Annotated in this window: 41 protein-coding genes and 2 tRNA genes (1 of these 43 only partly in view); 25 read left to right on the top strand and 18 right to left on the bottom strand. The window is 56.5% G+C overall.

Annotated features, from left to right (window positions below; translation table 11 throughout):
* Nucleotides 1-113: 113 nt before the first annotated feature.
* Nucleotides 114-527 (bottom strand): GFA family protein, encoded by a 414-nt coding sequence (locus Q8O73_RS13135; protein ID WP_305558617.1) that lies wholly within the window; start codon nucleotides 525-527, stop codon nucleotides 114-116.
* Nucleotides 528-553: 26 nt separating this feature from the next.
* A complete protein-coding gene (locus Q8O73_RS13130) occupies nucleotides 554-1,588 on the bottom strand; it encodes an NAD(P)/FAD-dependent oxidoreductase (protein ID WP_305558616.1) in 1,035 nt (344 codons plus the stop codon).
* A gap of 158 nt (nucleotides 1,589-1,746) precedes the next feature.
* Between Q8O73_RS13130 and tsaE the strand changes: the two genes are divergently transcribed.
* The 6 genes from tsaE (at nucleotide 1,747) to trxA (Q8O73_RS13100) (ending at nucleotide 11,032) form a co-directional block, all read left to right on the top strand.
* A complete protein-coding gene (gene tsaE, locus Q8O73_RS13125) occupies nucleotides 1,747-2,220 on the top strand; it encodes a tRNA (adenosine(37)-N6)-threonylcarbamoyltransferase complex ATPase subunit type 1 TsaE (RefSeq protein ID WP_305558615.1) in 474 nt (157 codons plus the stop codon).
* On the top strand, nucleotides 2,181-3,341 hold the full coding sequence (locus tag Q8O73_RS13120; RefSeq protein ID WP_305558614.1) for an aminoglycoside phosphotransferase family protein: 1,161 nt from the start codon (nucleotides 2,181-2,183) through the stop codon (nucleotides 3,339-3,341). Before tsaE ends, Q8O73_RS13120 begins: the two co-directional genes overlap by 40 nt.
* A complete protein-coding gene (locus Q8O73_RS13115; protein WP_305558613.1) occupies nucleotides 3,338-4,066 on the top strand; it encodes a nucleotidyltransferase family protein in 729 nt (242 codons plus the stop codon). The genes Q8O73_RS13120 and Q8O73_RS13115 overlap by 4 nt, the downstream gene beginning before the upstream one ends.
* Complete coding sequence (gene addB / locus Q8O73_RS13110; protein WP_305558612.1) at nucleotides 4,063-7,155, top strand: double-strand break repair protein AddB; 3,093 nt, start codon at nucleotides 4,063-4,065, stop codon at nucleotides 7,153-7,155. The genes Q8O73_RS13115 and addB overlap by 4 nt, the downstream gene beginning before the upstream one ends.
* Entirely contained in the window at nucleotides 7,152-10,634 is a 3,483-nt protein-coding gene (gene addA, locus Q8O73_RS13105; protein ID WP_305558611.1) for a double-strand break repair helicase AddA, read from the top strand. The genes addB and addA overlap by 4 nt, the downstream gene beginning before the upstream one ends.
* Nucleotides 10,635-10,711: 77 nt before the next feature.
* Nucleotides 10,712-11,032, top strand: a complete 321-nt coding sequence (trxA, locus tag Q8O73_RS13100) for a thioredoxin TrxA (protein ID WP_305558610.1) — start codon at nucleotides 10,712-10,714, stop codon at nucleotides 11,030-11,032.
* A 73-nt stretch (nucleotides 11,033-11,105) separates the two neighbouring features.
* Here the strand turns inward: trxA (Q8O73_RS13100) and Q8O73_RS13095 are convergent, their stop codons facing one another.
* The gene (locus tag Q8O73_RS13095; RefSeq protein WP_305558609.1) at nucleotides 11,106-12,791 is read right to left on the bottom strand and encodes a methyl-accepting chemotaxis protein; all 1,686 of its coding nucleotides are present in this window, start codon (nucleotides 12,789-12,791) and stop codon (nucleotides 11,106-11,108) included.
* Nucleotides 12,792-13,690: 899 nt separating this feature from the next.
* On the bottom strand, nucleotides 13,691-14,623 hold the full coding sequence (locus tag Q8O73_RS13090; RefSeq protein WP_305558608.1) for a hypothetical protein: 933 nt from the start codon (nucleotides 14,621-14,623) through the stop codon (nucleotides 13,691-13,693).
* Nucleotides 14,624-14,715: 92 nt separating this feature from the next.
* On the opposite strand from Q8O73_RS13090, the gene lanM reads away from it, so the two are divergent.
* Entirely contained in the window at nucleotides 14,716-17,895 is a 3,180-nt protein-coding gene (gene lanM / locus Q8O73_RS13085; protein ID WP_305558607.1) for a type 2 lanthipeptide synthetase LanM, read from the top strand.
* Between the two features lie 122 nt (nucleotides 17,896-18,017).
* Nucleotides 18,018-18,332, top strand: coding sequence for a hypothetical protein (locus Q8O73_RS13080; RefSeq protein WP_305558606.1), 315 nt, complete (start codon nucleotides 18,018-18,020; stop codon nucleotides 18,330-18,332).
* A gap of 84 nt (nucleotides 18,333-18,416) precedes the next feature.
* On the opposite strand, the gene Q8O73_RS13075 is transcribed toward Q8O73_RS13080, so the two are convergent.
* The 4 genes from Q8O73_RS13075 to Q8O73_RS13060 form a co-directional block, all read right to left on the bottom strand.
* Complete coding sequence (locus Q8O73_RS13075; RefSeq protein WP_305558605.1) at nucleotides 18,417-20,912, bottom strand: DNA translocase FtsK 4TM domain-containing protein; 2,496 nt, start codon at nucleotides 20,910-20,912, stop codon at nucleotides 18,417-18,419.
* 15 nt (nucleotides 20,913-20,927) lie between these two features.
* Nucleotides 20,928-22,139, bottom strand: coding sequence for an aminotransferase class I/II-fold pyridoxal phosphate-dependent enzyme (locus Q8O73_RS13070; protein ID WP_305558604.1), 1,212 nt, complete (start codon nucleotides 22,137-22,139; stop codon nucleotides 20,928-20,930).
* 258 nt (nucleotides 22,140-22,397) lie between these two features.
* On the bottom strand, nucleotides 22,398-23,765 hold the full coding sequence (locus Q8O73_RS13065) for an ammonium transporter (RefSeq protein WP_305558603.1): 1,368 nt from the start codon (nucleotides 23,763-23,765) through the stop codon (nucleotides 22,398-22,400).
* Nucleotides 23,766-23,788: 23 nt separating this feature from the next.
* Complete coding sequence (locus Q8O73_RS13060; protein WP_305558602.1) at nucleotides 23,789-24,127, bottom strand: P-II family nitrogen regulator; 339 nt, start codon at nucleotides 24,125-24,127, stop codon at nucleotides 23,789-23,791.
* 357 nt (nucleotides 24,128-24,484) lie between these two features.
* Between Q8O73_RS13060 and ubiH the strand changes: the two genes are divergently transcribed.
* The gene (gene ubiH / locus Q8O73_RS13055) at nucleotides 24,485-25,708 is read left to right on the top strand and encodes a 2-octaprenyl-6-methoxyphenyl hydroxylase (RefSeq protein ID WP_305558601.1); all 1,224 of its coding nucleotides are present in this window, start codon (nucleotides 24,485-24,487) and stop codon (nucleotides 25,706-25,708) included.
* A 137-nt stretch (nucleotides 25,709-25,845) separates the two neighbouring features.
* Nucleotides 25,846-26,502: an OmpW family protein gene (locus Q8O73_RS13050; protein WP_305558600.1), complete on the top strand. Its 657-nt coding sequence runs from the start codon at nucleotides 25,846-25,848 to the stop codon at nucleotides 26,500-26,502.
* A gap of 51 nt (nucleotides 26,503-26,553) precedes the next feature.
* Here Q8O73_RS13050 and Q8O73_RS13045 read toward each other — a convergent pair whose 3' ends face one another.
* The 5 genes from Q8O73_RS13045 to Q8O73_RS13025 all read right to left on the bottom strand — a co-directional run bounded on the left by Q8O73_RS13045 (nucleotide 26,554) and on the right by Q8O73_RS13025 (nucleotide 29,393).
* Nucleotides 26,554-26,946: a DUF971 domain-containing protein gene (locus tag Q8O73_RS13045; protein ID WP_305558599.1), complete on the bottom strand. Its 393-nt coding sequence runs from the start codon at nucleotides 26,944-26,946 to the stop codon at nucleotides 26,554-26,556.
* An 11-nt stretch (nucleotides 26,947-26,957) separates the two neighbouring features.
* Nucleotides 26,958-27,146 carry a Trm112 family protein gene (locus Q8O73_RS13040; RefSeq protein WP_305558598.1) on the bottom strand — a complete coding sequence of 63 codons (189 nt, stop codon included), beginning with the start codon at nucleotides 27,144-27,146 and terminating at the stop codon, nucleotides 26,958-26,960.
* A gap of 40 nt (nucleotides 27,147-27,186) precedes the next feature.
* Nucleotides 27,187-27,876 (bottom strand): LON peptidase substrate-binding domain-containing protein, encoded by a 690-nt coding sequence (locus Q8O73_RS13035; RefSeq protein WP_305558597.1) that lies wholly within the window; start codon nucleotides 27,874-27,876, stop codon nucleotides 27,187-27,189.
* Nucleotides 27,873-28,796, bottom strand: a complete 924-nt coding sequence (gene trxA / locus Q8O73_RS13030) for a thioredoxin (protein ID WP_305558989.1) — start codon at nucleotides 28,794-28,796, stop codon at nucleotides 27,873-27,875. Before trxA (Q8O73_RS13030) ends, Q8O73_RS13035 begins: the two co-directional genes overlap by 4 nt.
* An 87-nt stretch (nucleotides 28,797-28,883) precedes the next feature.
* Nucleotides 28,884-29,393, bottom strand: coding sequence for a prolyl-tRNA synthetase associated domain-containing protein (locus Q8O73_RS13025; RefSeq protein ID WP_305558596.1), 510 nt, complete (start codon nucleotides 29,391-29,393; stop codon nucleotides 28,884-28,886).
* Nucleotides 29,394-29,608: 215 nt separating this feature from the next.
* Here Q8O73_RS13025 and Q8O73_RS13020 point away from each other — a divergent pair.
* The 4 genes from Q8O73_RS13020 (at nucleotide 29,609) to Q8O73_RS13005 (ending at nucleotide 32,433) form a co-directional block, all read left to right on the top strand.
* Nucleotides 29,609-29,683, top strand: a tRNA-Gly gene (locus Q8O73_RS13020).
* A gap of 35 nt (nucleotides 29,684-29,718) precedes the next feature.
* Nucleotides 29,719-29,793: transfer RNA gene (locus Q8O73_RS13015), tRNA-Gly, on the top strand.
* The gene (locus Q8O73_RS13010; protein ID WP_305558595.1) at nucleotides 29,793-30,527 is read left to right on the top strand and encodes a DUF488 family protein; all 735 of its coding nucleotides are present in this window, start codon (nucleotides 29,793-29,795) and stop codon (nucleotides 30,525-30,527) included. Before Q8O73_RS13015 ends, Q8O73_RS13010 begins: the two co-directional genes overlap by 1 nt.
* Before the next feature lie 184 nt (nucleotides 30,528-30,711).
* Complete coding sequence (locus Q8O73_RS13005; protein WP_305558594.1) at nucleotides 30,712-32,433, top strand: calcium-binding protein; 1,722 nt, start codon at nucleotides 30,712-30,714, stop codon at nucleotides 32,431-32,433.
* Nucleotides 32,434-32,465: 32 nt separating this feature from the next.
* Here the strand turns inward: Q8O73_RS13005 and fabI are convergent, their stop codons facing one another.
* Nucleotides 32,466-33,224: an enoyl-ACP reductase FabI gene (gene fabI / locus Q8O73_RS13000; protein WP_305558593.1), complete on the bottom strand. Its 759-nt coding sequence runs from the start codon at nucleotides 33,222-33,224 to the stop codon at nucleotides 32,466-32,468.
* A 373-nt stretch (nucleotides 33,225-33,597) separates the two neighbouring features.
* Between fabI and Q8O73_RS12995 the strand changes: the two genes are divergently transcribed.
* The 4 genes from Q8O73_RS12995 to Q8O73_RS12980 all read left to right on the top strand — a co-directional run bounded on the left by Q8O73_RS12995 (nucleotide 33,598) and on the right by Q8O73_RS12980 (nucleotide 43,806).
* On the top strand, nucleotides 33,598-38,427 hold the full coding sequence (locus Q8O73_RS12995; protein WP_305558592.1) for an NAD-glutamate dehydrogenase: 4,830 nt from the start codon (nucleotides 33,598-33,600) through the stop codon (nucleotides 38,425-38,427).
* Between the two features lie 245 nt (nucleotides 38,428-38,672).
* Nucleotides 38,673-39,305 (top strand): TetR/AcrR family transcriptional regulator, encoded by a 633-nt coding sequence (locus Q8O73_RS12990; protein WP_305558591.1) that lies wholly within the window; start codon nucleotides 38,673-38,675, stop codon nucleotides 39,303-39,305.
* 114 nt (nucleotides 39,306-39,419) lie between these two features.
* Nucleotides 39,420-40,589 (top strand): efflux RND transporter periplasmic adaptor subunit, encoded by a 1,170-nt coding sequence (locus Q8O73_RS12985; RefSeq protein WP_305558590.1) that lies wholly within the window; start codon nucleotides 39,420-39,422, stop codon nucleotides 40,587-40,589.
* 37 nt (nucleotides 40,590-40,626) lie between these two features.
* A complete protein-coding gene (locus Q8O73_RS12980; protein ID WP_305558589.1) occupies nucleotides 40,627-43,806 on the top strand; it encodes an efflux RND transporter permease subunit in 3,180 nt (1,059 codons plus the stop codon).
* Nucleotides 43,807-43,878: 72 nt separating this feature from the next.
* Here the strand turns inward: Q8O73_RS12980 and Q8O73_RS12975 are convergent, their stop codons facing one another.
* Nucleotides 43,879-44,523: a hypothetical protein gene (locus Q8O73_RS12975; protein ID WP_305558588.1), complete on the bottom strand. Its 645-nt coding sequence runs from the start codon at nucleotides 44,521-44,523 to the stop codon at nucleotides 43,879-43,881.
* A 298-nt stretch (nucleotides 44,524-44,821) separates the two neighbouring features.
* Between Q8O73_RS12975 and htpX the strand changes: the two genes are divergently transcribed.
* On the top strand, nucleotides 44,822-45,763 hold the full coding sequence (htpX, locus tag Q8O73_RS12970) for a zinc metalloprotease HtpX (protein ID WP_305558587.1): 942 nt from the start codon (nucleotides 44,822-44,824) through the stop codon (nucleotides 45,761-45,763).
* Nucleotides 45,764-45,904: 141 nt separating this feature from the next.
* Nucleotides 45,905-47,344, top strand: coding sequence for a hypothetical protein (locus Q8O73_RS12965; RefSeq protein ID WP_305558586.1), 1,440 nt, complete (start codon nucleotides 45,905-45,907; stop codon nucleotides 47,342-47,344).
* A gap of 97 nt (nucleotides 47,345-47,441) precedes the next feature.
* Here the strand turns inward: Q8O73_RS12965 and Q8O73_RS12960 are convergent, their stop codons facing one another.
* Entirely contained in the window at nucleotides 47,442-48,161 is a 720-nt protein-coding gene (locus Q8O73_RS12960; protein WP_305558585.1) for a Bax inhibitor-1/YccA family protein, read from the bottom strand.
* 244 nt (nucleotides 48,162-48,405) lie between these two features.
* Between Q8O73_RS12960 and Q8O73_RS12955 the strand changes: the two genes are divergently transcribed.
* Nucleotides 48,406-49,800: a hypothetical protein gene (locus tag Q8O73_RS12955; protein ID WP_305558584.1), complete on the top strand. Its 1,395-nt coding sequence runs from the start codon at nucleotides 48,406-48,408 to the stop codon at nucleotides 49,798-49,800.
* A gap of 128 nt (nucleotides 49,801-49,928) precedes the next feature.
* Nucleotides 49,929-51,545 (top strand): acyl-CoA synthetase, encoded by a 1,617-nt coding sequence (locus Q8O73_RS12950; RefSeq protein WP_305558583.1) that lies wholly within the window; start codon nucleotides 49,929-49,931, stop codon nucleotides 51,543-51,545.
* 61 nt (nucleotides 51,546-51,606) lie between these two features.
* On the opposite strand, the gene Q8O73_RS12945 is transcribed toward Q8O73_RS12950, so the two are convergent.
* Together Q8O73_RS12945 and Q8O73_RS12940 are read right to left on the bottom strand one after the other, a co-directional pair.
* Entirely contained in the window at nucleotides 51,607-54,156 is a 2,550-nt protein-coding gene (locus tag Q8O73_RS12945) for an ABC transporter permease (RefSeq protein WP_305558582.1), read from the bottom strand.
* Entirely contained in the window at nucleotides 54,153-54,884 is a 732-nt protein-coding gene (locus Q8O73_RS12940) for an ABC transporter ATP-binding protein (protein ID WP_305558581.1), read from the bottom strand. The genes Q8O73_RS12945 and Q8O73_RS12940 overlap by 4 nt, the downstream gene beginning before the upstream one ends.
* Before the next feature lie 193 nt (nucleotides 54,885-55,077).
* On the opposite strand from Q8O73_RS12940, the gene Q8O73_RS12935 reads away from it, so the two are divergent.
* From Q8O73_RS12935 to Q8O73_RS12925, 3 genes are all read left to right on the top strand, one after another.
* On the top strand, nucleotides 55,078-55,731 hold the full coding sequence (locus tag Q8O73_RS12935; protein WP_305558580.1) for an arylesterase: 654 nt from the start codon (nucleotides 55,078-55,080) through the stop codon (nucleotides 55,729-55,731).
* 864 nt (nucleotides 55,732-56,595) lie between these two features.
* Nucleotides 56,596-57,297 carry a J domain-containing protein gene (locus Q8O73_RS12930; RefSeq protein WP_305558579.1) on the top strand — a complete coding sequence of 234 codons (702 nt, stop codon included), beginning with the start codon at nucleotides 56,596-56,598 and terminating at the stop codon, nucleotides 57,295-57,297.
* Between the two features lie 124 nt (nucleotides 57,298-57,421).
* Nucleotides 57,422-57,671, top strand: partial view of an FIST C-terminal domain-containing protein gene (locus Q8O73_RS12925; protein WP_305558578.1) — the 5' portion only. It continues 878 nt past the right edge of the window; 250 of the gene's 1,128 nt are visible here — the first part of the coding sequence; the start codon lies at nucleotides 57,422-57,424; the stop codon falls past the right edge of the window.

Below are 57,671 nucleotides of genomic sequence, written 5' to 3'. Positions count from 1 at the left end.
GATTGCGTTATTGTCACGATGATATGCCCAGCTTTGCGAAATTTTGTTCTTAAAATGTTCGCAACACTTACTGTCTATGGGGCATATCGTCAATGTTTGTCACAGAATATGATTTATATGCTGCTCTGATCAAAATGCGCAATATCGGGATCAATGCCTGAAAATGCAGGCAGGGCGCTTGTCATCCACAGATGTTTTTGCGCCCTGAACGGTGCCGGGTCGTCAAAACTGCCCAGCCGGAAATCCAGAAAATCCGCATAATCGCCATGCCGCCAGGTCAGGCTGGACCCACATTTCGGGCAAAAACCTCGAAAACAGTTGGGCGAACTTTCATATTCCGCCGGGGTGTCGCCGGTCCATTTCAGGGTTGCGGTCGCAAAGGTGACAAAGGTTGAAACGCCCGATCCGCTATCCTTGCGACACATTACGCAATGGCAATGATTGCCGCTGACCGGTTCACCGGCAACGACAAAGCGCACCGCGCCGCACAGGCATCCGCCGGAATGGGTTGGGGCCGTGTCGGTCATGGTGCGCCTCCTTGTATGGGGCCGGATTATTCCGCCGGAACGCCGGTGGTGGTGGAATATTCAAAATGGAATTCCTTGTCCGGGAACAGATAGCTGCGCGCGGCATGTACGGCGCTGGCGCCCTCGGCAAAGCCCGACAGGATCAGTTTGAGTTTGTGGTCATAGGTCGCGATATCGCCAATCGCAAAAATGCCCGGCACCGATGTTGCCATCGTCGCCTGGGTCACGCCGATATGGCTGCGATCAAGGTCAAGGCCCCAATCGGCAATCGGACCCAGTTCCATGGCAAGACCAAAGAACGGCAGCAAATGATCGGCCTCAAGCGCCAGTTCCTCGCCCTTGAGCGTCGCCACCACCACATGGGACAGTTTGCCATTCTCGCCCTTCAGGCTGTGCAACTGATAGGGAATAACCATCTCGATCTTGCCTGCGGCGGCAAGGGCTTCAAGCTTGGCGATGCTGTCCGGGGCAGCGCGGAATTTCGGGCGACGATGCACCACCATCACCTTTTCGGCGATATCATGCAGGCTCAGCGCCCAGTCAACGGCGGAATCACCGCCCCCGGCGATCACGACTTTTTTGCCCGCGAAATCGACCCGGCGTTTGACATAATATTGCACCCCGCCGGAACCTTCGTAATCCTCAAGCCCTTCCATCGGCGGTTTGTTGGGACCAAATGCCCCGCATCCGGCCGCGATGATGACGGCACCGGCATCAATCACCGTGCCGACCGAGGTTTCAAGCATAAAACGGCCATCGGCCCGTTTTTCAAGTTTCGTCACCTGTTGACCCAGATGATAAGTCGGCTCGAACGGGGCGGCCTGTTTGGCAAGCTGGTCAATCAGATCCTGCCCGGCAATTTGCGGGTGGGCGGGGATGTCGAAAATCGGTTTTTCCGGGTAAAGGGCCGCGCACTGGCCGCCGACCATATCAAGTGCATCCACGACATGGGCTTTCAGGCCCAGAAGCCCGGCTTCAAATACGGCAAAAAGCCCGGTTGGCCCTGCGCCAATGATGGCAATGTCGGTGCGGTGAACCGGGTTGTTTTGCGGATCTGACATTTTGTTTTCATCCCAATCTGATACAGGCGATTAATCTACCTTGGGCGAAATAACATTTCACCCCCATAATCGCAATGTCCGGTGTGACCAAAACCTTGCGAAGACGGGGGGCGACCCCCTACAAGAAACACTGGACCGACGCGATCAGACGGGCAGAAATGGAAAAGACAGTCGATATTGCCAATCAGGACGGCACCGAAGCCCTCGCGGCAAAACTGGCCACCATGGCGCAGGCCGGGGATGTGATTTTGCTGCATGGCACGCTGGGCATGGGCAAAAGTGCCTTTTGCCGCGCCTATATCCGTGCCCTTGCCGGGAACCCGGATGAAGAAGTCCCCAGCCCGACCTTTACACTGGTCCAGATTTACGAACTGGACCCGCTGCCGGTCTGGCATTTTGACCTGTATCGGCTGTCCGACCCCGAAGAAACGCTGGAACTTGATATCGAGGATGCCTTTCACGATGCGGTCAGTCTGATCGAATGGCCCGACCGTCTGGGATATCTCACCCCCAAGGATCATCTCGATATTCATATCGAACCCGGTCCGACCCACGATGCGCGGCGCATTCGCCTGTCGCCGTCGGGGGCGGGATGGCAGGCGCGGCTGGCGAAAATGGCGGGGCCGTTGTGAACAGCATGGGGAAACAGTCACAGACGCAGGCACAGATCCGGCGCGAACGCGAAATTGCGGCTTTTCTGGCCCGGCATGGCTGGGGCGATGCACGGCGTGAAAAGCTGGTGGATGATGCCTCGGCCCGGCGGTATTTCCGGTTGTTGCGGGATGGTCAAAGCATTCTGTTGATGGATTATCCACCCGATGCCGTGTCGATTGACCCGCATGGTGTGTCGGATCGGCCCGAACGGGCCGCATCCCTTGCGCCGGTGGTGATGACAACCGCCCTGTTTGCCGGTTGCGGCTGGCGGGTGCCGGAAATTATCGCCCATGACGGGGCGACGGGCCTGATGTTGATCGAGGATTTTGGCGATCTGACCTTTACCCGGGCGCTGGAAATCGGCGAAATCAGCACCCCGGCCCTGTATGTGCAGGCGGTGGATGCGTTGATTGATCTGCACCGCCAACCCGAACATCTGTGGCGCAGGCCCGAACTGGTGACCTATGGTCCGGAAAATTTCCGCCGCCAGATTGCCAGTTTTACCCGTGATTACCTGCCCCTGGTGATTACCGATGACACAAAGCGCCAACAGGCGATTGCCGGGCTCGATGCCCTTCTGGCGTCGGTTCTGCCATTATGTTGGCAGGCGGGCGAAGTCGTGATTCATCGCGATTATCATGTGGATAATCTGATGCTGGTCGATACCGATGATGGCGATGTGGCCTGTGGCATCATTGATTTTCAGGATGCCGCAATTGCGCCGCGTCCCTATGATCTGGTGTCGTTGCTGCGCGATGTGCGCCATGATATCGGGGCCGGTCTTGAAACCGCGATGGTAGACCGGTATGTGGCGGCCTTCCCGGACATGGATCGTTCCGGTTTCGATATGGCTTATATTGCCTGTGGCATGGTGCGCAATTTTCGCATTTTGGGGCGGTTTGGCTGGCTGGCGCGGGAAACCGGCAAACGGCGTTATTTAAATTTCGTGCCGCAGGCATGGGATTTGATCCTGCGCGGGGCGGATGTTCATCTTCCGGCCTTGCAGGATTGGGTGGATCTTCATATTCCACCTGACGCCCGTCAAATCCCGCATATCCCGGATCATACCCCATCCCTTTCTGGCGGAGGCCCCGAATGACGATAACAGATCGCGCCCAGGCGATGGTTCTGGCCGCCGGACTGGGCAAGCGGATGCGCCCGATCACCGATCATCTGCCCAAGCCGCTTGTGCCGGTGCGCGGGCGTCCGATGCTGGACCATGTTCTGGACCGCCTGCAAGATGCCGGGATCAATCGGGTGGTGGTCAATAGTCATTACATGGGCGATATGATTGTCGATCATGTGGCAAAACGCGCACAGCCGCAGATTATCACGTCGCCCGAGGTGGAATTGCTGGAAACCGGCGGCGGGGTCAAAAACGCCCTGCCTTTGCTCGATCAGGACGCCATTCTGATCGCCAATGCCGATGTGTACTGGACCGAAGGCCGGGATGCGTTGTTTGACCGCATGATCGATGCCTTTGATCCCGATCATATGGATGCCCTGTTGGCGATTTATCCGGTGCAGGGCGCATTTGGCTATGACGGGGCCGGGGATTTTTTCTGGCAGGTTGATGGCCGGTTGAAACGGCGCGGCGATGCCCCGGCGGCACCGTATTTTTTTACCGGGGTGCAAATTCTGGCCCCGCATCTGTTTGACGATAGCCCCGCCGGGGCGTTTTCGTTGAATGTGATTTATGACCGCGCCCTGAAATCGGGGCGGTGTTACGGGCTGGTGCATGACGGGGGCTGGTTCCATATCGGCACACCCGATGCCCTGACTGCGGCAGAAGAAAAACTGAACGCGACGGAGGGGGCGGGATGACCGGCACTCTCTATTCCATCGCACCGGGCCTGCCCTTTGCCGATCTGATCGCCCGCCATTTATTGGCCGAAACGGCGGATAATCCCCTGTTGCTGAGCGATTATGTGATTCTGGTGCCCAATCACCGGTCTTGCAAGGTCCTGCGCGATGCGTTTTTGCGGCAATCGGCGGGCAAGGTCACGCTGCTGCCGACCATCCGCGCCATGGGCGAGGCCGATGAGGATGAATTGACGGTTCTGGGCACACCGGGACAGGCAGGGGGACAGGCGGCGGGGCAAACCGATGCGCCGGAAATCGACCTGCCGCCCGCCATTGCCGATTTGCAGCGCAAATTGTTGCTGACCCGCATGATCATGGCCCGCCCCGACCACAAGGGCGACAGGCCGGGCGCGGATCAGGCGGCGCGTCTGGCCGGGGAACTGGCCCGGTTTCTTGATCAGGTGCAAACCGAAAATTGCCGGTTCGAGGATTTAAAAGGCTTGGTTCCGGCCGAATTTTCGCAACACTGGCAACTGACCCTCGATTTTCTGCAAATCCTGACCCAACACTGGCCCGATATTCTGGCAGCACAGCAAATGTCGGACCGCGCCGCCCGGCGCAATGCCCTGATCGCCGCCCAGATCGATATGTGGCAGCAAAACCCGCCCGCCCATCCGGTGATTGTCGCCGGATCAACCGGGCCGTTTCCCGCCCTGCGTGATTTGATGAAAGCGGTTCTGGCCTTGCCGCAAGGGCGGGTGGTGTTGCCCGGCCTGATGAATGATCTGTCGGCCGATGACTGGCAGGCGATTGGCGATGATGCCACCCATCCGCAACATTTGCTGGCGAAAACCCTGCGCCATCTGGGCCGGGGGGCCGATGATGTGGGGCAATGGGGCGATGGCATCACCGATGCCGCCCGCCTCGAACGTCGCCGTCTGGCCCGCGAAGCCCTGCGCCCGGCCAAAACCACCGATCAATGGCGATATGTGGCGGATTTCGGCCCCGATGTCATGGACGGCGTCTTGCGGATCGATTGTTCCGGGGCGCGCGAAGAAGCCGCAACGATTGCGGTAATGATGCGCGATGCCTTGCAGGACCCGCAAAAAACCTGTGCGCTGGTCACGCCCGATCGCGGTCTGGCGCGCCGGGTGGCAACCGAATTGCGCCGCTGGCAGATCGAGGTGGATGATTCCGCCGGTGTCCCGTTGCACGATACCGCCCCGGCAATTTATGTCCGCCTGCTGGTCCGCGCCGTACAGGAAGAATTTGCGCCCGTCCCCTTGCTGGAATTGCTCAAACATCCGCTTTGTGCCGCCGGTCTGCCGCCCGAACAGTTCCGGGTCCTGATCCGGCTTCTGGAACTGCGGGTGTTGCGTGGGGCGCGTCCGGCGGCGGGGCTGAATGGGCTGCAAACCACTTTGGATAGCTGGTGCGCGACGGAAATCGCCCGCATCGAAAAAAACGGCGGCGATGGCGCACCCGCACGGATTGCGCGGCTGCGCGATGATCATGGCCGTCTGACGGATCTGATCGCACGGGTTGAGGCGGCGCTGATGCCGCTGGTTACCTTGATGGAGAACGGGGCCTGCCCGCCGGTCGAGATATTGCGCACCCATGTACGAAGTGCCGAAATGCTGGCCGCCGGGATGGATGCGAATGGTCTCGACCAAAACGGTGCAGACCGTTTGTGGCGCGGCGAAGCGGGCGAGGCACTGGCCGATTTCGTCTATGAATTGCTGCAAGCCTTGCCCGATTTCGGCCCGTTGCCGGGCAATCGCTATGGCGCGTTCCTTGATGCCCTGATGGCGGATCGGGCGGTGCGGCCCAAATTTGGCAAACATCCGCGCCTGTTTATCTGGGGCGCGGTCGAAGCCCAGATGCAACAGGCCGATCTGACCATTCTGGGCGGCCTGAATGAAGGCGTCTGGCCGCCCGATGCCGGGGCCGATCCGTGGATGAGCCGCCCGATGCGCCACAAATTCGGCCTGCCGGCCCCCGAACACCGCGTCGGCCAATCGGCCCATGATTTTCAACAATTGTTTTGTGCGCCCGATGTGGTGATGACCCGCGCCTTGCGGGTCGAAGGCACGCCAACCGTGCCGTCGCGCTGGTTGTTACGGATTGAAAACATGTTGCGCAAATCCGGTGTGTCGATGGAAAAACCCGACGCCGCGATGTGGCGGGCGTTGGCCGAACAGCTTGATGAACCTGCCGATCACATGCGCCGCAAAATTGGCCGTCCGGCCCCGCGCCCCCCGGTTGCGGCCCGGCCCGGTCTGTTATCGGTGACCCAGATCGAAACATGGATGCGCGATCCCTATGCGATTTATGCCCGGCATATCTTGCGCCTGCGCAAACTTGACGATGTCGATGAAGACCCCGGTGCCGCCGATTATGGCAATCTGATTCACGATGCGCTGGACCGGTTTGTCTCCACCTTTCCCGATGCCCTGCCGCCCGATGCCGAAGACCGCCTGGTTGCAATGGGCCGCGATGTGTTTGAACCCCTGATGGCGCGGCCCGGCCTGTGGGCGTTCTGGTGGCCGCGTTTTGAACGCATTGCCAAATGGTTCGTGCAAACCGAATCGGCCCGGCGCGATCATATCCGCCGCTGTTATGCCGAACGCGACGGTATCCTTGAAACCACTGGCGGCTTTCGCGTTTTTGCCCGTGCCGACCGGCTTGATGTGCTGCGCGATGGCGGTATTGCGATCATTGATTACAAAACCGGCAGCCCACCCAGTCAAAGTGACGTCGCCAACGGTTTTGCCCCGCAATTGCCCCTCGAAGCCGCAATTGCCGAACAGGGTGGATTTGAGAATGTCCCTGCCGGTCCTCCGGCATCATTTGCCTTCTGGAAATTGTCGGGCGGCGACCCGGCCGGTGAGATAAAGGAAGTCACGGTCAAGAATCAAACCCCGGCTGATCTGGCCCATGCGGCGGTGGCCGGGGTCACGGCGCTGGCGGCGGCCTTTGCCGATGAAAAAACACCTTATCTCAGCGTGCCGCACCCCGATCATGCCCCGAAATATTCCGATTATGTGCATCTGTCGCGGCAACGCGAATGGATGGGCAGCGAAGAAAGCGATGACGGAGAAACGTCATGACCCGGCAATCCCCGCAAGACATGCCGCGCGGCGATGATCCCAATGTCCTGCAACGCGAGGCCTCCGACCCGGCGGCCTCGGTCTGGGTGTCGGCATCGGCCGGGGCGGGCAAGACCAAGGTGCTGTCGGACCGCGTCTTGCGCCTGATGCTGGCAGGGACCGAACCGCATCGTATCTTGTGCCTGACTTTTACCAAGGCGGCCGCCGCCGAAATGGCCAACCGTGTCAATGAACGGCTGGGCCGCTGGGCGACGATGGGTGACGATGCCCTGCATGATGATCTGGTCAGACTGGCCGGACAGGCCCCCGGTGATGACGAAACCAGACGCGCCCGGCGGCTGTTTGCCAGTGTGCTTGACGCCCCCGGTGGCATGAAAATTCAAACCATTCATGCCTTTTGCCAATCGCTGTTGCGTCGTTTCCCACTTGAGGCAGGACTGGCCCCGCATTTTGAAATCATGGATGACCGCACCGCATCGGAAACCATGAATGATGTGCAGGAAGAAACCCTTACCCAGGCGCGCAGTGGCCGCGATCAGGCCCTGGCCGATGCGGTGGCGGTGGTCACCGCCCAGGTCCGCGAAGGCGCCTTTGGCGAGGTGATGGGCGAACTGGCACGCGAACGCGGGCGGTTAAAACGCATGTTGGCGCATCATGGCGGGCCCGATGCGATGCGTGCGGCGGTGTGTCAGGCCTTGGGCGCAACGCCGGGCGAAAACGAGGCCGATCTGCTGCGCCGGGCATTGGCCGACGGGGCGTTTGACCGCGATGGCCTGATGATGGCGCTGGCCGCGCTTGAGGCAGGCACCAAAACCGACCGGGACCGGGTGCCTGCCTTGGCACAGTTTCTGGAAAAAACCGATATCGAGGCGCGACTGACGGTTTTTAATGACTATCGCAGCGTCTTTTTCACCGGCGCGGGCGATTTGCGCGCCCGCCTGATCACCAAAAATGCCGCCGAAAATCACCCGGCGGGGGCCGACGCGCTGGAGGCCGAGGCAGTCCGGTTATTGCGTCTTGAAACGGCCCGCAAGGCGGCCGCGGTTGCGGCGGCAACCGGGGCGCTGATCACGATTGGCGAGGCGATGTTGCAACGCTATGCCCGCAAAAAGGCGATGCACGCCCGGCTGGATTACGACGATCTGATCCTGACCAGTCTGGATTTGCTGACACAGCAGGCCGGCATTGCCGGTTGGGTCCTGTTCAAACTGGACGAAGGCCTTGACCATATCCTGATTGACGAGGCCCAGGACACCAACCCGGAACAATGGGAAATGGTGCGGATTCTGGCCGAGGAATTTTTCGTCGGTAGTGGTCAGCATGATGAAAAACCGCGCACCATTTTTGCCGTCGGCGATGCCAAACAATCGATTTACAGCTTTCAACGTGCCGATCCGGGCAAATTTGCCGAAATGCGCGATTATTTTGAACGCCGGGTGAAGGAAAGCGGCGGGCAATGGCGGCCCGTGCCGATGAATATTTCCTTTCGCTCCACCGATGCGGTTCTGGGCACGGTGGACCGGGTCTTTGCCGGTGAAACCGCCCATCAGGGGGTGGGTGATGCCGGGCAGGATGTGATCCACAGCCCCTTTCGTCAGGGGCAGGCCGGGCGTATTGAATTCTGGCCGCCGGTCGAACCGCATCCGCGTGACGACGCCCCGGCATGGACACCCCCCACCCGCATTGTGCGGCTGGATGACCCGGAAATCCGTCTGGCGCGGGTAATCGCCGGGCGCATTCGCCATGCGATAGATCATGCCGAGGTTTTAACATCGCGCGGGCGGCCGGTGCGGGCCGGGGATTTCATGATTCTGGTGCGCAGGCGGACCGGCTTTGTCGATGAAGTCGTCAAGGCCCTGAAAGAACGCAATGTGCCGGTCGCCGGGGTAGACCGGATGCAGATCACCGATCAGCTCGCCGTGATGGATCTGATCGCCTTTGGCCGGTTTTTGCTGATGCCCGAAGATGACCTGACCCTGGCGGAATTGCTGAAAAGCCCGCTGGTCGGCTTTGACGAGGAACAGCTTTTTACCATCGCCCATAACCGCCCGCGCAGCCTGTGGCACGGTTTGCGCAGTCATGCGGGCGATGATCCGGTTTTTCAGGCGGCCTATGATTTTCTGTCGGGCTGGCTGGGCCGGGTGGATTATGAACGACCCTTTGAACTGTTTGCCGAATTGCTGGGCGGGCGCGGGGGCGATGCCCGCGGGGTACGCGCACGGCTGGTCGGGCGACTGGGGATCGAGGCGCACGACCCGCTTGACGAATTCCTGAACCTTGCCATGACCTATGAGGCCGATCACGCGCCGACCTTGCAGGGATTCCTGCACTGGTTGCTGGCAGGCGATGCTGAAATCAAACGCGATCTGGAACAAAGCGGTCGCGACGAAGTGCGGATCATGACGGTGCATGGGGCCAAGGGCCTGCAAGCCCCGATTGTCTTTTTGCCCGATACGATGGCCGTCCCCAACCAGTCGCCCAACCTGTTCTGGCAGGAAGACCGCGATTTGATGTTCTGGTTGCCACGGGTGGCGCTGGAAACCGATACGGTCAAAACATTGCGTGATGCAGTCGCCCGCAAACGCGACGAGGAATATAACCGCCTGTTATATGTCGCCCTGACCCGCGCCGAGGATCGCCTTTATATTTGTGGCTGGCAGGGTAAAAAAGCACCGCCCGATCATTGCTGGTATCAAATGTGCAAACAGGCAATGGCGGGGTTCGCCACCCCGCAGGCGTTTGATCTTTCAACCTTTGCGTCTTCGGGCTGGCAGGGGGATGGCTATGTCTGGGAAACGGCGCAATCCGAACCGGTGGTCGCGGATCGGGCCGGTGATGTGGCCGATGATGATGCACAGGCCCCCAAACGGGTCCTGATTCGCGATATTGCCCCGGTCGAATCCTTTCCACCGCGCCCGCTGGCCCCCAGTCGGCCTTTGGAAGACGAACCATCGGTGCAATCGCCGCTGGGCGGGGATCAGGGGCAAAGTTTCAAACGCGGGCTTTTGATCCACAAATTGCTGGAACTGTTGCCGGGATTGTCGCCCGACCGCCGGGCGGCAAGTGCAAAGCGGTTTCTGGCGCAACCGGTGCATGGGCTTGATGACGGGCAACAGACGGAAATTGCCCGTGAAACCCTTGCGATTCTGGAAAATCCCGAATTTGCCCCGGTCTTTGCGCCCGGATCGCGGGCCGAGGTGCCACTGGTCGGGATTGTCGGCGGCGATGTGGTCTCGGCCCAGATTGACCGCCTGCGCATTGACGGGGACCGGGTGATGATTGTCGATTACAAAACCAACCGTCCGCCGCCCCATGATGTAACGGGCACGCCGCTGGCCTATCGCCGTCAGATGGCAATTTATCGCGATGCTTTGCGCCAGATGTATCCGGACAAAAAAATTGCCTGCTACATCCTGTGGACCAACGGGCCGTGGATGGTGGAATTGCCAGATCACCTGTTGGTGATGCAACGCGCTTGACCTTTGGGGAAACGCTGCCTACCTTTGGCTCCATAAAGCGGATCGAGGCCGTGGGCCTTACAACAAGGATCAATAGTATGACGACGATTAAAGTAACCGATACATCGTTTGACGCCGATGTTCTTGGTGCCAACGCCCCGGTTCTGGTTGATTTCTGGGCGGAATGGTGCGGTCCGTGCAAACAGATTGCCCCTTACCTTGATGAAATCGCCGGTGAACTGGGTGGCAAACTGACGATTGCCAAGATCAATATCGATGAAAATCCGACCACGCCGTCGAAATATGGCGTGCGCGGCATCCCGACTCTGATGATCTTCAAGGGTGGCGAAGTTGCGGCGATGAAAGTCGGCGCATTGCCCAAAAGCCAGCTTGTGGACTGGATCAACCAGTCGATCTGATCGGGTTTCGACCAAAAATCAAAAGGCGGGCTGTATGATGCAGCCCGCCTTTTTTATGGTTTGTTGCCTGTGATCAGGCGGCGCGAATATCGCCCAAAAACCGTTTGATATGTTCCAGAAGGTTTTGCGACTTGTCGCTCAGGCTGTGTGACGCACTCAGGACCTGCCCTGATGACTCGCGTTCTTCTTCGGCCGATTGGCGCAGGCCAACGACATTGCGGGCAACTTCCTTGGTGCCGGTGGCGGCTTCCTGCACATTGCGGGCGATTTCGCCGGTGGCGGCATCCTGTTCACGAACCGCTGCTGCGATGCTGGCGGCAAATTCGTTCAGTTCTTTCATGCGCCCCGAAAGATGCTGGATCGCGCCAAGGGCATTGCCGGTTGATCCTTGAATATCGTTGATCTGGCTGGCGATATCCTCGGTCGCGCGCGTGGTCTGATTGGCAAGGTTTTTGACCTCGCTGGCGACCACGGCAAACCCCTTGCCGGCATCGCCCGCACGGGCGGCCTCAATCGTGGCGTTCAGTGCCAGAAGATTGGTCTGTTCGGCAATCGACTGGATCAGTTCCACCACTTCGCCGATTTTGACCGATGCCTGTTGCAGTTCACTAAAGATTGCTGTGGCGTCATCGGCTTCTTCGGCCCCGGATTGCGCGACATTTGATGTCCGGGAAACCTGTGTGCTGATTTCATCGATGGCGGATGCCAGTTGTTCGGCTGCTGCGGCAACCGTATCGACATTGGCCGCTGCCTGTTCGGTCGCGGCGGCGACAGTGGCGGCCCGGCTGGTGGTTTCATCGGACTGGCTGGCCATGCCGCCTGCGGTCTGACGCAATTGTTCAAGGGCTGCATTGACAACCGTCATGTTGCCTTCAACATCGGTTTCAAAGATTTTGATCAGGGATTCGATTTTTTGTGATCGGGCAAATTGTGCCTTGCGGGTTTCTTCCTGTTGATGGGCCAGAAGGTCGGCCTGTTCCCGGTTGGCGCGAAACACTTCAAGGGCACGGGCCAGATCGCCGATTTCATCCTTGCGGTCGGTTTCGGTGGTGCGCACGCTGGTATCGCCTTTGGCAAGGCGGTTCAGGGCATCGGTGATGACATGCAGCGGGCGGGTGGTGGACCGGTCAATGGCAATGCCGACCGCCCCGATGATCAACAACATGGCAAGGGCGACAGAGATGTCATAAAACGCGGTTTCCCAGAAAATATCGTCAACATCGTCAATATAAACCCCGGTCGTGATCACCCATCCCCATGGCTTGAACGTTTCGGCATAGGCCAGTTTCGGGAACACACCGTTTTCACCCGGTTTGTTCCAGTCATAGGTCAGATAACCGCCATCAGGGTTGCGGGCCGCCTTGACCATTTCGTCCAGCACGGCAACACCGTTCACGTCGATCACCTGCTTGCCATTCTGACCGTTCAGCGAAGGTTGCAGCGGATGCAGGATAACGACGGTATCAAGACCCAGGACAAAGGCGTAATTGCCGCCGTCATAACGCGCATTCCCGATGAAATCGCGGGCGCGGTTCTGGGCTTCGTCACGGCTGATTTCGCCTGCCTGACTTTGTTTTTCAAAATGGTCAAACATGCTGCGGGTGATTTCGACAACCTGGCGGACATTGGATTTCTTTTCTTCAACCAGTGCCGACCGTAATGTGATCAGGTCAAATGCCGCCAGCCCGGCCAGCGCAAGCGCGGTCAGGACAAGGACCATGCGCAATTTGGCAGACAGGGAATAATTGGAAAGTTTCATGAGAGACCCCGGAAGAAGGTTGCTAAAACGCTTTTATTTTCGCCTCTCAGCTTAAGGGACCGGCGAAAATAGTTAAAGTTGCGTGTTGGAGACAATTTATAAAAGCACTTGTGCCGCGTGGTCTTAACCCAAATCAAAAGGACACATATTTTTTCATTTTTCATCTCTGGGTAGAGATGAAAAAAGGCACATATCTTTTTGGATTCTGGTCCTCATTGCGGACAGGGCAGGGATCCCGCAATTCCGTCACACCCTGACCCAAAGCCCACCTTTCCGGTCGTGACCACGGAAACCGGGCAGGCCCCGACAGCCCGGACAAACCTCGGGCTTTTGTCGGCCTGACACCCGGACCCGCCACAAGACGGCCCCCCGCTTTCGCGGCGGTGACGGCAGAGACGCAACCTCGCCCAAACCCCGCCATTACCGCGACCCCGGACGCCGGACAAGCCTCGGGCTTCCGCCGGCCTCGCCAGCAAGCCCACCCACTGTCCGCTCCTGCCACCCCCGGCAAAACCGGACGTGCCCGAAACTGTCAGGAAATATTCCGCTCCGGCACGCCACGCACAAGACGCAATTCGGGCGTCTTGACCAATGGCCGGGTTAGCGGACCCGCATAATGCCACCGTAATGACTCTTCCACCCGCCGGTCAGGGTCTTGCGGGCTGGCCCGCTGCCTTGTCTGTCTTTATATCGCTGCATCATCATTATCTTTCCTCTGGCCCAAACGCAAAAACCCGCAAGGCATGGTGCCTTGCGGGTTTCGGTCCGGGCGCATTTGCCCCGTTGATTTTTCTCTTGTGCCACAGCGAAAAGAACAAATCAAGAACTTTTTTCAGGAAATCCGAAAAAACTTTACGGTTGAATTGTTTCGTTCCTTAAAGTTTTTATCTTTCAATAGGTTACGGTGCCATTCCGGCCTCAACGCGATATTCCCAGACCGGATAATCGGCAACCCGGCGCATGCCGGACCGTTCCATCACCTTGCAGGCCGCGGCATTGCGGGCATTGCCAAATGCGGCAATCGGCAGGTTCCATTGATCGGCAACGATCCGGGCGACAAAACGACACATGGCATCGGCGCTGCCACTGCCCCAATGGCGGCGCAGGCTGGCGCATTCACTGGCCAGAACGTCATTCTTCATGGGTAAATAGGTCATATAGCCGGTGATTTCCCCGTCCAGCAGGGCAAGGACAATGCCGCCGGGTGGATTGAAACACGCCCGCATATCGTCGGCATCCATTGCCCGTGCCCCGGTTTTTCCGGCAAAAATATGGGTATGGATACCGGCCAGCCGGGTGAAAATTTCCGGGTCCTGCGCCACCATTTCCGGCGACAGTTTCACAATGCGATATCCCCGCGCCAGTGCCTTGTCGGCCATCGGAAATTCACCGGGCCGGGGTGGCCCTGGATCGCGCAGATATTTGCGACGTCCCGGTTGCGCGGTAAATCCCGCTGCGCGCAAATCATCGGCGGGCAACGGGTTTTCGACCGTATCAATAATTTGATAAAGCCGGGGATGGTCACTATCGGGGCCTTGTGCCTCGGATTCCAGGAATTCTTTCAGGGCGAAAATCAGGGTTCCGTCATTGTGTGATGCCGGGATGATGGTGATGCCAATCACCTTGTATCCATCATGATGGTCGGTGCGGCTGACGCTGACGGTGGCGCAAGGGGTATCGCCTTGCAGGCAGAAATAATCACCGCTGCGTTTGAGAAACAGGGCACGGGCATCAATCCGGCCTAAAAAATCCCGACCTTCGTCGCCAAGATGTGCTTTCAAAAAGGCGATAAACGCATCGACATTGGAGTCGGTGATGCGCACAAGTGTCATGGTCGGGCATCTTTCAGCATTGGGGATGATGTGTCATATATGCGATCTATCAAGGCGTTAAATACCGGCGGGGTCAAGGGGGAAGCGGCTTTATGGGAACGGAACCGGTCAATTGGACCGCAATTGCCTGCCGGGCGGCAAGCCTTGATGAAAGACTGTCGGGGGATTTTGTCCCTGCCGGGGATGAGGGCAATCCGCAACAGGCCGAAACCGCATTGCGTTTGTGGATCGACAGTGCCGCAAACGGCGATTCGGAAAAATTTGATCGCCGTCTGGCCCGTGATGGCCTGACCCGGGCCGGTGTGGTGCCGTTATTGGGGCCGGTGCAATTGCGCGATGGCGCCACCCTGCCCGATTGGCTGGCAACGGCGCAGGATGTTTTTCACGCGGTGATGGCGGGCGGGGGCACCTGCCCGGCCGATCTGGCCGACGATGTGCCGTTTGCCGATCTGTTCTGGCCTGCGCTGGAAATGGCACGGGCGCGGCGCGGGGATGGCGATCTGTCCTTTCTGGCCAAGGCGGTGCAAGATGATCTTGATGCCGCCCTGTTGCGCCGGATGGCGGAAATTTATGGCCGGACGATTTTTGACAGTTTCAGTTTCTTTCGGGCCGCCGGGCCTTCCCCTGCCGGTGATGCACCGCCCGGCAAGGGATTGTATCAGGCCTTTATCGCCGCCTTGCGTGCCGGGCCGTTCGCCAATCTGGTTGCGGCAAGGCCGGTGATGATCCGTCTTCTGGCGGTGATTGTGGATCAGTGGGTCGCGGCAAGCCGCGAATTTCTGGACCGGCTGGCAAAAGATTATCCGGGGTTTGGCGATGTTTTTCCGCAATTGCGCGATGCGGGCAGGATCACCGGCCTGACAACGGGGATTTCCGATCCGCACAATCACGGGCGCGGCGTGGTCATTCTGGCGTTTGAAAACGGCGCACGCCTTGTTTACAAACCGCGTTCGGTCGCGGTCGAGGCGGCGTGGCACGGGCTTTCATCATGGTGTGCGGCACATCATTGCCCGGTCCGGCTGGGGGCGGCGGCGGTGTGGATGCGCGGCGATTATGGCTGGATGCAGTTTGTCACGGCCGATAAGGCTTTGGCGCGGGCCGATGCCCCGGCCTTTTACCGCGATGCAGGCGGGTTGCTGGCGATCATGCACTGGTTGCGTGGCAGTGATTTGCACCATGAAAACATCCTGCTGGCGGGCGGCATGCCGGTGCCGATTGATCTGGAAACCCTGTTGCAGCCCAATTTGCGGTTTGTCGAAACCGCTGATGCGCCGTTACGCGCCGAACAGGCGGCGCAATATGCGCTTGATGCGTCGGTTCTGGCGGTTGGCCTGCTGCCACAACGCAAACGGGTGGCCGGACGCCTTGCCGAGGTCGGCGGACTGGCCGAGGCAAGAATCGAAACTGTTACCACCCGGCGCTTTACGGCCATCAATCGCGATGACATGGCCTGGGAAACCGGCGCCGAAGACCATATTCTGGCCGGGCTGGCCTTTGATATTGACGGATCACCGGCCCGAATCGCCGATTATGCCGACCCGGTGATTGCCGGTTTTCGCGATACGGTTGCCTTTCTGGCGGCCCATCGGGACGGTCTTTTTGCGCCCGATGGGCCGATGGCAGCCTTTGCCGGGGTGGCGATGCGCCATGTTTTGCGGTCCACCGCCTATTACGAACAATTGCGCTGCGAGTCGTGCGACCCGCAAAACCAGACCGATGGCATCGTCTGGAGCCGCCATTTTGAACGGTTGGGCCGCAATGCACGTTGGGACCTTGATGACGATCCCGGCTGGCCGTTACAGCGGGCGGAACGGGTTGCGCTGGCGCGATATGACATTCCGCTACTGGGCGGGCGCGGCGATCTGGACGGCTGTTGGGTGGATGGTGTGGCGGTTGCGCCGGGACTTTTGGAACCCGCCGTCTGGCCGCGCCTGCGCCAGCGGCTGGAAGATTTGCAAACACATCTGGACTGGCAAACTGCAATCGTCCGGCAGGCGGTGCTGGGGGCTGTGATCCCGGCCGTGGCAGAACGGCATGACTGGCACGATTCATTAAATAAATGGAACCCTGAAAAATCAAGATCAGTGGCATTTGATATCGCAGAATTTATCGCCGGGCAGGCGACCATGCGGGGCGGGGCCGCTGCATGGATCGGTGCCGATGCCGGGGAAGACGGTGAAACATTGGAAACCCGTCTGGTGGCGGATGATTTATATGGTGGCACGACGGGGATCGCCCTGTTTCTGGCGGCATGTTTTCGCATCGGCGGGGATGACAAATTTCGTGATCTGGCGCGTGCTGCCTTGTGCGCCCTGCGGTACCGGCTGGCGCACGGGCTTGCGGATGGGCGCGGGGCCATCATGCCAATTGGCGGTTATGCCGGATGGGGCGGGGTGGTCTATGCCCTGACCCGGTGTGCGCAATGGCTGGATGCGCCCGACCTGTATGACGATGCCCGGTGGGCGACCGCCCGCATTGATACGCGCAGCCTTGCGGCGGATCGGATGTATGACGTGATTGGCGGCGCGGCAGGGGCCGTGATGGGCTTGCTGGCCCTGTATCGTGCCACGGGGGATGCGGCGATTCTGGAACGTGCCGTGGCCTGTGGTCGTCATATTCCGCCTGTGCCGGCGGGCGGCGGCGATGACGGGCGGGACTGGCGCGGGGTGTCCGCACGGCCCTTGGCCGGGTTTTCACACGGGGCGGCGGGGATATCTCATGCCTTGCTGGCGCTGTATGATGCCTGTGGCGATCCGGCGTTTCTGGAAACCGCCCGGCGCGGCCTTGATTTTGAACACACCCTGTTTGAACCTGCGCGTGGCAACTGGCCGGATTTGCGCAATGCCGAAAAAACCGGCTATCCGGTGCAATGGTGTCACGGGGCGGCGGGAATCGGTATGGCGCGAATCGCGTCTTTGTCGGTTCTGGATACCCCGGCGATCCGGGCCGATATCGCGGCGGCAATCGGCGCGACGGTGTCGGTTCTGGATGGCGGGCGCGACAATTTGTGTTGCGGTCATGCCGGACGGTTTTCGATGCTGGGCCATGCCGCCCGGACATTGGGGGATTCTGAACTGATGGCGCTGACACAAACACGCATAGCGGAATGGCTGGTGCGGGCCAGAGGCGACGGCGGGTTGTCGGGGTTTCATCTGATGGGAACCGACACTGTGTTGCGCACCGGCCTGATGCAGGGTTTGCCCGGTGTGGGCTACGCCTTGCTCGAACAAACCGACCCGGATCTGGTCCCGCCGGTATTGTTGTTAAGATGAAGATTTTATTACCAAATGTATAGGTTATGGTCTAACTCCCGGTTGACAATCGGGGTGTGTTATAGCCTAATGAATGGGTAGGGAATTTAAGAGTCTTGGGAACATTTTCAGGAGCCAAACAGATGCAAATGAGACAGGCCGACGACATGATGACATTGTGGCAGGCAACCGGCGGGGCCGTTGATGGCGTTGTCGCACAGACCGTTCATACCGACGAAGGACAAAGCGTATCGGCGGGGACTTCCCATCCGCCGATGTGCGTCGAGGGCGACGAAGCCTTGCAAATGGCAATGGGAACGGGGCATTTTCCGATGTGCGTCGAAGGTGACGAAGCCCTGAAAATGGCAATGGGAACCGGACATTTTCCGATGTGCGTTTCTGATGAAGGTCATCAGCTTGCGGGTACGTTCCGTCCGCCGATGTGCATTGCGCAATAATCGCGCCCTGTTATCGACAGATCGAAAATGATTTGATCCCGGCCCATGATGTGGGCCGGGATTGTTTTTGGGGCAGGGTTTCGGTCAATCCTCGAACGGGGTGCCATCCATATTTTGCAGCAAAACTTCGCGTTTGCCGACATGGTTGGCGGCTGAAACCAGACCGTTTTCTTCCATCTGTTCGATGATGCGGGCCGCCCGGTTATAACCGATTGACAGTTTGCGCTGGACAAAGCTGGTCGATGCCTTTTTTTCGCGCAAAACAATGGCGACCGCCTGATTATACAGATCATCATCGGCACCATTTCCTCCCGCCCCGGCATTGCCACCCGCCATATAGGCGGCAACCGGGTCTTCTTCGGGTTCTTCGGTGATGGTCTCAAGATAGGCCGGATCGCCCTGATCGCGCAGATGGGCAACAATACTTTCGACTTCCTCGTCCGAAACAAACGGGCCATGCACGCGCTGCAACCGCCCGCCTTGCCCCATAAACAACATGTCCCCCTGTCCCAGAAGCTGTTCGGCACCCATTTCACCCAGAATGGTGCGGCTGTCGATTTTCGAGGTCACGGAATAGGAAATCCGGGTCGGGAAGTTGGCCTTGATCGTACCGGTGATGACATCGACTGACGGGCGTTGCGTTGCCATGATCAGGTGAATGCCTGCCGCACGGGCCATTTGCGCCAGCCGCTGGATCGAGGCTTCGACATCCTTGCCTGCCACCAGCATCAGGTCAGCCATTTCATCGACGATGACCACGATAAACGGCAGTGGCTCCATCGGCAGTTCCTGATCTTCAAAGATCGGTTTGCCGGTTTCAGGGTCAAAGCCGGTCTGCACCCGGCGCGTCAGTTGTTCGCCCTTGGCGGCGGCTTCCTTGATGCGTTTGTTATAACCGGCAATGTTGCGCACGCCAACCTGGCTCATGGCGCGATACCGGTCTTCCATTTCGCGGACCGCCCATTTCAGGGCGACCACCGCCTTGTGCGGATCGGTCACCACCGGGGTCAGCAAATGGGGAATGCCATCATAAATCGACAGTTCCAGCATTTTCGGATCGATCATGATAAAGCGGCATTCTTCGGGCCGCAGGCGATACAGCAAGGACAGGATCATGGCATTGACCCCGACCGACTTGCCCGAACCGGTGGTGCCCGCAATCAGCAAATGCGGCATTTTGGTCAGATCGGCAATGACCGGGGCGCCGCTGATATCCTTGCCAAGGCTCATATTCAGTTTGCCGGGGTTTTTGTCAAAGTCGCTGGACGCCAGAATTTCATGCAGATGCACGGTTTCACGCCGTGAATTGGGCAGTTCAATACCAATCACATTGCGGCCCGGCACCACGGCAACACGGGCGGCAATCGCCGACATCGACCGGGCAATGTCATCGGCCAGACCAATCACCCGCGATGATTTGACCCCGGCGGCCGGTTCCAGTTCATACAGGGTAACGACCGGGCCGGGGCGGACCTGAACGATCTCGCCCTTGACGCCAAAATCCTGCAACACGGTTTCCAGCAGGCGGGCATTCTGTGCCAGTGCTTCCTGATCAATCGGCGGGGCATCGGATGCATCAGGTTCATGCAGTAGGCTAAGCGGCGGATAATTGTAATCCTCCGATCCCAGATCGAAGGATGCCTGACGTTGTGCCACGGCGCGGGCGCTGGGCTGTGGTTTGGCGACCGGGGCGGCGACCAGATGCACCGGCGGGGCCATCACACCATCATCGTCATATTCATCATCGTCGTCACTGTTGCCGGTAATGATGGGGGATGTATCCGCCCGGAAATCTGACCGTGAATCGGCAACAAGGCCACCGGGGCGACGTTCCGTGCCGCCCGATCCGATAAGGGACGGTTCCTGCCGGGTGCGCGGGGTATAGGCGCGCGGTGGGTTGCGTTCGGCAATGGCATCATCACCGCCGGGAATGGCGCGACGGATGCCATAGACAATCAGGGCCGATGCCCGCGACAGGGCATGCCCAATACCACGCCATTCGGCAAGGGTGCAGGCGGTGCAAAACATCGTCAGGCCCATGCCAATAACCATCGCGATGGTGGCGACCAATGCCCGCGCCGCAGGCATTCCGGTCATCGTCAGTAAAATTTCCAGACGGTCCAGCAACAGATCACCGGCAAAACCGCCATAACCCACCGTCAGGGGCCAGTGCATGCCGGGACGAATGGCCGATGCGGCGGTGGCAACCATTAAAAGGGCGACCGGCAACAGTAAAAACCGTACCCACATCCACGAAAAAGGCCGTGTCGCAACCAGACGCAGGCCCCATGCCACGATCAGGGCGGCCAGCAACGCTGCGGCCAGACCAAGGCTGCGCAACATCAGATCGGCGCTATAAGCCCCGAATGTCCCCAGCGGGTTGAACAAAGTGGGACTGTCGCTGGTGTTGTTAAAAGACGGATCACCGGGATGAAAGCCGATCAGCATGATAAACAGGGCAATACCGATACAAATCAGCCCCAGACCGCAGAATTGCAACCCGCCCCGTTTGAGGAAGGTAACAACGCTGCCCGGTAAAAAGGCCGTACTGCGATCAAGAAAGCTTGTCTGGCTGTTCATCCCTGTATCCGTTCGTTAGCCTTGCGGCACCTGCAAATAATCAGAAAGGGCATCATTGATCCGGCTTAACCCTACACGGGTGGTGGCAAGATCATGCACCAGTGCAATCCGGATAAACCGCGATCCGGGGTTAAACCCATCGGCGTCATTAATCGCCAGATAGCTGCCGGGAATAACCTTGACCCCGACATCGGCCCAGATTTTTCGCGTGGCTTCTTCGTCATTGCCGACATCCAGCCACAGGAAAAACCCGCCCGGTGGCCGGTAAAAGCCAAAACGATTGCCAAAAATATCGGCAGCCAGATCAATTTTGGTACGGTAAAGATCGCGATTATCGGCGGCATGGGCATCATCGTTCCAAAGCGCGGTCGAGGCGGCCATCACTGGCATCGGAATGCTGGCGGCGCAATAACTGCGCAAATTGTTGAATCGCTGAATGATTTTGGCATCCCCGGCAACAAATCCCGACCGCAATCCCGGTGCGCTGGACCGTTTGGACAGGCTGTGAAACACCAGAACATTGTCCATATTACCGTCTTGCGCGGCACAGATTTCAAGGGCACCGGTCGGGGCCTTGGTATCATAGATATCGGCGTAACATTCATCCATCGCCAACACGAAATCATATTGCCGTGCCAGATCAATCACCCGCGCCAGATAGTCGTATGACGCCACAGCACCTTGCGGATTGGCGGGCGAACACAGGAAAAACAGGCGGCAGGCCGATAATGTTTCGGGGCTGATCTGGTCCAGATCGGGTAAAAATCCGGTTTCCGGTCCGGCGGCCAGCGGCACCATTTCGGCATCGTTCAGGACGGCAGCACCGCAATAGACCTGATAAAACGGATTGGGCAGCAGGACTTTGGGCTTTGGGCCCGGCTGATCTTGCGGAATGACACAGGTCGCGATCAGGAAAAGGGCTTCGCGCGTACCGGCAACTGGCAGGATATGGGCATCGCGGTCGATCATGCCATCGGGCAGGTCATAACGCCGTTCCAGCCATCCCTTGATGGCGGCGCGCAGTTCCGGGGTGCCGGTGCCCGGCGGATATTTGTTCCACAGATGCGCATTATCGATCATCGCCTGCGTGATCAGGGCAGGCGGGGTGTGTTGCGGTTCGCCAATTGACATCACCAACGGATCCTTGCCCGGCGTAACACCTTCCAGCAACGCCGCAAGGCGCGGGAAGGGATAGGCAGGCAAAAGGTCCAGTCGCTGGTTGAACATGATGGCAGGCATTCCGTTGTGACACATACTGGCGGCAGAAGATGACACGCTGTCACATTCCCCTGATCCTACCCCTAGGCTAAAAGTGCAAATAAAGATTTAAGGGCGGCAGTCTGTCAGAAGAAAAACCCCGAAAAGTCATGCTTTTCGGGGTTTTGGCTGCACAAGGAAAAGGCCCGCCCCGGGAATTTCCAGGGCGGGCCAATCTGTTTGACAGGATCGATGCAGATCGTGCCCGTCAGGATTTGGGTGTCAGAGCTAGAAGCGCTGCGAACCCTTGCCGAATTCCGGATAGGCTTCAAGGCCCAGTTCGGAAGCATCGGCACCAAGGGATTCGTCTTCTTCGCTCAGACGGACACCGATGGTGTATTTCAGCACCAGCCAGACAATGGCCGAGGTAACGATGGTAAAGGCACCCATCGCAACCACACCGGTTGCCTGCACCGCAAAAGAGGCATCGGCATTGGTGATCGGAACGGCCATCGTGCCCCAGATACCGGCGACAAGGTGAACGGAAACCGCACCAACAACGTCGTCGATTTTCAGTTTATCCAGCAGCGGGATCGCGACAACAACCAGAATGCCGCCAATCGCGCCGATGATGATCGCCGCCCCGATGGACGGGGTATCCGGACCGGCAGTGATCGAGACCAGACCGGCCAGGGCACCGTTCAGCGCCATGGTCAGATCGACCTTTTTGTAGAGAACCTGCGTCAGGATGACCGCAGCCACCACACCGCCAGCCGCAGCCATCGAGGTGTTGGCATAAACATTGGCAATCGCGATGACGTCAGATGCGGAACCCATGGCAAGAACCGACCCGCCATTGAAACCAAACCAGCCCATCCACAGGATGAAGGTGCCAAGTGTCGCGAGCGGCAGGTTGGAACCCGGCATCGGATGAACCGAACCGTCTGCGGCAAATTTGCCTTTGCGGGCACCGATGATGATCGCACCGGTCAAAGCCGCCCAGCCACCGACCGAGTGAACAATGGTCGAACCTGCGAAGTCCAGGAAGCCCATTTCGGTCAGCCAGCCACCGCCCCATGTCCAGGAACCGGTGATCGGATAAAGGATCGCGGTCAGGACAACGACGAAAATCAGGAACGGCCAGAGTTTGACACGTTCGGCAACCGTCCCCGATACAATCGAGGCGGCAGTTGCAACGAACACCATCTGGAAGAACCAGTCGGACGTTGCGGAATAACCGGCTTCAAAATCACCGGCAAGGGCTGCGGCATCATCCGGACCCCAGATGCCAAAGCTGCCAATCCAGCCGCTGACATCAAGATACATCAGGTTGTAGCCGACGAGGTAATACATGATGCCTGCAATCGCAAACAGCGTGATGTTTTTGAGCAGGATGGTCGCAACGTTTTTGGTGCGGACAAGACCGGCTTCGAGCATCGAGAAGCCCGCCGCCATCCACATGACCAGAACGCCGCTGAACAGGAAGCTGAAAGTGTTGAGAATATATGCTGTTTCGCCAGAAACCCCCGTGGCAACCACAGCCTCAACGGCTTCTTCCACCGCAGCAGCATCCTGGGCCATAGCCGGTTCGATCATCGCCAGCGTGGCGGCACCGAAAAGACCGGCAAGGGTAATGTTCTTCATAGAGATATTCATAATGTCTCCCCTTGTCTCGGGACTTACAGGGCGTCATCGCCGGTTTCGCCGGTACGGATACGAACCGCCTGGCTGACATCAAGCACGAAAATCTTTCCGTCCCCGATCTTCCCGGTTTGAGCAGTTTTGGTGATGGCCTCAACAACCTGGTCGACCAGACTGTCAGGGATCGCGACTTCCAGCTTCACCTTGGGCAGGAAGCTGACCATGTATTCGGCGCCACGATAAATTTCGGTCTGGCCTTTCTGACGGCCAAAACCCTTGACTTCGGTAACAGTCAAACCCTGTACGCCCAGCGCACTGAGCGCCTCGCGAACTTCGTCGAGTTTGAACGGTTTGATAACAGCAGTAACCAATTTCATAATTTGCGACCTCCCGGCACATCCGTTGACCACCAAAGTGGCAATCACGATTTCGCAGTCGCACAAGCTTAACCAAGAATCGTGCCAGATTCGGAAATGTCTATTTATCTATTTGATAAGTATAAATATTTTTAATATACGGCGATGGTGATGGAGTGAACCGGCAGTTTTATTGGCGCGTATAATTTGTGCATGAATTTCAGAAATGTGTAAAAAATAAGCACAAATTCGGTTGATGTTTTGGCTGGTTAAAAATTATGCCAAGTCCTTGTTGTCAGGGGATTTGGCTGGCACAAGCGGCGCGGTCTGCCTATGTTGAGCGCATGCGCAGTGGCAGGGAAACGGATAGAAAACGTCATGGGTGATCAAAATATGATTGTGGCTGATGTTGTGATTGTGGGCGGCGGGCTGGCCGGGGCGTCGATGGCGCTGGCGCTTGCCCATGGCGGATTGCGTGCCGTGGTGATTGATCGCGATGATCCCAAAACCCTGATGGCGGCCAATTATGATGGCCGGACCTGTGCCATTGCCGCCGCATCGCGCAAGGTGTTGGAGGTGATCGGGGCATGGCAACACATGGCCGATGACGCCGAACCGATCCTTGATATCCGGATCGCCGACGGGCAAAGCCCGCTTTTTTTGCATTATGATCACAAGGATGTCGGCAACGAAGCCTTGGGCCATATCGTTGAAAACCGCAAAACCCGGCAGGCCCTGTATCAGGCCATGGCCGCCGATGATCTTGTGACGCTGCTATCGCCGGTTTCCGTGCGCGATATGGATCGTGATGGCGGCGGGGTGACTTTGACGCTTGAGGATGGCCGGACGGTGCGGGCGTCGCTGATGATCGGGGCGGAAGGTCGCCGGTCGATGGTGCGCGACTGGGCCGGGATCAAAACCTATGACTGGCAATATGATCAAAGTGCAATTGTCTGTACGGTGGCGCACAAAGAACCCCATAACGGGCTGGCGGTTGAACATTTTCTGCCTGCCGGGCCGTTCGCCATTTTACCGATGACCGATAACCGGTCATCGATTGTCTGGACGGAAAAGACCCATCTGGCCAATTATCTGGTGGCGCAGGACGAACAGGTGTTTCTCGATGAATTGCATGCCCGGTTTGACGGATATCTGGGCGATCTGGAGGTCATCGGGCCGCGCTTTTGTTATCCACTGGGCCTGCAACATGCCTATCGCTATACCGATCCAAGGCTGGCACTGATTGGTGATGCGGCGCATGGCATGCATCCGATTGCCGGTCAGGGACTGAATATGGGCATTCGCGATGTGGCTGCCCTTGCCGAAATTTTGGTCGAAGCCCGGCGGCTGGGCCGCGATATCGGATCGGTTGATGTTCTGGCCGGTTATGAACAATGGCGACGTTTTGACAATACGGTGATGCTGGCCGTCACCGATTTGACCAATCGTCTGTTTTCAAATGATATCGCCCCGGTCCGTCTGGCGAGGGATATCGGTCTGGCCGTGGTTCAGAAAATCCCGACCCTGAAAAAGACCTTTATGTCCCACGCGATGGGCTATGCGGGCACGCTCCCTCGTCTGATGCGGGGTCAGAAACTCTGATCTGACCGTTGCTCATTTCAATGGTTCTAAAAGCTGTCGCTTTTAGGGGGTATTAGTTGATGTGAGTCAAACATTTCGGTGATGCTGCGGCGCAATCTCCGCACTGGTCAAATAATCAGAGCAGGGGAGTCCTTTTTATGTGCCTGATGAATTCTCTCAAAGCCGCCTGTGCGGTCGCCATTCTGGCTTCGGCTGTTGCCGGGGTCGCAACTTCCGCTTCGGCTCAGGAATCCGCTTTCAAAACCAAATCGGCCGGTGATATTCTGATCCGTGGTCGTCTTGTTGGTGTTGTACCCGATGAAGACGTCAAATCTGGCGACTTGGCCGGGCAGGGCAAGGTCGATGACGATTACATTCCCGAAGTCGATTTTTCCTATTTCATCACCGACAATATCGCACTGGAACTGATTGCCGGTACGTCAAAGCATGATGTGAAATGGAATACCGGTTCTTCAGAACTTGATCTTGGCACCGTCCGTCTGCTGCCGCCGACCTTGACGGCGCAGTATCACTTCATGACTCAGGAACGGTTCAGTCCCTATGTCGGCGCAGGTATCAACTATACCTTCTTCTATGATGAAAAGCCGGGCCAGATGACGTCTGTCAAATATGACGATGGTTTTGGTTTCGCACTTCAGGCCGGTTTTGACTTTGCCATCTCTGGCCCGTGGTCGTTGAACGTTGACGTCAAGAAAATCTTCCTTGATACCGACGTGACCGTAAACAATTCGATCAAGGCTGATGCTGATCTTGATCCGTGGCTGTTTGGTGTTGGTGTCGGTTACCGTTTCTGATCTGACATTCTTGCCGATCCGGAAAGGCGATCGCTGTGGCGGTCGCCTTTTTTATGGGCGGGGTTTGGCCGGGTCGCGGGACAGGCCGCGTGCCGCAAGGGCGACCAGATAATCCTGCCATACCTGATCCTGCCTTTCATGCAGGTCGCGCAGGAAGTGCCAGCTGTAAAGCCCGCTGTCATGCAGATCGTCAAAAGCGATGCGAATGGCGTAATTACCGACCGGGTTGATGTCGATGATACCGACATGGCGCCTGCTGCTAATGATTTTCTTTTCGGATGGATGATGGCCCTGCACCTCGGCAGACGGGCTTTCTACCCGCAGCAGTTCGGCGGCAAAGTGCGATGTTACCCTATCGTCCCAGACGATTTCCAATACCCGCTCATCCCGCAGATAATTGATCTCGACCGGGGTATGGCGCGGTGTGAAAGAATCACCTGACATGGGATGATTGCCTAATCGTCGATGGCGCGGGCTTCGTCGGGCAACATGATCGGAATGCCGTCGCGGATCGGATAGGCAAGCCCTGCCTTTTTACTGATCAGTTCCTGATGGTCGCGATCATATTCAAGGGTATCCTTGGTGATCGGACACACCAGAATTTCCAGCAATTTCGGGTCGATCGGGCTTTTATCATCAGTCATGGAAAGCAGGCCTTTTGTCGGATGTGCGGATCAGAATCGTTCAGTTGCTCAGGGTTTGGCTGGTTTGCGGATGTGCCGCCATTTCCAGTAAGGATGTCAACATGTCACCCCGATCATACAAGCTTGTGCATTCCAGCAAAGCCTGTTTTTCCAGCGGGCTGAGACGGCAGCCCATGGCAATGGCGGTAATCAGCATTTCATCGTCGGTATCGGCCAGCGTATCCCAGCAAGACCGCAAGGCATGGCGTGCAAAATAGGCTTCAAGCGCATCGCGCAACCGGTCACGATCCAGTGGCGGGATATTGGCCGTCGGGTTTTGCAAATCATCGCGCCACGCGGTGTAATCGGCCTGTACCGTCCGGTATCCCTTGGACGAACGCAGAAATTCCGTGACAATGCGAAACCGGCAAACCCCGGTCAGGGTAATCAGCAACCGGCCATCGTCGGTTTCGCTAAAGGCGGAAATCCGTCCGGCACAGCCGGTCAGAAACAGCGGCGGGTTTTCGGCATCGGCATCGGGGTGGTTCGCGTCAAGCATCAGGCGCGGTTGTACCATGCCGATCATACGGTCCTGTCCCAAGGCATCCTTGATCATCGCCAGATAGCGGGGCTCGAAGATATTGAGCGGCAAATGCCCGCGCGGCAATAACAGCGCCCCGGCCAGCGGAAACACCGGCAAGGAGGCCGGAAGATCAGAAAATTTGGGATCAAAGGGACCGCTTGTACTCATGAAAACAATACCGTTGAAAGGGCCCGGCGACCGGCGATGGTGGCGGGGTCTTTGGGGCCCCATGCCTCGAAAAATTTCAAAAGCTGGTTTTTGGCGCCGTCATCGTGCCATGTGCGGTCCCGGCGAATGATCGATACCATGGCGCTAACGGCTTCGTCGCGGCGATTGGCCCCGAAACAGGCCATGCCCAGATCATAATGGGCTTGCAAGTCATCGGGATGGGCGGCAACCCGGGCGCGCACGGCATCCAGATCAGCATTGCCCGCACCCGATTCGGTCAGTTCCAGCGCCGTGATGGCAGCGGCAATCGGGGCTTTTTGACGCATTTCGGCATCAAGATTATCGGCAAAATGGCGGGCTTCTTCAATCGCACCCATACTGACAATACAGCGGATCATACCGCCAATGGCATCAGCATTTTTTGGGTCGCGTTGCAGGACTTCAACATAAAGATTATGGGCGGTTTCAATCTGGCCCTCCTGCATGGCGGTTGCGGCCTGTTCGAGTGTCATGGCAATCGGGCTTTCAATGGGGCCACCGGCCAGACGTTCAAAAAAGGCGCGCACTTCGCTTTCGGGCTGTGCGCCCTGAAAGCCATCGACCGGGCGGCCATTTTTGAAAGCATAAACGGTCGGAACGGACTGGATGCGCAATTGCATCGCCAGTTCCTGATTTTCATCAATATTGACTTTTACCAGCCGGACCCGGCCAGCGGCTTCGCGCGTAACTTTTTCAATGGTCGGCGTCAGGGTCTTGCACGGGCCGCACCACGGTGCCCAGAAATCCACCACCACCGGAATCTGCATCGACGGTTCGATCACATCCTGAACAAAGGTCTCGATGCCGGAATCCTTGATCAGGTCGGGGTCATTTGGTGTGCCGGGGGTGGCCGGTGCGTTGGGATCAAGAATGATAGACATTTGCGTCACTCGCTGTTTCAGGTTTTTAAATGATAACGCCAGTGCCAAAGCACAAGAGGCGACCCGCAGATTCGTATGTCCTGCCTGTCAGGCCGGTACGGTAGAAAAATCGATAATGACCGGATGATGGCCAAGGCTTTCAACAAATTTCAACAGATCATCGGGGGCAATTGCGGCGGTGCGGTCATTGCGCAGGGGATGGAAATTCAGGGTATCGCCCTCCATCAACATCCTGTCAAAGGCAACATTCACACGGGTTTCGCGGTCATTGATCAGGGCGAACGGGCTGACAGACCCCGGCGTGACACCCAGAATGTCGAATAACAGGTCGGGATTCCCAAAGGACAGGCGGCCACAGCCCAGCGATTTATGCAGGTGATTGATGCGGATGTCGCGCGTTTCCTCGACCACCAGCAGCCACAAGGCGTCCTTTTTGTCCTTCAGGAACAAATTCTTGCTGTGCAAGCCCGGCAGGTCGCCGCGCAGGGCCTGCGAATCTGCAACCGTAAACAACGGCGGGTGGCTGTGCAGGGTAGGGACGATGCCCAACTGGTCAAGATGGGCAAGCAGGCGGGTTTGCGGATCGAACATCATCATTGCTTTCTCTGCGCACGGACGCAGCAAGATACTCATTTTGATCCTGTGACGCAAACGTCATTCAACCCCCGGCAGGGTGGGTGGTATCCTTGAAAAATCAAGGAAATCAGCCATATTCCATGATATGACATTTTCATGGAAAAAAGGGTTGCAATCGGGTTTTGATGGGATATTATCCGCGCCGCTCCCAAGGGGGCAGAAAACAGACCGATGATGCGGGCGTAGCTCAGGGGTAGAGCATAACCTTGCCAAGGTTAGGGTCGAGAGTTCGAATCTCTTCGCCCGCTCCATCGGAAAATTTTCTTGGCATCGCTTTCATGATGATGCGGGCGTAGCTCAGGGGTAGAGCATAACCTTGCCAAGGTTAGGGTCGAGAGTTCGAATCTCTTCGCCCGCTCCATGATGAAAGTCCAAGGCCGTCCCGATGGGGCGGCCTTTGCTTTTTGGGTATTGTGGCTTGTTTTTCCCGATTTGCCACAGGATGATACCGCCATGAGCAGCAGCATCGACGCCCCCATCCTTTTTACCATCGGCTATGCCGGACATGACCGCGACAGTTTGCTGGCGGCCTTGCGAGAACACCGCATCACGGCGGTGGCTGATATCCGGACTTTCAAAAGATCAAGTTACTGGACGGCTTTTGATTCGGATGATTTCGGACCGTGGCTGAGATTGCAGGGCATTGCCTATGTCTTCATGGGCGATCTTCTGGGTGGCAAGCCCCAGGATGAGCGGCTTTATCCCGGCGGGCAGCTTGATTATCGGGCGATGTCGCAAACCCCGGCATTTCAGCAAGGCATGGCCCGGCTGATTAGCGGGGCTGCGCGGTATCGTATTTGTCTGATGTGTGCGGAGAAAGATCCGCTGGATTGCCATCGAACCTTGTTGATCGCCCCGGCCCTGAAGGAGTCCGGGTTTGATTTGCGCCATATTCTGAAGGATGGCCGGATCGAAACACAGCATGATACCGAATGCCGGATGGTAAAAATGCATGGCGGTGATACGCCCGACCTGTTTGCCAATCCGGCGCATGATCTACGATCAGTATTCGATCTGGCCCTGCAAAAGCAGGTGGCGCGAATTGCACCAAAGGCAATGAATGTTATCAGAAAAACCGAAAAGAAGAAAAAATAGTATTCTTAAAATAACTCACGCCATAAATATAGAAAATGAAATCATATCTGGTGATTTATTTTTCTAAATATTGATTGAATTATATTCAATTTTAAAAATACTATTTTAGTATTTACTTATAATTGATTTTTGTTTGGATAAGTGGCTAAATTTCACAAGAAAGAGTCAATATCCGGAGGAAATCATGGCAATCATTATTGGTACAGAAAATGACGACAACCTTGTCGGTACGGCTGAGGATGACAGTCTTTCGGGGCTTGGTGGCAATGACCGGCTGGAAGCAATTGGCGGGCATGACATTCTGGAAGGTGGGTCGGGTGCCGATGAATTTGTTATTACCGATGCGAACACCGGAACGGCGACCCTGTCCTATCGCACATCGGACGAGGGGGTGAATGTTGCCTATTATCCGTCCAGCAAAAGTTTTGAGGCCGCCGGTGGGGATGCACAAGGTGATAGTGTGACGATCGGTAATCACTGGGTCACTCTTGATTTGATTGGTAGCGATCATGATGATGTTATCACCGGTATATGGGGTGTGGTCGAAGGAGGTGGCGGGGCAGATCGTTTCAATACGTCAGTCGGGACCACAGTAAGTTACGCGGGTTCCGATGCCGGTGTAACAATTGACCTTGAGGCGGGCACTGGTGCAGGGGGCGATGCCGAGGGGGACAGCTTTGCCGGGCCTGTGAATGTGATCGGTTCGTCTCATAATGATCATTTGATGGGCAGTGCGACCTATTGGAACGAACTGGACGGTGCCGCCGGGGATGATCTGATCGAAGGTGGCGCGCAGGGCGATACCTTGTCGGGCGGCCTTGGTGACGATCAATTGATTGGCGGGGGTGGTAATGACACCCTGACGGGCGGTGCCGGTGCCGATCTTCTGGATGGAGGAGCCGGAATATGGGACACTGCCAGTTACGACACCGATACAGCAACCGAAGGTGTGGTGATTGATCTGGTGGCTGGAACCGGGCATGGCGGCGAGGCGCAGGGGGATCGTCTTGTTGGCATCGAAGTGGTCGAAGGCAGCCGTTTGGACGATATCCTGATTGGTGATGATCAAAGTAACGTTCTGTGGGGGCGTGACGGGGATGATATTCTATATGGCGGTGGCGGGGATGATTTTCTGTATGGGGATTATCTTGGCGAGGTGCCGGGGAATGACATCCTGTTCGGGGGCGCAGGCGACGATAATCTGAGTAGCCGGGCCGGCGAGGATTCCCTTTACGGCGGGGAAGGTGACGACACGCTAAGCCCCGGCGCGGATGCCGATTATATTGATGGCGGCGCAGGAAACGATACCCTGCGTTATGACGGGGAAAGTGGCGTCGAGGTCAATCTGGCCACCGGCATGGCCCATGGTGGCGAAGCCGAAGGAGATATTTTTTATAATATCGAAAATCTGTTCGGCACGGCCCATGACGATCTTCTGATCGGCGATGCTGGTCGAAACATTATTCGCGGATCGGGTGGGGATGATGTGGTGCAGGGCGGCGACGGGCATGATGTTCTGTCTGGTGGTGGCGGTCATGATACGCTTGAAGGCGGTGATGGTAACGATTATCTGCGCGGCCATTCCAACACCTATCCTCGGGATGACGGTCCCGATACATTTTTGTGGCGGATATTTGAAGGTGGGGCGGAACGGGATCGTGTCGCCGATTTTGAAAGTGGCGCAAATGGTGACCGTATCGCGCTGGGTGCAGAATTCCAGGAAAAAAGCGGCATTTATGATTTTGAGGACTTCATCGCCCATGCCGAAGAAACCGACGAGGGTCTTTATGTCGATTTCAGCGGCGGGCGACATTACGGCTATGGCGTTTTGATCGAGAATGTCGATTTGGCACATATGTCCGAGGATAATGTGGTGTTCGAGGATGCCAGTGGCATTTATGTCTGATCGCGGTAGGGACCCGTCGGATGGCGTCCGTCCTAGCCCATAATGTGATACCCACCATCAATATGGATCACATCGCCGGTAATGGCGCGGGAACGATCAGAAGCCAGAAAGGCGGCAAGATCACCGATTTCATCAATGGTGACAAGACGCCGCCCCGGTGCGCGGTGCTGTGCCTGGGTCATCAGGGTATCAAATTCGGCGATGCCTGATGCCGTCCGGGTCAAAAGCGGCCCCGGCGAAATGGCGTGGACCTGAATATTTTGCGACCCCAATTCGGCCGCCATATAGCGGGTGGCGGATTCAAGGGCGGCCTTCACCGGGCCCATAATGCCATAATGGTCCACTACCCGTTCCGATCCCATATAGGTCACGGTCAGCAATGCCCCACCGTCTTTCATCAGGGGTTCGGCGCGTTTGGCCAGCCGTTGAAAGGAATGGCAGGAAATATCCATCGCCATCAGGAATCCTTCGCGCGAACAGTCAATCACCCTGCCATGCAAATCATTCTGTGGGGCAAAGGCAATCGAATGCAGCAGGAAATCAAGTTTCCCCCATTCGGCCTCAATCCGGTCAAACAGGGATTCGATCTGGCGGTCATCCTGCACATCCAGCGGAGAGATGATGCTGGCCCCGCATTGCTCAGCCAGCGGACGAACATATTTTTCCGATTTGTCATTTAACCAGGTGACGGCAAGATCGGCACCATAGCGATGAAAGGCCCGCGCACAGCCCCAGGCAATGGATTTGTCGTTGGCGATCCCGACCACCAGTCCTTTTTTACCCTGTAACATCCGTCAATTCCTGTTCGTGTTTTGCGTTGCAGTTGCGAAGGGGGCGGTAAAATCCCGCGATCAGCGTATCATTATCGCATTTTGCGGTGCAATATAATGTGAAAACGTGATGATGATTTGCGCTAAGGGAAACTGCGGAGACCTTGCGAAGTGCCTGACAAAACAAAAAAATTTGTCGGGCATAAGTGGTTTTTAACCTCGTGATGCTCTATGTGTAGAACTGGATGAAGGCAGCGGTTTCCCTGTGGTTTTCGTTCGCTGGGGAATGGCGGCAGAAATTCCGGTATGTGACGATCCGAGGTGTTTGGTGCCGGTCGCAAAGACCGGCATTTACGGTGCTGGCAAACAGGACCGAAAAAAAGGGAAAGACGACATGAAAGCCCGAAACGACGACCCGAAACGGGAAGTCATCGACAAGGTTGTCGAACAGGTTCATCTGCGATTGAAAGGCAATGGGGCGAAGGATGCGGAAACATTCGTTCGCCTTTTTTACAAAAATGTCCCGCCCGATGATATGTCGGGCCGGTCGGTGGATACGCTCTATGGGTCGGCACTGACCCTGTATCATTTTGCGCAGAAACGCCCGCCGGAAAAAACGGCTAAAATCCGTGTCTATAATCCTGAACTTGAAGAACATGGCTGGAAATCCGATCATACGGTGATCGAGATTATCAATACCGACATGCCGTTTCTGGTCGACTCGGTCACATCTGCTCTCAATGATTTTGATCTGTCGGTGCATCTGGTTATTCACCCGATCATGCGCATTGCCCGCGATGACAAGGGCGTCATGCAGTCGATTTCCGGCGTCGAAGATTCGGACGCCCCACGAGAATCGGTCATGCATGTCGAAATCGATGAACAGACCGATGAAAAAATTCTTGCCGCCGTTCATGACCGTCTGGACGATGTTCTGACCGATGTCAGTCTGGCGGTACGCGACTGGCAGCCGATGCTGGCCAAGGCGCGCGCCGTTTTGGGGCAAATTGAAAAGGCCCCGACGGGCATCTCAGCCGGGGATCTGGGCGAAACCCGTGATTTCCTGAACTGGCTTCATGATGATCATTTTACCTTTCTGGGCTACCGCGAATACCGGTTCGGTGGCGAGGGCAAAAAAGCCCGGGTTGATGTGAATGCCGATACACAACTGGGTATCCTCAGTCGTGAGGGCACCCACATTTTCGATGAACTGCGCCAACTGGGCAGCCTGTCCCCCGAAGTACAGGCCTTTGTCACTCAGCCCAACCTGTTGATGGTGACCAAGGCCAACAAGCAATCCACCGTTCATCGTCCGGTTCATCTTGATACCCTTGTTATCAAGCAGTTCGACGACAAGGGCAAGGTGATCGGCCAGCATATGTTTGTCGGCCTGTTTACCTCGGTCGCCTATAATCTTAGCCCCCGCCATATTCCGCTGTTGCGGATGAAACTGGATGAAACCGTGCGTCGTGCCGGTTTCCCGGCCGGAAGCCATGATGGCAAGGCGTTGCTCAATATTCTGGAAACCTTCCCGCGTGATGAGTTGTTCCAGATTGAACTGGATGATCTTTATCATATCTGCATGGGCATCCTGCATTTGCAGGAACGTCAACGCATTGCCCTGTTTGTCCGGCGTGATGCGTTCGAGCGGTTTGTGTCCTGTCAGGTCTATTGCCCGCGCGACCGTTTCACCACCAAATTGCGCATCCGCTTCCAGAATGTGATCGAGACGGCGTTTAACGGCAAGGTCACGGCGCATTACACCCAGGTTGGCGATTCGCCGCTGGCACGGTTGCATGTTCTGGTCAAAACCACACCCGGTGACTTGCCGGAATATGATGTCGCCGATATCGAAGCCCGGCTGGTTGAGGTGGCACGCGACTGGTCCGACGTCTTGCGGCAGGTTCTGGTGCGCGAAACCGGCGAGGAGCGGGGGCTGGAACTTTATCGTCGCTATGCCGATTCCTTTGCCATTGACTATCAGGAACGCTTTACGGTCGAAAATGCTGTTCTCGATATCCAGCGCATCGAGGATGTGATCAAGGCCAGTGATTTGCGGGTCAATCTGTATCGCCCGATTGAGGCCGCCGAAAACGAACTGCGCTTTAAAATCTATAGTCCCGGCGCACCGGTGCCACTGTCCGATGTTTTGCCGATGCTTGAAAATATGGGGCTGAAGGTGATTACCGAAAATCCGTTTGCGGTGACGCCGCGTGACGGGTCGATGGCTGTTCGCATCCATGATTTCGGGGTGACGGTGGATGGTCAGTTCAGCCTGCATGATGTGCGCAACAAGTTTCAGGAACTGTTTGTGCGCATCTGGCATGGCGAGGTCGAAAATGACGGCTTTAACCGTCTGGTGCTGTTGGGCGGTCTGTCCTGGCGCGAAGTGGTGATCTTGCGGACCTACGCACGTTATATGCGCCAGACCGGGTCGGCCTTTTCGCAGGATTACATGATTAAAACCCTGGCCAATAATCCGGCATTGGCCGCCGAAATTGTCAAATTGTTTCTGGCGCGGTTTGATCCTGATCGCGGCAGCTCTGTCGAGGCCGAGACGATTGAAGCCGATATTTTGCATCGTCTGGATGATGTGATGAATCCGGATGAAGACCGCATTTTGCGGGCCTTCCTCAATCTGGTGCAATCAAGCCTGCGCACCAACTTTTTCCAGTATGGCGCGGATGGTAATCCCAAATCCTATCTGTCGGTAAAATTCAATTCTGCAATGGTTGAAGATTTGCCGCTTCCAAGGCCATGGCGCGAAGTTTTTGTTTATTCCCCGCGGGTCGAGGCCGTGCATTTGCGCGGCGGGCCGGTGGCGCGTGGCGGTATTCGCTGGTCAGACCGGCAGGAAGATTTCCGCACTGAAATTCTGGGTCTTGTAAAGGCGCAGATGGTCAAGAATGCGGTGATTGTGCCAGTCGGATCAAAAGGCGGCTTTGTCGTCAAGCGTCCGCCGGTTGATGGTACGCGCGAGGCGATACTGGCAGAAGGCATTGCCTGTTATAAAATCCTGATGTCGGGCCTGCTGGATATTACCGACAATATTGTCGCCGGGACGATTGTTCCGCCGGAACGGGTGACGCGCCTTGATGGCGATGATCCCTATCTGGTGGTGGCCGCCGACAAGGGCACGGCAACCTTTTCCGATATCGCCAATGGTGTTGCGCGCGATTACGGTTTCTGGCTGGACGATGCCTTTGCCTCGGGTGGGTCGCAGGGATATGACCATAAAAAAATGGGCATTACCGCGCGCGGCGCATGGGAATCGGTCAAACGCCATTTCCGCGAAATCGGCAAGGACATCCAGACCGAACCCTTTACCGTGGCCGGTGTCGGTGACATGTCGGGCGACGTTTTTGGCAATGGCATGCTGTTGTCCGAAAAAATCCGGCTGGTGGCGGCTTTCAACCATCTGCATATCTTTGTCGATCCCGACCCGGATATGGCAAAAAGCCTCGCCGAACGGCAACGGCTGTTCGATTTGCCACGATCCAGCTGGATCGATTACGACACCGATGTTCTGTCAAAAGGTGGGGCGATTTTTGACCGCAGGGCCAAAACGCTGGAACCCTCACCCGAAGTCCGTCAGTTGCTGGGCCTTGGGGTGGGCAAGGTGACGCCTGCGGATATGATGAAGGCGATCCTCAGGGCCGATGTCGAACTGTTATGGTTCGGCGGTATTGGCACCTATATCAAATCCGAAGACGAAAGCCATGCCGATGTCGGCGACCGCGCCAATGATGCCATACGTATCAACGGGCAGGATGTCCGGGCGAAAGTCATTGGCGAAGGGGCAAATCTTGGCTGTACCCAAAATGGTCGCATTGAATATGCGCGACAGGGTGGGCGGTTGAACACCGATGCCATCGACAATGCCGGCGGGGTCAATTGCTCCGACCACGAGGTCAATATCAAGATTTTGCTGGGCGATGTGGTTGCCAATGGCGATATGACCGAAAAGCAGCGCAACAAGCTGCTGGTGGATATGACCGAAGAAGTGGGTAATCTGGTCTTGCGGGACAATTACCTGCAAAGCCAGGCGATTTCCAACATCTTTGCTGGTGGAGTGGATTCGCTTGATGCGCAGGTCCGCCTGATCCGCATGCTGGAACGTGTCGGGCGGCTCAATCGCGAGATTGAATATCTGCCCGATGACGAGGAACTGGCGCGTCGTTTCAATGTCGGCGAAGGTCTGACACGACCGGAAATCTCGGTTCTGATGCCCTATGCCAAATTGTGGCTGTATGACGAGGTGCTGGGGTCCGATCTGCCCGATGATCCGGTTCTGGTCGATGAACTGGTGCGGTATTTCCCGACGGCCTTGCGCACGAAATACGCCGCGGCGATTTCAAACCACCGTTTGCGGCGTGAAATCATTGCGACCGTGGCGATCAACAGTCTGGTCAACCGGGTGGGCGGCACTTTTGTCCATGATATGGTCGAGGCGTCCGGGTTGAATGCGGTGGATGTGTCACGTGGCTATCTGGTTGCGCGCTCGGTGTTTGGTCTGCGCGAGACCTGGGCGGCGATTGAGGCCCTTGATAACAGGGTCGCCGCCAGTGTGCAGATCGACATGTTCAAGGATATCGGGCGGATGGTCGGGGAAGTGACGCTTTGGTTCCTGCGCAATTGCGAGGATCTGAATGTTGGCGCCCTGATCGAACGCTTTGGTCCGGCCATCAGCCGGGTGATCGCATCGCTTGATCAGATCGTCCCGGTCGATTCTGGGATACGAACATCGGTCATGCAGCAGGCCGAACATCTGAAATCCCAAGGGGTGCCCGATGATCTCGCCCTGCGGATTGCCGCCATGCCGCAATTGGTGGCGATTTGCGATATTGTCCGGATTGCCGAGGCCACCGGGCGCGATATTCTGGAAGTTGGCGAAACCTATTTCGCCATCGGCACGCGTTTCCAACTGGGCCTGTTGCGGGCGGCGGCCGAGATCATCGAAGCCGATACCTATTGGCAGAAAATGGCGCGGTCGGCGGCAATTGACGACCTGTTTGGTCATCAACGTGAACTGACGCGCGTGGTTCTGACCGAAGGTGGTTCGGATGTGACCGGCATGGAACTGGTCGAACAATGGGTAAGTGCGCATCAGCGTGGCTGCGCCCGCTGTGACCAGTTGATCGACGAACTGAACACCGCAGGCCAGATCGATCTTGCCATGATCACCGTTGCCAACCGGCAGGTGCGGGCCTTGGTCGGCGGATAAGCCACCACATCATTTCGGATATGTGATGAAAGGGCGGGGAAACCCGCCCTTTTGCATGTCTGGCGTCTAAGCCATTGGAAGTGTGTTGGTATGTATGATTTCCTGACATTTTCCTGCCGTTTTGCTATGTTGGGAACAGGAAAAGGCGGGGTTTCCCTTGAAAAATACCGACCGGTTTGTATATTAGGTATGTAAAAACAAAAAAGGTGGAAACGATGAGGAACGCGACGGAGACACGCATCAAATTGCTGGAAACAGCAATGCAATTGTTATGGAGCAGCAGCTATCACCATGTGGGTGTCAGCGAAATCTGCAAACAGGCCGGTGTGACCAAGGGTGCCTTTTATCATCATTTCGAGAGTAAGGCGACCTTGTTCGCCGCCGCCGGACGTTATTACTGGGACAAAAGCAAGGAGGCGCTACGCGATGTTTTTTCGCCCGATGTTACGCCGCTGGACCAGTTCAGCCGCTATGTTGATCTGGTTATAGAAGGGCAGGTAAACAAGCCGTTTTGCGGGGATGCTGAAGTCAGCGGCTGCCCATTGTTTACGGCGGGTGGGCAGGTTGGTCCGGAGGACGAAGAAGTGCAGGTCTGTTCGCAGGAACTGGCGAGCGAGCAGATCAAATATCTGGCCTGCATGGTCCGCGGACTTAAGGGCGACGGGATGCTGAATGGCGATACGGATGTGATGGTTCTGGCCCGAATGATGTTTCAATATGTTCAGGGGTTGCTGTCCTACGGCAAGGTTTTTAACAGTATGGATACTGTTCGGTCTGATCTGCATGAAGGTCTGTGTCGAATCCTCGATTTAAGGAAAGAATACAGAGACTTAAAGGTGGTTTCTGTGCATCATGTTGCAAATATTAGAGCCGTCTGAAACATAAAATAACTAAAAAATATCCATTTCCCTCTTGCGAGCAAACCGATCGGTACGTATCTGTCGGTTAAATTGGTCCGCAATTGTGCGGGTAACGCTTTGGGAAATGAGAAGATGCAATCACGTTCAAAATTGAAAATGCTGCTGTCGGCAACGACCGTGATCGCAGCACTTGCCGCGGGTGGGTATGGTCTGCATGCCGCCGTTTCTGACGATGATGTTGTTGTGGCGCAGGCCGAAATGCCGCAAGCAACCCCGGTGTCGGTGCAAGGGGTTCAGGCCCGATCCGTCATGCTTTGGAACAAATTTTCAGGTCGGCTGAGTGCGGTTGAAGAAGTGCAATTGCGCCCGCAGGTCAGTGGCGCAATTGTCGAAATCCGTTTTGAAGACAGTCAGTTGGTGCGCAAGGGGGACATCCTTGCGGTGATTGATCCGCGTACTTATAAGGCTGCCGTTGATCAGGCGCGAGCCGAACTGAACGCCGCCCGTGAAACCCTGTCACTGGCAGCCAAGGAAAAGGCGCGGGCCGAACAGTTGGTTGCCAATGGTACCGTTTCCAAGCGCGTGTTTGACGAGCGTGTCAGTGCCCATCAGGTCGCCCAAAGCCAAGTCAGCCGGGCACAGGCGCAATTGGAACTGGCCGAAATCGAACTGGATCATGCCTATGTCAAAGCCCCGATTGACGGTCGCGTCAGCCGGGTTGAACTGACAGTGGGCAATCAGGTCAATGCCGGGGCGAATGCACCGGTTCTGACCACCATTGTATCGACCGAACATATCTATGCGGATTTCGATCTGGACGAACAAACCTATTTCGCCGGTCTTCATGGGGTGGGAGGAGGTGCTGCCGATGCGGCCCGCCGTATTCCGGTCCAGATGATCATGACAAATGGCGACGTCATTTCGGGGCATGTGCATAGCTTTGACAACCGCATTGATGTGCGGTCCGGCACGATCCGCACCCGGGCGGTTTTTGAAAACCGCGATGGCGTGTTTTTACCCGGTACGTTTGCCAGCCTGCAAATCGGGACCCCTGCCATGGAAAATGTCATCCTGATTTCTCCCGATGCTGTCAGTACCGATCAGGATCGCAAATTTGTCTATGTGGTTCAGCCCGATCAGACCGTTGCCTATCGTCAGGTGACACTGGGAACCGAAGTGGATGGCATGCGGATTGTGACATCGGGACTGGAACCGGGCGATCTTGTGATCGTCAATGGAATCATGAAAGTTCGTCCGGGCATGCCGGTCGCTCCTGAAATTGTTCAGGCGTCCGCATCGTAATCGATGCGCCTGTCATATCGCAGCAAGGCTGACCATCATGCAGAATTTATCCCGATTTTTTGTTGATCGCCCGATTTTCGCAGGCGTTCTTTCCGTCCTGATCCTTTTGGCCGGCCTGATTGCGATGTGGCGTTTGCCGATTTCCGAATATCCGGAAGTCGTCCCCCCCTCCATCGTAGTCGAGGCGCGATTCCCCGGTGCCAACCCGGCTGAAATCGCCGAAACTGTGGCATCCCCGCTTGAAGAACAGATCAACGGGGTCGAGGGGATGCTGTATATCAACTCGCTTGCCACGACGGATGGCAATCTGAGCCTGACCGTTACATTTGAAATCGGTACCGATCCTGATCTGGCCCAGCAAAAGGTGCAGAACCGGGTCTCGCAGGCCGAACCGCGCCTGCCCGATATCGTACGCCAGCTTGGTGTGACTGTTGCGAAACGATCACCCGACCTGACCATGGTCGTGCATTTGCTGTCGCCCAGTGACCGTTATGACATGCTGTATTTGCGCAATTACGCGACACTGAATGTCCGGGATCGTCTGGCGCGCATCAAGGGCGTCGGTCAGGTTGGCCTGTTTGGATCGGGCGATTATGCCATGCGTGTCTGGCTTAATCCCGACCGTGTGGCCGAACGTGGTCTGACCGCAGGGGAGGTTGTTTCGGCGATTCAGGGTCAGAATGTGCAGGTGGCCGCCGGAACCATCGGCGGGGCACCTTATGATACCGGTGTGCAGTTCCAGTTACCGATCAATGTCAGTGGTCGACTGGAAACCGCCGAAGAATTTTCCGACATCATTATCAAACGGGATGAGAATGGCACCGTAACGCGCCTTGGCGATGTCGCACGGGTTGAGCTTGAGGCGCAGCAATATGCCTTGCGATCTCTGCTTGATAACAAATCGGCAGTAGCAATTCCGATCTTTGCCTCGCCGGGTTCCAATGCGCTGGATATCTCCAGCAATGTCCGCGCGACGATGGAAGAACTTAAACAGAGCTTCCCCGAAGACCTTGATTACAGCATCGTTTACGACCCGACTGTGTTTGTGCGCAGTTCGATCAAATCGGTGATCATCACCTTGCTGGAGGCTGTTGCCTTGGTTGTCGTGGTCGTCACTGTGTTTCTTCAGACCTGGCGGGCGTCGATCATTCCACTTTTGGCGGTGCCGGTATCGATCATCGGGACATTCGCGATGATGCTGCTTTTGGGATTTTCCATCAATGTGCTGTCATTGTTCGGATTGATCTTGGCTATCGGGATTGTGGTGGATGACGCGATTGTCGTGGTCGAGAATGTTGAACGCAACATCGAACGTGGTTTGGCACCGCGTGATGCAACGGTGGCCGCCATGCGCGAAGTCACCGGGCCGATCATTGCCACCTCGCTCGTGATTACCGGTGTGTTCGTGCCGATTGCCTTTATCAGCGGCCTGACCGGCCAGTTTTATCAGCAATTTGCCCTGACCATTGCAATTGCGACCATCATTTCGACGATCAATTCCCTGACGCTCAGCCCGGCTTTGTCGGCCTTGTTGCTGCGTCGGTATGACGCACCAAAAGACTGGCTGACGCGGGCGATGGATTTTGTCTTTGGCTGGTTCTTTCGCGCCTTTAACCGGTTCTTTAACCGCAGTACGGACCTGTATGCCGGTGGGGTAAAGCGTCTGCTGGGTGTCAAGGCGGTGATGATGGTGGTCTATGCCGGATTGCTGGTTCTGACATGGCAGGGATTCCAGATTTTGCCGTCTGGCTTTGTTCCGCTTCAGGACAAGCAATATCTGGTCAGTTTTGCGCAATTGCCCCAAGGGGCGACCCTTGACCGGACCGAAGACGTGATTCGGGAAATGTCGGAAATTGCGTTGAATGAACCGGGTGTCGAAAGTGCCGTGGCGTTTCCGGGGCTGTCGATCAACGGTTTTGTCAACAGTTCAAGTGCGGGAATTGTCTTTGTCGCCCTGACCGATTTTGACGAACGCAAAAGTGCCGATCTGTCGGGACTGGTGATTGCCAACAAGCTGCAACAGAAATATGCCGCGATTGACGAGGCGTTTGTGGCCATCTTCCCGCCCCCCCCGGTACAGGGGCTTGGCACGGTGGGCGGTTTCAAATTGCAGATACAGGACCGCAGCAATCAGGGTTATCGGGCGCTGGATGATACCATGAAACAGGTATTGGCCAAGGCGTGGGCCGCGCCCGAACTGACCGGGGTGTTTTCCAGCTATAACATCAATGTCCCGCAATTGCAGGCCGATCTGGATCGTACCAAGGTTCAGCAACTGGGTGTGCCGGTCGATGAAATCTTCCGGACCATGCAGATTTATCTGGGATCGATGTATGTGAACGATTTTAACCAGTTTGGCCGGACCTATCAGGTGATTGCGCAGGCCGACAAACCGTATCGTTCAAGTCCAGAAGATATCATGCGCCTGCAAACGCGCAATACGGAGGGCGATATGGTGCCGCTGGGCAGTGTCATGTCGATCAGCGAAACCTTCGGACCGGATACCGCCATGCGCTATAACGCATTTCGGTCGGGCGATCTGAATGGCAACGCCGCACCGGGTTATTCCAGTGGCGAGGCCGAGGCCGCGATCATAAAGATTTTGGAGGAAACCCTGCCACCGGGCATCTCATATGAGTGGACGGAACTGACCTATCAGCAGATTCTGGCGGGCAATACGGCGATCTTTATTTTCCCGATCTGTATCTTGCTGGTGTTTCTGGTTCTGGCTGCTCAATATGAAAGCCTGACCCTGCCATTGGCGGTTATTCTGATCGTACCGATGAGCACCCTGTCGGCGGTATTCGGGGTTTATCTGTTTGGGGGTGATAACAACATCTTCACCCAGATCAGCCTGTTTGTTCTGGCCGGGCTGGCCTCGAAAAACGCCATTCTGATTGTCGAATTCGCCCGTGAACTTGAACATCAGGGCCGCACCACCGTTCAGGCGGCCATCGAGGCCAGCCGCCTGCGTCTGCGTCCGATCCTGATGACCTCGCTTGCCTTTATCATGGGGGTGGTGCCGCTGGTGCTGTCATCCGGGGCCGGGTCGGAAATGCGACAGGCAATCGGTTTTGCCGTGTTTTCCGGCATGCTGGGTGTGACGATCTTTGGCCTGATCCTGACACCGGTTTTCTATGTACTGGTGCGCATGATCGGCCGGGGCAACAATATACGTTCATCGCAAGAAGCTGACGCGCAGCAGCCTGCACAATAACGCATATTGTTGCAGAACAGCCGGGCCGGAATCTCTCCCCCCGACCCCACGGTCCGGCTGTTCTTCTTTTCCTTACTGGTTTTCAAAGACCAGACGTTGAATACCAAGAAACGTAGCGGTGTCGATCTTTGCTAGCGGACCTTGCCAGGTGCCGGCTTCTGCGGGCGAGGGTGCGTTCCAGTCGATTTCAGGAATCTCAGGCAAATTCTCTGCGCCGGGCCACCTATTGCCGCCGAAAAGATCTTCCCGGTAATCGGCAAGCGTGCCAAGCGATCCGGCAGATCCTTCTTCAACTTGCAACCGGGTGCCGTATTTACGGCGTAACTCCAACTCAATCCGATTTTCGACATATTTTGTCAGGTCATCACCGCTCAGTCCCTGATTTTCGGCTTCGTTTTTGGCTATTCTGTATTCAAAGCCATAATTCATACCGTTTGAGACGTTGATATTATCCTCGCCAAAAACCGCAACCAGTTGACCATCAAGGTAATAGGCCTTGGTAACATCGGTATTGGCATTCTCATCCAGCCATTGGTTTAGCTGGTTCTCGCCCTTGCTGCGGATGGCATTGAAATCGGCCCTGCGTTCGTCCCAAAGGGCCTTCCATTCGTCGACAGAATATTTGTCGCTATATTCGCCCGTCTGTGAATTGATCGGACGCGGGAGCGTAAGCAACTGGGTGCCGACGAGAGTCATTTTCCCCTGAATATTGACCATTGATTACCTCGCTGTATCATTGTTATGCGGGAGAGTAAGCAATATTAATGCCACCTATGCGTGCTGTTGAATTTACCAATAGATATCAATCAGATCGCGTATGTGAAGCGGGTCATAGGAGCATGAAACAGGGAAATATTTACCTATTTCATAAGGTTAGAGAGCAGTAACTGCCGATAGAAAAGGGCATCAGAGAAACAGTTGCCGGGTGGCACCAGTACATAATTACCCGGTGCTTGCCATGCCCGAACTTCTGCCTATCTTTGATCCGGATTATTTGTTGGAGGATCGCGTAGCCATGAATTACGTGCGTACAGGTTTGCTGCTTGCCGGGTTGACGGCGCTGTTTGGTGTTGTCGGCATGATGATTGGCGGTCAGCAAGGCATGATCATTGCGTTGCTGATTGCAGGCGGGATGAATGTCTTTGCGTATTGGAATTCCGACGCCATGCTGTTGCGGATGCGCGGGGCGCAACAGGTTGATGCGCGCACTGCCCCGGAACTGGTGGCAATGGTCCGGCAATTGTCGGAACGCGCCGGATTGCCGATGCCAAAGGTCTATGTCATCGAAAACCCGCAACCCAATGCCTTTGCCACCGGGCGCAATCCCGAAAATGCCGCCGTGGCCGCGACTACCGGCCTTTTGAAATTGTTAAACCCCAATGAGATTGCCGGGGTGATGGCCCACGAACTGGCCCACATCAAAAACCGCGATACTCTGATCATGACGGTGACGGCGACCATCGCCGGTGCAATTTCGGCATTGGCGAATTTTGCGATGTTTGCTTCGATGTTTGGCGGCGGGCGCAACAACAACAATCCGCTGGGCGGGATCGGCATGCTTTTGATGGCGATTCTGGCCCCGTTGGGGGCGGCATTGGTGCAGATGGCGATTTCGCGCACCCGCGAATATGACGCCGATAAAATGGGGGCGGAAATTTGTGGACAGCCCTTATGGCTGGCCAGTGCGCTGGCGCGGCTGGATCAGGGAGTACATGCCATTCCCAATATGGATGCCGAACGCAATCCGGCGACCGCGCATATGTATATCGCCAATCCGTTATCGGGCAAAGGCGTGGACAGCTTGTTTTCCACCCATCCGGCGATGGAAAACCGTATTGCACGGTTAAAGGCGATGGCCGGATCCGGCAATATGCCAAATGCATCCTCTCCGACCCGGATGTCTTCGCCTTCGTCAAAACCCGCCACTGCCCGCCGCCGGTCACGCCCTTGGGGCTAAAACGGCTTTATCCTGTATAGGCCATGGGTATAGGCCGCTTATGCGTGTGTGGTGATTGACGGGATGGTGCCACCTGTCGATACTCGATTCCTGCCGTAATCACGTCAGATTCCAGATAAATATCGCAGGAGCAAGACTGGCATGGCCGGTTTATGGTCGGTACTGACCCAGGTGGTCCTGTCGTTATTTGGCGATACGACTGCGTCCGGGACACGGGGCGCCACCACACCGGGCCCTGACGATGAGGGCAACGGGCGTTTGCGCGCCATGATCGCGGCCTTTGTCGGCGATGACAGCCAGTTGGCCGGATGGCTGTCCGACCGTTTGAACAGCCATCAGCAATATGATCTGGTGATCGGTGCGCAAGGTTTTGCCCCCGCAGAGGGGGCCGATCCGGTACAGGCATGGCGCGAGGCACATTTTCAGGCGCTGAATGCTGCGGCACGTCAAGATGCCGACGCCATTTTATGGGGTGATATTGACCCGGCTGGCAAGGCCATTCATCTGCGTTTTTCCAACAAGGCAACCGTTGCGCCGGGCAATGATTTGCTGGTGCCGCTGGTGCATGTTTTCAAACCATCCCCGACGGCGGCCTTGCCACAGGCGGCGCGTATTTTGTTGGCGACGGAAAAACTGCGCAGGACGGTGGGCGGGGCGGAACGTCGCCTTCAAATGACGCGCCTTCAGGCGGAAATGCAAACAATTGGCGAGAAGATTGCCGCCGGAGACAATCCGGCCGGTTTCGAAGCCGGGCTGGCGACGGTTTTTGCCTTTGCCGCCTTTGTTCTGGCCGAAACCGGCGACCGGTCCGCCTGCCCGGCAGCCTTGAAAATGATCGAACCCCTGACAATGCCCTTTATGCCATCGGCGAGTGGCAAGCCGGTGACGGTGGTGGCGACCACATCCCTGTCTGTGGCCGACACGGCGTTGCTTGCACTGTATGGCGGGCTTTTGAACTGGTCGATGATCAGCGATGTCAGTGACCGTTCCGGCAAGATGGCGATGGAGGTCTGGCAGATTCTGGTGCGCCATTTTGAATTTCTGCCTGGTGCGACAACTGCACAGGCCCTGTGTCACAGCAATCTGGGCGAGGCTTCTATTGCCTGCGGAAAAACCAGTGGCGATGGCGATCTGATCACGGCGGGAATGGCCAGTTATCGCCGGGCGATTGGCCTGATCAATCCGAAAACCCAGCCGGGTATCTATGCTCGTGCGGCGTATGGTCTGGGCGAGGCACTGGTGGCGCATAGCGACATTGAACAGGTCGATGCAACCCGCGATCAGGCGATCCCGATTTTTCAGGCGGCGTTGAAAGTCTGCCCGAAACGCGATTATCCCTATTTGTGGGGGCGGGCGGTTTTTGCGTTGGCAACGGTGCAAAGCCACAAGGGACGCGGGGCGCAACAGGATGCCTCCCTTTTACAATCGGCGCGCAACAATTTCATTCAGGCGCAATACAGTTTTGAAGAAGCCGGGGCGCTGGGGGCGGCACGGGCCGCCCATGGCGGTTATTTGCGGATGGAAACCCTGATCGATCAGGCGGGTAAGCGCAAGGCGGTGGTGGCGGCAACCGGCGGATAGTTCTTGCGTGTTCGGCGGGATGATCTGCCCCCAAAGAAAAAACCCGCAAGCAATGAACTGATGCCTGCGGGGTTTGTCGTTTGTCGGTACAGCGCGGTTATTCGCGGTTGCCGAAGAAATGCAGCAGCATGATAAACAGGTTGATGAAATCAAGATACAGCTGCAAGGCACCAAAGATGGCTTTTTTGCCCGCAACAGCCTGATCATCATGGACAAAGTAGCTTTCCTTGATCCGTTGGGTGTCATAGGCGGTCAGGCCGGTAAAGATCAGAACGCCCGCTGCCGAAATCACAAATTGCAGCATGCCACTTCCGAGGAAGATGTTGACGACGCTGGCAAGGATGATACCGATCAGGCCCATGAACAAAAAGCTGCCCCAACCCGACAGGTCCTTTTTGGTGGTGTAACCATAAAGGCTCATCGCGCCAAAGGTCGAGGCGGCGATGAAGAAGGTGCGGGCGATGCTTTCGCCGGTATAGACAAGGAAAATCGACGACAGCGACAGACCCATAAGAGCGGCATAAATCCAGAAGGTGGTCTGGGCTGCGCCGAAGCTCATTTTGTGGATGCGCATGCTGAGAAACAGCACCAGCCCGATCGGGGCCAGCATGACAACAAAGCCAAGACCACTGCCAAAAATGGCAGACATCAGGGCGTCGTTGGTTGACACAACCATCGCCACGATACCGGTCAGGGCAAGTGCCGACGCCATGTAGTTATAAACACTCAGCATATAGGCGCGAAGGCCAGCATCGACCTCGGCTGCCGACCGGCCAACCGAGACGTCATAGCCACGTTGACGTGTTTCAAAAGCCATTGAAATCCCTCATTTCATCTATTTCGGTGCAGAATCAAACATACAATTCTGCGATGTTCGAAATATGGCATAATCTCACTGAAATGCAATGTCTGGCCGGATTTGTCGGCAAGATGTCATGTAAATATGTGATCCTGTTCACATTTCACGAGATCAAAGACTTTCCCGTCTGAAATTGTTACAATAAAGGGGTCGGACAACAGGAATGCAAAGCCATTCTGCGATGAAGACAGTCACCGGAAAAATGTCTGAAGATCAAGATGTCGCCGCCTTGTGTGCGTGGCGCAGCATTTTTCTGGCGGCGGTTTTTTGTGTTGCAGGTCCGATGCTGTTTGCGCGGGCGGATGGAATTTCGTCAGGCATGACCAACCCGGATGATTTTTGCGTTACCCCCGGTATCACGACGCCCTGTGGCGACATGCCGGTCGATATTCCCGAATTCGATGCCAGTTTCATCTATCGCTTTATCGCTTTGCAGGCACAGCATCCTTTTGACCGTTTTGCCTGGCGGGCTTTTATGGCGGTGAACTGGCCGCTGGACCAGAATCGTGCGGTTTTACCCGATGGATATCGCAACCCCGCTGCCGGGGGCGCGCGCTGGCGCGGCTTTACCCCGGCAGAAGATGTGGTATCGCCCGGAATACAGGCTGATGAAATTTGCGGCAGGACATCGGGGGGCGATGATCTGGTGCTGCGGCAATTCCATCAGGTGTCCGGCGATGTTCTGGTTGATCAGGCGGGCAATTATGTTTTGTATCAGACCCGCATGAATGCGGCGGCCCGCAATTACATTGAGGAAAACCATTTAACCACGGTGGCCGGGCGGACCGCCTTTGCCCAAAGTGGCAATGCCATCGCCTTTCCGGTCGCAACATCATCTCCAGCGGGGGTGACGCCCGGTGCAATGATTTTGAAATTTGCGTGGCGGGTTTTGCCCGATGGCACAAATACCGCCGGTTTTTATACCCAACCGGCGCGGATTGCCGTTGCGGCGGCGGATGCGCTGGACGGGCAGGCCGCCTGTCATGATGTGACCGTCGGTCTGGTCGGGCTGCATATTGTGCAACGAATACAAAGCGGCAATGGTGATCGCTGGATCTGGGCGACCTTTGAACATAATGACAATGTGCCGCTGGCCGCGAATGCGCGGGAGGTCAACAACATCATTCCCAAAAACCTGTTTCCGGATGGCTGCCGCATTCCGGCATCGGGGGACGATGAATCCTATCATTTTTGGGGTTCGGAGTCGGCGACATCCGGGACGTCTTTTGGACGGGCGGCCTTGTGGGGCCCGGCTCCGCCTTTTGCACGGGATCAGGCCGGAAATACCGTGCCGCCTGCGGGGATTGTACGATGCTGGCAGCTTTTTGATGGAACGCTTGAAACCAATCGCCACTGGCAGCAGGCCTTGGCCGGAACCGTATGGCAGAATTATTTTCTGGTTGGCACCCAATGGGTTGGCAATGGTGGTGGCGAGCCGTTCGGGGTGGGTGAAGTCCCCCGGTTTCTCAGCAATACCGCCCTTGAAAGTTTCATTCAGGATCAGCCGCAAGGATCGTGCCTTGGTTGTCATAGTGCTGCGCAAAGCGATGCAGGGCAGAAATCCGATTTCACATTTTTGTTGTCACCCTCGCGTTAGGCAAAAACTTTGAATCATGTCAGGCAGGATGCTTGCCCTGTGGGCGCCCGGTGATTAGCATGTGATCCGACAGATTATGGTGCGCAGGGGAAAACCAAAAAAAAGCGCGGTCTGTTCAGGGAGGTATCATGCTGCCGGTGCGTGCGGATTACGAGGCGGTGTGTTCGGATTTTGTCTGGGACATACCGGTACATTTCAATATTGGTGTCGATGTGTGCGACAAATGGGCCGATGATCCGGATCGTCTGGCCCTGATTTATCGCCGTCGCGACGGATCGCGCCGCGATTACAGCTTTGCCCAGATCAAACGTCTGTCCAACCGGTTTGCCAATGTGATGGCGCGTCATGGCATTCGCCGGGGCGACCGGGTCGGGATTTTGTTGCCGCAATCACCCGAAACCGCGATTGCCCATGTCGCAACCTACAAAATGGGTGCGGTGGCGGTGCCGTTATTTACCCTGTTCGGGGTGGAGGCGCTGGAATACCGGCTGGGCAATTGTGCGGCCAAGGCGTTGGTGACCGATATGGAGGGGGCGCGCAAAATTGCCGAAATCCGCGATCTGTTGCCTGCCCTGGAATATGTCTATGTGGTGGATGGCAAGCCGGATCGTTGTTTCGATTTCAAATCATTATCGGCCGAGGCCAGTGACCATTTCGATCCGGTCCATACCCGCGCCGATGAACCGGCCCTGATCATTTACACATCGGGTACCACCGGACAGCCCAAAGGGGCCCTGCATGCCCATCGGGTATTGTTGGGGCATTTGCCCGGTGTTGAAATGTCCCATGATTTTTTCCCGCAGGATGGTGATGTGATCTGGACCCCGGCCGACTGGGCGTGGATTGGCGGGTTGCTGGATGTTTTGTTGCCAGCCTGGCATCACGGGGTGCCGGTGGTCGCGCACCGGTTTGAAAAATTTGATGCGCAGGCGGCCTTTGGTCTGATGGCGGAATACGGGGTGCGCAATGCCTTTTTGCCGCCGACTGCTCTTAAAATGATGCGGGCGGCTGGGGATGAAAGTGCTGCCGGTTACACTTTAAACCTGCGGTCGGTTGCCAGTGGCGGCGAAACTCTGGGCACCGAACTGATGGAATGGGGTCGACGGGTTCTGGGGGTGACCATCAATGAATTTTACGGCCAGACCGAATGCAACATGGTGGTCAGTTCCTGTTCTGTGATGATGGACCCCAAACCGGGGATCATGGGCCGGGCGGTGCCGGGTCACCGGGTGGCAGTCATTGATGGCGATGGATACGAAGTATCGCAAGGTCAGATGGGGCGTATCGGGGTGCGGGTTCCCGACCCGGTGATGTTTCTGGAATATTGGCGCAATCCGGCGGCAACGCAGGCCAAATTCGTCAATGGTTGGCTTCTGACCGGCGATATGGGCGAAATGGACGAGGAAGGTTATATCCGTTTTGTCGGGCGCGACGATGATCTGATCAGTTCGGCCGGATACCGCATCGGACCGGGCGAAATCGAAGATTGTCTGATCGGCCATCCGGCCGTTCGGATGGCCGGTGTGATTGGCAAACCTGATCCGGTGCGCGGCCAGATCATCAAGGCGTTTATCGTGTTGGGGGATGGGGTCAAACCGGGACCGGGTCTTGCCGATGATATTCGCGATTTTGTCAAAACCCGACTGGCCGCGCATGAATATCCGCGCGAAATCGCCTTTGTTGATCATTTGCCGATGACGACAACCGGCAAAGTGATCCGCCGCGACTTGCGCGATATGGCATAAACAACACCGGCCCGGATATCAAAATATCCGGGCCGGTAAAATCGTTACGCAACGGGTTTGATTATTCGTTGCGCAAGATCGGGGCGGCGGGGCTGCGCAGGGCATGCCATGTGCCGACAAACCCGGCACTAAGGGTCGCCAGCAAACCAATGGCAATCGGCCACAAAACGGTCGATGGCAACAAAGTCCAGGGGGCACCCATGACTTGCGTCAGAACCGCCCATGCTGCCACACTGCCAAACACAGCGGCGATGACCCCGGTTGCAAGACCCAAAATCCCGTATTCCAGCGCATAGGCATACAGAATATTGCCGCGTGTCGCGCCCAGTGTTTTCAGGACGACCGCATCATAAATGCGTTTGCGCCGCCCGGCGGCGACCGCCCCGGCCAGCACCAGAATCCCTGCGACAATCGCAATCGATCCGGTGGCGTTCAGGGCAACGCCAATTCCCGCCAGCATGGTATTGGCAGCCTCCAGTGCCTCGCGCACCCGTATGGTCGAGACATTGGGGAAATCCCGCCCGACCATCGCATCGACCGGTTCTTCCATTTGTGGCGGCATATGGGCGGTGGCGATCAGGCTGTAGGGGGCCTTGTCGATCAGGCCCGGTGAAAATACCATGGCGAAATTCATCCGCAGGCTGGACCAGTCCACCTCGCGCAGATTGGCAATTTCAGCGGTGATGTCACGGCCCAGAATATTAACTGTGACGGTATCACCCGGTTGCAGGTCAAAACTGGCACCGATATCGGCGGTCAGGGACACCAGCGGTTTTTCTGCGTCATTATAATCGGCAGGCCACCAGTTCCCGGCGATCAGGGTGGTTTCATCGGGTGGGGTGGCGGCAAATGTCAGGCCACGATCCCCGCGCAGAAACCAGCGATCATCACCGGGCGGCACATCATCGGCACTAATGCCGTCAATCGCGGTGACCCGCCCGCGCAACATCGGGGTTTGTTCGATCTGCGAAACGGATTGTGTGGTGGTCAGCCGGTTGCGAAAATCTTCTATCTGATCGGGGCGGATATCCAGGAAAAAGAACGACGGCGCACTTTGCGGCAGGCGTTCGGTGATTTCATTATTTAGATTGCCGCCAATACCGGAAATCGTCACCAGCAGGGTCAGGCCCAGACCAAGCGACAACGCCACAGGTGCTGTTGCCGCGCCGGGGCGATGCAGATTGGCCAGTGCCAGACGGGTAAAAGCCCGCCGCCCCGGTGTCAGTCGTTTCGAGAACGACATAATGGCCTGGCCCGCCCAGATAAAGACAATGATTGCGGCAATCGACCCGCCGATAAAGGCAAGGGCAATGGTTTGATCGGTTGCCGTCAGGACAGTCAGAAGCAACAACAAAACCAGCGGAATGCCAATCATCGGCAAGTCCCGTTTGCGGACGACGGCTCCATTCAGGCCCGCACTCGCGCGAAACAGCCGCGCTGCCGGAATCTCACGGGCCCGCAACAGCGATGGCAGGGCAAAAACCAGCGTGGTCAGAATGCCAAAGGCAGAGGCCGTCAAAAGCGTCGGGATGGCCGGTCCGGCACTGACGGCAATTGGCAGTTTGGCCGCCAGCAACGGGGCAACCAGCAACGGCGTGATCCCGCCAATCACCAGACCAATGGCAATCCCGACAAGGGCCAGAACCATGATTTGCAACAGATAAATCCGCAAAACCAGACCGTGTGAGCCGCCAATGGATTTCAGGGTGGCGATGACGGTTGTTTTGCTTTCGATATGGCTGCGCACCGCATTGGCAACCCCAATGCCCCCAACCAGCAGGGCCGACAGGCCAACAAGGGTCAGAAACAGGGTCAGGCGTTCAACAAACCGGCGCAGGCCGGGCGCGGCATTGCCGGTATCGCGAATACGCCATCCAGCGTCTTCAAAACGGTTATCAAGGCGTTCCCGGAACATTTCCGGGGTTTCTGCGTCTGCCAGATCAAGGGTGTAATGATATTGGACCAGACTGCCGGGCTGAATCAGGCCGGTATCGGCAAGGGCGGGCAGGGCGATCATCAAACGTGGGCCGAAACTGAAAAAATCGGCAACCTGATCAGGTTCGCGGGTGATGATACCGCGAATTTGAATGTCGATATCGCCCAGTTTGACAGTATCGCCGACCGTGATATTCAAACGTTCCAGCAATCCGGGACCGGCAACTGCCCCCCAAATGCCATCCTGTTGATTTAAAATACCGTCAAATGATATGCCGTCTTGCAATTCCATCGCGCCAAACAGCGGATAGGCATCGTCAATTGCCTTAAGTTCGACAAGGCGGCGTTGACCCGGGCCATAAACGGTGGCGCGCACGGTGGCATTGATGCTGAGACGGTCGGTATTGTCGTTTAACCAGTCGCGTTGTTCCGGCGTTGCCTCGATATGGGTCAGGCGCAATTCGACATCGCCGCCCAAAAGGGCGCGACCATCGCGTTCCAGCGCGCTCATCACCGATTGCGACACATTGCCCACGGCCGAAATCGCGCCGACGCCCAGCGCCAGACAGGCCAGAAAAATCCAGAATCCGCCAAAACCGCTGCGTAATTCCCGGCGGCAGACCCGCCAGGCAATCGCCCATAAATCGGGTTCGGTGCTGTTGGTTGGGGTGTTCATGCGGCTGATTCCTCATGCGTAACGATTTCCCCGTCGCGCAGCATGATCGACCGGTCGCACCGGGCCGCCAGTTCAGGATCATGGGTAATCAGCAACAGGGTTGATCCCTTGCTGCGTGCCAGATTAAACAACAATTCAATAATCGTTTCGCCTGTGGCGCCATCCAGATTGCCGGTCGGCTCATCAGCCAGCAGCAATTGCGGATCGGTTGCCAGCGCACGGGCCAGCGCAACACGCTGTTGTTCGCCGCCGCTCAATTGTCCCGGATAATGGCCAATGCGATGACCAAGGCCGACTGCCTTTAATTCTTCTTCGGCGCGGGCAAAGGCATCCTTGCGTCCGGCAAATTCCATCGGCAGGGCGACATTTTCCAGCGCACTCATGGTCGGCACCAGATGAAAATCCTGAAAGACAATGCCGACATGATGGCGGCGATACAGCGCCAGCCCGTCTTCATCAAGGGCGCGCAAATCATTGCCGCATACCTCGATTGTGCCGTGCTGGGCCTGTTCCAGACCGGCAATCACCATCAAAAGCGATGTTTTGCCAGACCCGGACGGGCCGACCAGACTGACTCTTTCGCCCGCATTGACCTGAATGTTGACCCCCTTGAGGATATCAACGATCCCTGCCGGTCCCTTGAGGCTCAGTTTCAGGTCCCGAACATCAATGGTCCGGGTCGGGGTCGCGCCAGATTGCGGGGTCGGATTGGTTTCGGGGTCACGCATAAGTCATTCCTGTGCCGGTTACGCCATTGCGGTTACGATGAAATCACATAAATATCTGTACGGTATTCCATGCAGATGGTTCAGAACTTGATCATCCTGCTTTGTGCAGTGCAAGAGGAAGTCGATGAATAATCGCAGAAATGTGTCACCGATACGATCACGGCAAGGCCTGGCTGTTAACAAGATCACTGTTATGACGTCGGGGTCGCGATTTTTATCGTCCTTTATCGCCATGCTGGCTCTTGTGGGGCTGCTTGCCGGTGCGAACCGCCCGGTGCAGGCGGCCGGGGAACCGGCAAAAATTCTGTTGTTTGGCGACAGTCTGATTGCCGGTTATGGCTTGCCGCACGATGAAGGCTTTGCCCCGCAACTTCAGGCTGCCCTTGCCGCCGCCGGTCATGATGTGACGGTAATCAACAGCGGTGTTTCGGGCGATACCAGCGCGGCAGGATTGGCGCGGCTGGAATGGGCCTTGGCCGATGCGCCCGATCTGGTGGTGGTAGAACTGGGGGCCAATGATGCGTTGCGCGGTGTTGAACCGGCACAAACCCGTGCCAATCTGGACCGTATCATCGGGACCCTGAAAGAACGCAATGTGACGGTTTTGCTGGCGGGCATGATGGCGCCGCCCAATATGGGCCGCGAATATGGCGCAGAATTCAACGCGATCTATCCGGAACTGGCGCAACAGCATGATGTGCCGCTTTATCCGTTTTTTCTGGACGGGGTGGCTGCCGATCGGGCGTTAAATCAGGATGACGGTATGCACCCCAATGCCGGCGGGGTGGCGGTGATCATTGAAAAAATGCTGCCAACTTTGATCGGGGTTCTTGAAACCACGTCCTGAGTGGTTGTTTACGATCGTGACACTGCCGAAGGTCGCTACAAGGCGACCTTCCTTGCATTTGGGGGAAATTGCATTGTCCGGCAAAGGTTTATCCGGGCGGAATTTTGAAAAAGTTCGGGTGCAAATCACTAAAAAACTACATATGTAGATAAAAATAAAACCGAAATCGAAACGAAGCGTGATTGGCAAGTGGTGTTTCTTTTTAAGGGTGTCACTTTTTAATAAAATCATTTTATTACAATATGATACGTGTCATGCGGCAACTTATTCTTTGCAAGAATACATAATGATTATCTATTAAAAGTAGCAATAAATGGCCGTTTAGTGCCGTGTTAACACTCCATTTACTTTCGGCTGTGTTCCAAAACCGCATTGAACAACTGCATTTGTAGATAGTGGCGCGTATGACGTGTGGGCAGTGAGGATTAAATCGCTAAAAATTTCCCAAAATGCGGAAATTTGGAGTCATATCGAAACAAATTCGGCGGATATGCTTCCGATATGTCTAAAGGCAAGTGAAACTTCTGAAAATCATTTTAAAACAATAAGTTGATTGCAGTGGTCAGGCGGCGTTCAGGTTTTTTTGTCGGGATGTTCGGGAAAAAAGAAAGAAGGTGCTTGGAAAACATCGCCATCGTCGATTGGAGAGATAAAATATGCCTTTCTTTAAAGAAATTATTTAATAACAACTGGTTGTGTCCAGGATATTTCTCCTGGAGATTGAAAAAGAGCCGGGAAATCAGTCCGGATTGACTCGCAAGCGATTCATTTTTGCCTACAATCGCAGTTGCAGGGTAGTGGAAGGGTGGCTAGAGTAATCTTCTGCCCGGACGGGTGGGCTTTACGGTTCGGGATGGGGAAAACATGACGGTCAGTGCGGTAAAACAATCCTATACCATTCCCTGTGCCTCGGTTTTTCGCGATGCGGTGCTGGATCTGGCAGCACGGCGTGGGGTCAATGCAGCCGATCTGGCGCGTTCGGTCATGTTGATTGTGCCGCAATCCGTGATTGATACTTATGATGATCCCGGCGATCCCGGTATCCGGGATCGTGAAACCATAGTCCTGAAATCCGGCCCGGCCGAAGGACGGCCCTGGCGGCGCAAGCCACGCCTGCAATTGCGCCTGCCGCCGGGATATTCGGTGATAACCGTGCGCAAAGCCCTGAAAATGGCGCTGGATTTTGAAGGGGGGCAGGTGCAAATCCGTGTGGAACGTGCCGATATTCTGGCCGCCGAACAAAAAGCCCTGCAAGAAGCCCGTGACCTTAAAAGCCGCCCGCCCGAACCGCCGGTCGAACTTTTGCAATCGCGCGAGGAACTGGAAAGATTGCGCCAGATCGTTGACAATCTGTCATTCGATCCGCTGGATCGCGGGGTGACAACCTATAACGAAGCCCTGCATGTGATGGGATTTGCGCCCAGCGCCCGACCCGACATGAAAATGATCCGCACGAAATACCGCGTTCTCGCCGCCATCCATCATCCCGACAGCAATTACGGATCACATCAGCGCATGACACAGCTAAACGCCGCGATGGATTTGTTGCGCCGTCATATTTTGTAAACTGCGATACGGCTTGAGGCAAAGGCCCGGCAATGCTTAAGATGGTCCACAACGATCCGCAACGCCAAAAACCCGACATGACGGAATGGCAGTCAGGTTTGGTGCAGGACATCCGGGAGACTTCATGACGTCCAGAGATACAGAATTTTTATCGGCCCATGCCAGCGGTGAAAACTGGGCGGCGGTCGCATCCGAACTTGCCGATCGTTTGCAGGATATGCCGGTGCCGCCACACGCACTGGCTTTTTTATATGTGTCCGAACCGCTGGCCGATGATCTGGGCAGCATCCTGACTTTCTTGCGGTCCTGCCTTGGGCTGGAACATTGGGTCGGGGCATCCGGGGTCGGGGTGTGTGGATCGGGGCGGGCCTATT

The organism is Thalassospira sp. (genome assembly GCF_030690045.1).
Taxonomy (GTDB): Bacteria; Pseudomonadota; Alphaproteobacteria; order Rhodospirillales; family Thalassospiraceae; genus Thalassospira.
This window is presented reverse-complemented; position numbering and strand designations above follow the sequence as displayed.

Coding starts and splice junctions, on each gene's coding strand:
- Q8O73_RS13060 (WP_305558602.1), bottom strand. CDS start 24,127: ATGAAATTGGTTACTGCTGTTATCAAACCGTTCAAACTCGACGAAGTT.
- Q8O73_RS12935 (WP_305558580.1), top strand. CDS start 55,078: ATGACGTCGGGGTCGCGATTTTTATCGTCCTTTATCGCCATGCTGGCT.
- Q8O73_RS13035 (WP_305558597.1), bottom strand. CDS start 27,876: ATGAGTACAAGCGGTCCCTTTGATCCCAAATTTTCTGATCTTCCGGCC.
- Q8O73_RS12985 (WP_305558590.1), top strand. CDS start 39,420: ATGCAATCACGTTCAAAATTGAAAATGCTGCTGTCGGCAACGACCGTG.
- Q8O73_RS12950 (WP_305558583.1), top strand. CDS start 49,929: ATGCTGCCGGTGCGTGCGGATTACGAGGCGGTGTGTTCGGATTTTGTC.
- Q8O73_RS13075 (WP_305558605.1), bottom strand. CDS start 20,912: ATGAACAGCCAGACAAGCTTTCTTGATCGCAGTACGGCCTTTTTACCG.
- Q8O73_RS13115 (WP_305558613.1), top strand. CDS start 3,338: ATGACGATAACAGATCGCGCCCAGGCGATGGTTCTGGCCGCCGGACTG.
- trxA (WP_305558989.1), bottom strand. CDS start 28,796: ATGTCTATCATTCTTGATCCCAACGCACCGGCCACCCCCGGCACACCA.
- htpX (WP_305558587.1), top strand. CDS start 44,822: ATGAATTACGTGCGTACAGGTTTGCTGCTTGCCGGGTTGACGGCGCTG.
- Q8O73_RS13070 (WP_305558604.1), bottom strand. CDS start 22,139: ATGTTCAACCAGCGACTGGACCTTTTGCCTGCCTATCCCTTCCCGCGC.
- Q8O73_RS13005 (WP_305558594.1), top strand. CDS start 30,712: ATGGCAATCATTATTGGTACAGAAAATGACGACAACCTTGTCGGTACG.
- Q8O73_RS13135 (WP_305558617.1), bottom strand. CDS start 527: ATGACCGACACGGCCCCAACCCATTCCGGCGGATGCCTGTGCGGCGCG.
- Q8O73_RS13065 (WP_305558603.1), bottom strand. CDS start 23,765: ATGAATATCTCTATGAAGAACATTACCCTTGCCGGTCTTTTCGGTGCC.
- Q8O73_RS12965 (WP_305558586.1), top strand. CDS start 45,905: ATGGCCGGTTTATGGTCGGTACTGACCCAGGTGGTCCTGTCGTTATTT.
- Q8O73_RS13010 (WP_305558595.1), top strand. CDS start 29,793: ATGATGAAAGTCCAAGGCCGTCCCGATGGGGCGGCCTTTGCTTTTTGG.
- Q8O73_RS13025 (WP_305558596.1), bottom strand. CDS start 29,393: ATGATGATGTTCGATCCGCAAACCCGCCTGCTTGCCCATCTTGACCAG.
- Q8O73_RS13050 (WP_305558600.1), top strand. CDS start 25,846: ATGTGCCTGATGAATTCTCTCAAAGCCGCCTGTGCGGTCGCCATTCTG.
- tsaE (WP_305558615.1), top strand. CDS start 1,747: ATGGAAAAGACAGTCGATATTGCCAATCAGGACGGCACCGAAGCCCTC.
- Q8O73_RS12960 (WP_305558585.1), bottom strand. CDS start 48,161: ATGGCTTTTGAAACACGTCAACGTGGCTATGACGTCTCGGTTGGCCGG.
- trxA (WP_305558610.1), top strand. CDS start 10,712: ATGACGACGATTAAAGTAACCGATACATCGTTTGACGCCGATGTTCTT.
- Q8O73_RS13095 (WP_305558609.1), bottom strand. CDS start 12,791: ATGAAACTTTCCAATTATTCCCTGTCTGCCAAATTGCGCATGGTCCTT.
- Q8O73_RS12955 (WP_305558584.1), top strand. CDS start 48,406: ATGTCTGAAGATCAAGATGTCGCCGCCTTGTGTGCGTGGCGCAGCATT.
- Q8O73_RS13130 (WP_305558616.1), bottom strand. CDS start 1,588: ATGTCAGATCCGCAAAACAACCCGGTTCACCGCACCGACATTGCCATC.
- Q8O73_RS12940 (WP_305558581.1), bottom strand. CDS start 54,884: ATGCGTGACCCCGAAACCAATCCGACCCCGCAATCTGGCGCGACCCCG.
- ubiH (WP_305558601.1), top strand. CDS start 24,485: ATGGGTGATCAAAATATGATTGTGGCTGATGTTGTGATTGTGGGCGGC.
- Q8O73_RS13080 (WP_305558606.1), top strand. CDS start 18,018: ATGCAAATGAGACAGGCCGACGACATGATGACATTGTGGCAGGCAACC.
- addA (WP_305558611.1), top strand. CDS start 7,152: ATGACCCGGCAATCCCCGCAAGACATGCCGCGCGGCGATGATCCCAAT.
- addB (WP_305558612.1), top strand. CDS start 4,063: ATGACCGGCACTCTCTATTCCATCGCACCGGGCCTGCCCTTTGCCGAT.
- Q8O73_RS13045 (WP_305558599.1), bottom strand. CDS start 26,946: ATGTCAGGTGATTCTTTCACACCGCGCCATACCCCGGTCGAGATCAAT.
- Q8O73_RS12945 (WP_305558582.1), bottom strand. CDS start 54,156: ATGAACACCCCAACCAACAGCACCGAACCCGATTTATGGGCGATTGCC.
- Q8O73_RS12995 (WP_305558592.1), top strand. CDS start 33,598: ATGAAAGCCCGAAACGACGACCCGAAACGGGAAGTCATCGACAAGGTT.
- Q8O73_RS13120 (WP_305558614.1), top strand. CDS start 2,181: ATGGCAGGCGCGGCTGGCGAAAATGGCGGGGCCGTTGTGAACAGCATG.
- Q8O73_RS12980 (WP_305558589.1), top strand. CDS start 40,627: ATGCAGAATTTATCCCGATTTTTTGTTGATCGCCCGATTTTCGCAGGC.
- Q8O73_RS12975 (WP_305558588.1), bottom strand. CDS start 44,523: ATGGTCAATATTCAGGGGAAAATGACTCTCGTCGGCACCCAGTTGCTT.
- lanM (WP_305558607.1), top strand. CDS start 14,716: ATGGGAACGGAACCGGTCAATTGGACCGCAATTGCCTGCCGGGCGGCA.
- fabI (WP_305558593.1), bottom strand. CDS start 33,224: ATGTTACAGGGTAAAAAAGGACTGGTGGTCGGGATCGCCAACGACAAA.
- Q8O73_RS12930 (WP_305558579.1), top strand. CDS start 56,596: ATGACGGTCAGTGCGGTAAAACAATCCTATACCATTCCCTGTGCCTCG.
- Q8O73_RS13040 (WP_305558598.1), bottom strand. CDS start 27,146: ATGACTGATGATAAAAGCCCGATCGACCCGAAATTGCTGGAAATTCTG.
- Q8O73_RS13090 (WP_305558608.1), bottom strand. CDS start 14,623: ATGACACTTGTGCGCATCACCGACTCCAATGTCGATGCGTTTATCGCC.